At 43.8% G+C, this 43,134-nt stretch carries 40 protein-coding genes and 6 pseudogenes; 22 read left to right on the forward strand and 24 right to left on the reverse strand.

What is annotated here, in order from left to right:
- The first annotated feature begins 446 nt into the window (after positions 1-446).
- Positions 447-899, forward strand: coding sequence for a ferritin-like domain-containing protein (locus ACTTK7_RS13075; RefSeq protein ID WP_462868521.1), 453 nt, complete (start codon positions 447-449; stop codon positions 897-899).
- A 435-nt stretch (positions 900-1,334) separates the two neighbouring features.
- Here the strand turns inward: ACTTK7_RS13075 and ACTTK7_RS13080 are convergent.
- Positions 1,335-1,679, reverse strand: a pseudogene (locus ACTTK7_RS13080) (nucleoside deaminase); the annotation flags it as partial.
- 1,184 nt (positions 1,680-2,863) lie between these two features.
- Positions 2,864-4,222: a DHA2 family efflux MFS transporter permease subunit gene (locus ACTTK7_RS13085; protein WP_462868523.1), complete on the reverse strand. Its 1,359-nt coding sequence runs from the start codon at positions 4,220-4,222 to the stop codon at positions 2,864-2,866.
- A 108-nt stretch (positions 4,223-4,330) separates the two neighbouring features.
- Between ACTTK7_RS13085 and ACTTK7_RS13090 the strand changes: the two genes are divergently transcribed.
- Positions 4,331-5,101, forward strand: a complete 771-nt coding sequence (locus tag ACTTK7_RS13090) for an SDR family oxidoreductase (RefSeq protein WP_462868524.1) — start codon at positions 4,331-4,333, stop codon at positions 5,099-5,101.
- Here the strand turns inward: ACTTK7_RS13090 and ACTTK7_RS13095 are convergent.
- The gene (locus tag ACTTK7_RS13095) at positions 5,098-5,610 is read right to left on the reverse strand and encodes a PadR family transcriptional regulator (protein WP_462868526.1); all 513 of its coding nucleotides are present in this window, start codon (positions 5,608-5,610) and stop codon (positions 5,098-5,100) included. The genes ACTTK7_RS13090 and ACTTK7_RS13095 overlap by 4 nt on opposite strands.
- Positions 5,611-5,759: 149 nt before the next feature.
- Here ACTTK7_RS13095 and ACTTK7_RS13100 point away from each other — a divergent pair, with 149 nt between their 5' ends.
- From ACTTK7_RS13100 to ACTTK7_RS13130, 7 genes are all read left to right on the forward strand, one after another.
- Positions 5,760-6,491: an SDR family NAD(P)-dependent oxidoreductase gene (locus tag ACTTK7_RS13100; RefSeq protein WP_462868527.1), complete on the forward strand. Its 732-nt coding sequence runs from the start codon at positions 5,760-5,762 to the stop codon at positions 6,489-6,491.
- A 598-nt stretch (positions 6,492-7,089) separates the two neighbouring features.
- The gene (locus ACTTK7_RS13105) at positions 7,090-7,764 is read left to right on the forward strand and encodes a response regulator transcription factor (protein WP_462868528.1); all 675 of its coding nucleotides are present in this window, start codon (positions 7,090-7,092) and stop codon (positions 7,762-7,764) included.
- Positions 7,761-9,155, forward strand: coding sequence for a sensor histidine kinase (locus ACTTK7_RS13110; protein WP_462868530.1), 1,395 nt, complete (start codon positions 7,761-7,763; stop codon positions 9,153-9,155). Before ACTTK7_RS13105 ends, ACTTK7_RS13110 begins: the two co-directional genes overlap by 4 nt.
- A gap of 66 nt (positions 9,156-9,221) precedes the next feature.
- Positions 9,222-10,280, forward strand: a complete 1,059-nt coding sequence (locus tag ACTTK7_RS13115; RefSeq protein ID WP_462868531.1) for an ABC transporter permease — start codon at positions 9,222-9,224, stop codon at positions 10,278-10,280.
- Positions 10,277-10,966, forward strand: coding sequence for an ABC transporter ATP-binding protein (locus ACTTK7_RS13120; RefSeq protein WP_462868532.1), 690 nt, complete (start codon positions 10,277-10,279; stop codon positions 10,964-10,966). The genes ACTTK7_RS13115 and ACTTK7_RS13120 overlap by 4 nt, the downstream gene beginning before the upstream one ends.
- 240 nt (positions 10,967-11,206) lie before the next feature.
- Complete coding sequence (locus ACTTK7_RS13125; RefSeq protein ID WP_462868534.1) at positions 11,207-11,794, forward strand: recombinase family protein; 588 nt, start codon at positions 11,207-11,209, stop codon at positions 11,792-11,794.
- Positions 11,795-12,119: 325 nt separating this feature from the next.
- Positions 12,120-12,305 carry a hypothetical protein gene (locus ACTTK7_RS13130; protein WP_462868535.1) on the forward strand — a complete coding sequence of 62 codons (186 nt, stop codon included), beginning with the start codon at positions 12,120-12,122 and terminating at the stop codon, positions 12,303-12,305.
- Between the two features lie 230 nt (positions 12,306-12,535).
- Here ACTTK7_RS13130 and ACTTK7_RS13135 read toward each other — a convergent pair whose 3' ends face one another.
- Complete coding sequence (locus ACTTK7_RS13135) at positions 12,536-12,745, reverse strand: hypothetical protein (protein ID WP_462868536.1); 210 nt, start codon at positions 12,743-12,745, stop codon at positions 12,536-12,538.
- A gap of 218 nt (positions 12,746-12,963) precedes the next feature.
- On the opposite strand from ACTTK7_RS13135, the gene ACTTK7_RS13140 reads away from it, so the two are divergent.
- From ACTTK7_RS13140 to ACTTK7_RS13150, 3 genes are all read left to right on the forward strand, one after another.
- Positions 12,964-14,193, forward strand: coding sequence for a mechanosensitive ion channel (locus ACTTK7_RS13140; protein WP_462868538.1), 1,230 nt, complete (start codon positions 12,964-12,966; stop codon positions 14,191-14,193).
- Between the two features lie 201 nt (positions 14,194-14,394).
- Positions 14,395-14,736 carry a hypothetical protein gene (locus ACTTK7_RS13145; RefSeq protein ID WP_462868539.1) on the forward strand — a complete coding sequence of 114 codons (342 nt, stop codon included), beginning with the start codon at positions 14,395-14,397 and terminating at the stop codon, positions 14,734-14,736.
- A 7-nt stretch (positions 14,737-14,743) separates the two neighbouring features.
- The gene (locus ACTTK7_RS13150) at positions 14,744-15,136 is read left to right on the forward strand and encodes a hypothetical protein (protein ID WP_462868540.1); all 393 of its coding nucleotides are present in this window, start codon (positions 14,744-14,746) and stop codon (positions 15,134-15,136) included.
- A gap of 168 nt (positions 15,137-15,304) precedes the next feature.
- Here ACTTK7_RS13150 and ACTTK7_RS13155 read toward each other — a convergent pair whose 3' ends face one another.
- The 5 genes and pseudogenes from ACTTK7_RS13155 to ACTTK7_RS13175 form a co-directional block, all read right to left on the reverse strand.
- Positions 15,305-15,625 (reverse strand): site-specific integrase, encoded by a 321-nt coding sequence (locus ACTTK7_RS13155; RefSeq protein ID WP_462868542.1) that lies wholly within the window; start codon positions 15,623-15,625, stop codon positions 15,305-15,307.
- 157 nt (positions 15,626-15,782) lie between these two features.
- Positions 15,783-17,032: pseudogene (locus ACTTK7_RS13160) on the reverse strand (aminopeptidase).
- A 794-nt stretch (positions 17,033-17,826) separates the two neighbouring features.
- Positions 17,827-18,114 carry an HPr family phosphocarrier protein gene (locus ACTTK7_RS13165; RefSeq protein WP_462868543.1) on the reverse strand — a complete coding sequence of 96 codons (288 nt, stop codon included), beginning with the start codon at positions 18,112-18,114 and terminating at the stop codon, positions 17,827-17,829.
- Between the two features lie 40 nt (positions 18,115-18,154).
- On the reverse strand, positions 18,155-18,538 hold the full coding sequence (locus ACTTK7_RS13170) for a VOC family protein (RefSeq protein ID WP_462868544.1): 384 nt from the start codon (positions 18,536-18,538) through the stop codon (positions 18,155-18,157).
- A gap of 37 nt (positions 18,539-18,575) precedes the next feature.
- Positions 18,576-19,583 carry an ROK family protein gene (locus ACTTK7_RS13175; RefSeq protein WP_462868546.1) on the reverse strand — a complete coding sequence of 336 codons (1,008 nt, stop codon included), beginning with the start codon at positions 19,581-19,583 and terminating at the stop codon, positions 18,576-18,578.
- A gap of 222 nt (positions 19,584-19,805) precedes the next feature.
- On the opposite strand from ACTTK7_RS13175, the gene ACTTK7_RS13180 reads away from it, so the two are divergent.
- The 4 genes and pseudogenes from ACTTK7_RS13180 (at position 19,806) to ACTTK7_RS13195 (ending at position 24,211) form a co-directional block, all read left to right on the forward strand.
- Entirely contained in the window at positions 19,806-21,002 is a 1,197-nt protein-coding gene (locus tag ACTTK7_RS13180) for an MFS transporter (RefSeq protein WP_462868547.1), read from the forward strand.
- A 58-nt stretch (positions 21,003-21,060) separates the two neighbouring features.
- The gene (locus ACTTK7_RS13185) at positions 21,061-21,867 is read left to right on the forward strand and encodes an HAD-IIB family hydrolase (protein ID WP_462868548.1); all 807 of its coding nucleotides are present in this window, start codon (positions 21,061-21,063) and stop codon (positions 21,865-21,867) included.
- Positions 21,868-22,131: 264 nt separating this feature from the next.
- Positions 22,132-22,660, forward strand: a pseudogene (locus ACTTK7_RS13190) (DapH/DapD/GlmU-related protein).
- A 443-nt stretch (positions 22,661-23,103) separates the two neighbouring features.
- Positions 23,104-24,211 (forward strand): annotated as a pseudogene (locus tag ACTTK7_RS13195) (alanine racemase).
- Between the two features lie 173 nt (positions 24,212-24,384).
- On the opposite strand, the gene ACTTK7_RS13200 reads toward ACTTK7_RS13195, so the two are convergent.
- The 3 genes from ACTTK7_RS13200 to licT form a co-directional block, all read right to left on the reverse strand.
- Positions 24,385-25,812, reverse strand: coding sequence for a glycoside hydrolase family 1 protein (locus ACTTK7_RS13200; protein ID WP_462868550.1), 1,428 nt, complete (start codon positions 25,810-25,812; stop codon positions 24,385-24,387).
- 35 nt (positions 25,813-25,847) lie between these two features.
- On the reverse strand, positions 25,848-27,716 hold the full coding sequence (locus ACTTK7_RS13205; protein ID WP_462868551.1) for a beta-glucoside-specific PTS transporter subunit IIABC: 1,869 nt from the start codon (positions 27,714-27,716) through the stop codon (positions 25,848-25,850).
- 129 nt (positions 27,717-27,845) lie between these two features.
- On the reverse strand, positions 27,846-28,697 hold the full coding sequence (gene licT / locus ACTTK7_RS13210) for a BglG family transcription antiterminator LicT (protein ID WP_462868553.1): 852 nt from the start codon (positions 28,695-28,697) through the stop codon (positions 27,846-27,848).
- 720 nt (positions 28,698-29,417) lie between these two features.
- On the opposite strand from licT, the gene ACTTK7_RS13215 reads away from it, so the two are divergent.
- Together ACTTK7_RS13215 and ACTTK7_RS13220 are read left to right on the forward strand one after the other, a co-directional pair.
- The gene (locus ACTTK7_RS13215; RefSeq protein ID WP_462868554.1) at positions 29,418-29,846 is read left to right on the forward strand and encodes a hypothetical protein; all 429 of its coding nucleotides are present in this window, start codon (positions 29,418-29,420) and stop codon (positions 29,844-29,846) included.
- A gap of 29 nt (positions 29,847-29,875) precedes the next feature.
- Entirely contained in the window at positions 29,876-30,166 is a 291-nt protein-coding gene (locus tag ACTTK7_RS13220; RefSeq protein WP_462868555.1) for a helix-turn-helix domain-containing protein, read from the forward strand.
- Between the two features lie 133 nt (positions 30,167-30,299).
- Here the strand turns inward: ACTTK7_RS13220 and ACTTK7_RS13225 are convergent, their stop codons facing one another.
- From ACTTK7_RS13225 to ACTTK7_RS13250, 6 genes and pseudogenes are all read right to left on the reverse strand, one after another.
- Positions 30,300-31,547: an oligosaccharide MFS transporter gene (locus tag ACTTK7_RS13225; protein WP_462868556.1), complete on the reverse strand. Its 1,248-nt coding sequence runs from the start codon at positions 31,545-31,547 to the stop codon at positions 30,300-30,302.
- Between the two features lie 67 nt (positions 31,548-31,614).
- Positions 31,615-33,069 carry a glycoside hydrolase family 32 protein gene (locus tag ACTTK7_RS13230; RefSeq protein WP_462868557.1) on the reverse strand — a complete coding sequence of 485 codons (1,455 nt, stop codon included), beginning with the start codon at positions 33,067-33,069 and terminating at the stop codon, positions 31,615-31,617.
- Between the two features lie 10 nt (positions 33,070-33,079).
- Positions 33,080-33,619: pseudogene (locus ACTTK7_RS13235) on the reverse strand (LacI family DNA-binding transcriptional regulator); the annotation flags it as partial.
- Positions 33,620-33,779: 160 nt separating this feature from the next.
- A complete protein-coding gene (locus ACTTK7_RS13240) occupies positions 33,780-33,968 on the reverse strand; it encodes a type II toxin-antitoxin system RelE family toxin (RefSeq protein ID WP_462868558.1) in 189 nt (62 codons plus the stop codon).
- Positions 33,969-34,043: 75 nt separating this feature from the next.
- A pseudogene (relB, locus tag ACTTK7_RS13245) lies at positions 34,044-34,235 on the reverse strand (type II toxin-antitoxin system RelB family antitoxin); the annotation flags it as partial.
- 98 nt (positions 34,236-34,333) lie between these two features.
- On the reverse strand, positions 34,334-35,893 hold the full coding sequence (locus tag ACTTK7_RS13250) for an ISL3 family transposase (protein WP_462868559.1): 1,560 nt from the start codon (positions 35,891-35,893) through the stop codon (positions 34,334-34,336).
- 324 nt (positions 35,894-36,217) lie between these two features.
- On the opposite strand from ACTTK7_RS13250, the gene ACTTK7_RS13255 reads away from it, so the two are divergent.
- The 4 genes from ACTTK7_RS13255 to ACTTK7_RS13270 all read left to right on the forward strand — a co-directional run bounded on the left by ACTTK7_RS13255 (position 36,218) and on the right by ACTTK7_RS13270 (position 39,173).
- Positions 36,218-36,814, forward strand: a complete 597-nt coding sequence (locus ACTTK7_RS13255; protein WP_462868560.1) for a biotin transporter BioY — start codon at positions 36,218-36,220, stop codon at positions 36,812-36,814.
- A 3-nt stretch (positions 36,815-36,817) separates the two neighbouring features.
- On the forward strand, positions 36,818-37,828 hold the full coding sequence (bioB, locus tag ACTTK7_RS13260) for a biotin synthase BioB (protein WP_462868561.1): 1,011 nt from the start codon (positions 36,818-36,820) through the stop codon (positions 37,826-37,828).
- Between the two features lie 223 nt (positions 37,829-38,051).
- Positions 38,052-38,690 (forward strand): HD domain-containing protein, encoded by a 639-nt coding sequence (locus ACTTK7_RS13265; RefSeq protein WP_094908985.1) that lies wholly within the window; start codon positions 38,052-38,054, stop codon positions 38,688-38,690.
- Positions 38,691-38,801: 111 nt separating this feature from the next.
- Entirely contained in the window at positions 38,802-39,173 is a 372-nt protein-coding gene (locus ACTTK7_RS13270) for a dioxygenase family protein (RefSeq protein ID WP_462868562.1), read from the forward strand.
- Between the two features lie 368 nt (positions 39,174-39,541).
- Here ACTTK7_RS13270 and ACTTK7_RS13275 read toward each other — a convergent pair whose 3' ends face one another.
- The 6 genes from ACTTK7_RS13275 to ACTTK7_RS13300 all read right to left on the reverse strand — a co-directional run.
- Complete coding sequence (locus ACTTK7_RS13275; protein WP_462868563.1) at positions 39,542-39,958, reverse strand: type II toxin-antitoxin system death-on-curing family toxin; 417 nt, start codon at positions 39,956-39,958, stop codon at positions 39,542-39,544.
- Positions 39,959-39,978: 20 nt separating this feature from the next.
- Positions 39,979-40,245 carry an AbrB/MazE/SpoVT family DNA-binding domain-containing protein gene (locus tag ACTTK7_RS13280; protein ID WP_462868564.1) on the reverse strand — a complete coding sequence of 89 codons (267 nt, stop codon included), beginning with the start codon at positions 40,243-40,245 and terminating at the stop codon, positions 39,979-39,981.
- 1,202 nt (positions 40,246-41,447) lie between these two features.
- The gene (locus ACTTK7_RS13285) at positions 41,448-41,624 is read right to left on the reverse strand and encodes a hypothetical protein (protein WP_462868565.1); all 177 of its coding nucleotides are present in this window, start codon (positions 41,622-41,624) and stop codon (positions 41,448-41,450) included.
- Position 41,625: 1 nt separating this feature from the next.
- A complete protein-coding gene (locus tag ACTTK7_RS13290) occupies positions 41,626-42,021 on the reverse strand; it encodes an ArsI/CadI family heavy metal resistance metalloenzyme (RefSeq protein WP_462868566.1) in 396 nt (131 codons plus the stop codon).
- 37 nt (positions 42,022-42,058) lie between these two features.
- Complete coding sequence (locus ACTTK7_RS13295) at positions 42,059-42,379, reverse strand: ArsR/SmtB family transcription factor (protein WP_462868567.1); 321 nt, start codon at positions 42,377-42,379, stop codon at positions 42,059-42,061.
- Between the two features lie 281 nt (positions 42,380-42,660).
- Positions 42,661-43,134: GNAT family N-acetyltransferase (locus ACTTK7_RS13300; RefSeq protein ID WP_462868568.1), on the reverse strand; the 474-nt coding region annotated here is incomplete at its 5' end.

Raw genomic sequence — 43,134 nt, forward strand, 5'->3', positions numbered from 1 at the left:
GGTTGGTCCCTAACAAAGGTATCGAGGTTTTGTTGATGCTGGCAAGGCTTTTTTTATGCCTTGAATGATGTACGTTTTGCCTGCACGGTTATGTATTTCTATTCTGCATCAAACAGGGGGTACGTGGCCGTCGACCAGGGAGTGACCGACGCCCCTTATACGTATATGGAAGACTTGCAACAGGGAACATACCGATTACCGTGGGAAGCGGATGTCCGATACACGACTGGGGAGGCTTACGGGTTTCCAAAACCTAAAAAAAAGAAATAAGAGCAACAAACAGCCCCTTCATTAAAAGCCATATAGCACTAACTTCTATGGGGAAAAGAAAAAGAGTCATTGTTTTATGCTCGCCCTGCCTCCCCCATTCGATGAAATCAAGTGTAAGTCTCTGCTTTTACAGGGTATAAAGGAAAAGAAACCAATTATGAAGGAGGCTTCATCCTATGGAACGAACGAACCAAAGAAATCAAGATGTCCAGCAACTTATCGATGGACTCAATGTGGATCTCGCTAACGAATATGCGTCGGCCATCATGTACACGAATTATGCAGCCGTCGTCTCCGGGATTCACACCCCGATGCTAAGAACCTTTTTTGAAGCCGAGATCGGAGATGAACAAGCCCATGCCCAGTATTTGGCAACTAAAATTCGAACACTTGGCGGAACGCCTGTAACAGCGCCTGCCGATGTACCCCAAACCTTTCAAGTGCAAGAAATGCTCGAAAACGCTCGAAATGCTGAAGCAGCCACCATTGATCGGTACCTTGAACGCCGCCAGCAAGCTGAAAGCTTAGGTATGATCGAACTCCGAAATAAATTGGACGACCTAATTGATGATGAAACAGGTCATAAAGAACAAATTGAACGGATGTTGCAGGAAGCGCCCTTCTCCTAAGGCTTTCTATCAAAAGAACTATTATTACATTACCCTCATTCGCGTGATCATTCAGGGGTTCTAACCCATTTGGTGCTTCTATGAAAACATTGTTACCAAAAGCAAACCATCTATTTATTTCTACTCTCAAACCAAAAATCCGCCAAGCGTTTGACTAACTATTTTTAATAAAATGCCTCCTTCTTTTATTTGGAAAGAAGGAGGCATTTTGTTCAACAGAAAGTAATAATCTTTTCAGTTTAGAGAGCTATAGGGATATTCTTGTTTAGAGCGCATTTTTTACCGTTTACTTGGTAAATATAGTAGCGGTCTTCGTTCCAACGCAAAAAAGAAGCTCCATACCAATTCCACTGGGAAAATAGATTTTTATTTCTTAGGATTTTGACTACTAACACACATGAGAGTACTTCGGCCTTCGGCGCTTATTTTCTCACTCTAGGTAGCATACTTGGTACCATGCTTAGCATTCCATTGTTTATAGACGTTCACGCCTTCTTGAAGGAAATGTTTCTGGATCGGCAGCCGTCGTTGCTCCATTGGCTTGCAGTATTCTTCATAAAAATTATCCAGTTCAAAATATTTGCGGTCATCACGGTAAAATGGTTCGTACTCTTCTCTTGCTACCACATATACGACGTTCTTGGGGCTGCAGTAATATATCGCGCCTAAACACATAGGGCAGGGACTGGCCAGAATATAGATGGTACAATCCGTTAAATGCTCGGTCTGTTCTTTTTGACAAGCTTCACGAATGGCCAAGATTTCCGCATGGGCTGTTGGATCCTGCGTTTGGGCCGCTTAATTAGCACTTTCAGCCAAAAGCTTGTCGCCCTTCATAATAACACAAGCAAAAGGACGTCCTCCTTGTTCGACATTTTGTTCGGCTAATTGGATCGTTCGATGTATAGGATCCATGAGCGTCCTCTCCTTTGTTTATCGATTGAAAATCTTCAAAGCTCAAGTTTTTATACCCTGTATACTTTTCATTTACGCCACTGATAGAAAACACTCGCAAATACTTATCCGAGAAGTATCTTTTTGGTTATAAAAGGAGCCTCTTATACGCACATTTCAAGATTGGTATACCCTCGCTTATTTTCTAAACCGAGTGCTCTCGTAGTTACTTGGCACATTCAAAGCAATACAGACGCCCGTCTTCGTGTACACCTTCAAAGAACCCATCCCTGCAGTAAATCTCTTTACCACACACGCTACACTGTCCCAGGTACTCTTCCATCATTATCCCTCCTCATAAGAATTCTTCGGATGGCAATTCAGGGTTTCCTTTAAAATCCGGGCTTGATTATACGTCTCTCCTTCGCAGCAAATTCAAAGGCTACCTGCTTATGGGGCTTGCGTACGAACGCTTTTAACTGATCGAGCTCCTTTTGCTGATCCGTACTTTCCTGAACTTCCTGCTTATATGCTTCTTTATGTTCGTCAAATTTCGCCGGATCATAAGCAAACTATTGGCGCCATTGCTTGGAAGGATCGGCTTCCTTAAGTCATGCATCTACCACAGCTTTATCCTTCGTCACCCCTTGCGGCCAAATTCCATTGACTAGGATTCGATACCCGCCTTTTTTCTATCGAATCATAAATTTTTTTCAATGGAGGGCCCATTGTTTTTCCTCCTTTCTATTCTTTTTTCCAGATACTTGTTAACAAGGGTTAATCATATGCCATGGTGAATGCCGGAGTGTCTCCCTTTCTCGTGCGTCTCTATTTCCTTCGTTTTTCTTTTCTTTACCGTTAAATAATTCATTTTGGGTTTTTGTCGTTTTTTTCTTTTATTTATTATAGAAATACCGCTCTTCGCTTTATAAGGAATACGGTATCATCGCCGTGCCAACCATCTTTTACACCCCTCCCGTTAGCAACATACTTATAATGACTCTCTAAGAGGCATTGTTCTCTATCAGGAACTGGCAACGTCTTAAACATCATGGCTTTGACCATTCTTGCTAAGTCTCCTCTTGCTTATTCCCTTTATTACTAACCACAAAAAAGGCCAACGCTAGTACACTTAATACAGCCATGGTCAAAAACGCATTTCTCGTGCCTTCGTATAAATTCTGCCCCTGACTGGAAACCGTCACAATCGTTGTCAACGCCGTCACCCCAATCGCCATGGCAAATTGGCGAAGAGCATTAATCACCGCTGTCCCATGAGGCATGATGGAAGCTGGTAAATGGTTCATCGCAAATGCTACCTGAGGCATCATGGTGATGCTGATACCTAACATGAAAAACATGAATGCGACAGTGACGGTGAGAAAGGAGGTCGTTGGCTGAAACAAACTAAACATCACGACCGAAATCAACAGAGGAATAAAACCCGCGCCAATCACCTTTCTTCCGTAACGATCATATAACAGGCCACTAATCCAAGAAAATAAAGCCAGCATGAACGTCCCCGGCATCAGAATCATGCCCGAGGTAAAAGCAGATAGCCCCTGAACACTTTGGGCAAATAATGGAATTAACGTTTCTGCGGAGAGTAATAACAACGAGATCAAAAATATCGACAGAGTAGCGAATAAAAACGGACCATAAGCAAAGACCTTTATATTAAGCAAAGGAATGGAAAGACGGAGTTGGCGATACCCGAACCATACAAACGCCCCGGCGCCTAAACTGATCGTACCTATCACCCGCAAGTCCTCGAAGGAATACATATTAATCATACTTACACCTAATAAGAAGGCAACAAATCCGATACTTGATAGGATAAACGAGAACACGTCGAATTGAGCGGCTTTTGTTTCTGTTATATTTTGTAGAAACAAATAAGTAATAATTATTAACCCTATAAGCGGGAGCAAAATCATCCAAAACAATATGCGCCAGTCCCAGAGATCAATGATCAAACCGGACATTGCCGGCCCTATCGCCGGTGCTACGTTCATGACCAATCCTAAAATACCCATGGCCTGGCCGCGTTTCTCCGATGAATAAACCAATAGAAGAACCGTTTGGGCCAGCGGGAGCATAATGCCAGCGCCAATTGCTTGAATAATCCGTGCCACGACTAATAGTAGAAAGGACGGTGCCAAAATACCAGCCGCCGTTCCCACCAAAAAACAAGCAAGAGACACTAATACCAAGAATCGGAGCGTAAAGCGATCCACGAAATATCCATTAATAGGAATCATGATGGCCGCCGTCAGTAAAAAAGCAGTGGTTAGCCATTGAACTTCGGTAGCATTAACTTGAAATTCCTGCATGATGGTAGGGAAAGCTGTAATCAGCAAAAATTGATTAAGCAAAAAAAGAAAATTGATACTAACAACCGTCCATACGGTCCATTTTTGTTGTTTCATCATACACCTCAAACTATTGCTTATATTCAGTCCAATAGATTATATACTTTGCGCAAAGTATATAATCTATGTTAATTTTAAGGGAAACAAGACGAAAGGGGAAGGCCTATGTATCCGGATCTTAAAGGAAAAGTTGCATTTATTACCGGCGGAGCTAATGGCATTGGCAAAGCCATTGGTGAGGCTTATGGGCAAGCAAAAGCTAACATCGTGCTGGCCGATATCAACGAGCAGGCGCTACGGGAAACGCAAGAAGCATTTGCCCAAACATACGGCCCGTCGATGATTCAGACGATCCCAATGAATTCGACCATCGAGAACGATGTGCAGCACGCTATCACCAATGCTTATGAGAACTTTGGCCGTATTGATATTCTGATTAATAACGCTGGCGTTATGGATAATATGGATGCCGCGGACCGTGTCCCCGGCGATACATGGGAACACGTCTTCAATGTTAATGTGACAGGCACAATGCGTGTGACCAGAAAAATGCTGGAGCTGTTCCAACAGCAGCAACAAGGCGTAATCGTAAATATGGCTTCGATTACAGGGCTTACTGGAGGTCGAGGTGGCTTAGCCTATACGGCTTCCAAGCATGCGGTGGTCGGCATGACTAAAAATATAGCAGCCCATTATGCTGATCAGCATATACGAGCCAACGCCATTGCTCCCAGTCAAGTGCCCACAGCTATCACCCAAAGCGGAAAAACTCCAGATACCTACGGAATGAAGGCAGCTACCAAAGGATTGAATCTAATGCCACGAGCAGGCACGTCGGAGGAGATCGCTCATATTGCTTTATTTTTAGGATCGGAACATGCTTCTTTTCTTAATGGAGCCGTTATTCCAGCAGATGGAGGCTGGTCTGCTTATTAAAGCTTACCCTCCTCAAGTACTTGCCATACTCTTTCTAACCAATTTTTTTGAAATTGATGGTAAGAAACATAATGGTCTGCTATTAGCTCAGGTATAGAACTTTTTAACTTGTTGTGCTGTCGTTCAATCATTTCCAGTTCTTCGATCCACGCTTGTATCGCTTGTTTCACCGGATCTGTAGGAACAAGATGAATATACAATAAGGCTGGATATAACGCCTTTGCCTCATCTCTTCGTTGTTGAAACACCTCGAGAATACTCGTTTGCAGATGCTCGAATCCAGCCGCAGTTATTTGATAAATGGTGCGGCTCGGCCGCTTGTTGTGTTTCTCGCTTTTCACGGCTTGAATGTATTCGTGTTTTTGTAACTGCCGGGTAGCGTGATAAAGATTGCCATCTGTGAGGGAGAAAATTTGATCCCATCCATGCTGCTGCAATCGTTGTTTCATTTCATAGGGATGAGAAGGAGTCTCCTCTAAGAGCCCTAAAATGAGAATTTTTATGGCCATTGATGGTGGTCTCCTTTTCGTTTAATCATATCTTGTTAGACTGCATCCTATTGGGAAAGGATCAACCGAAACACTAATGACGAGAGAAAGAATGTTTAACGGTGCTTTTAAACTATCATAAAATAATGATACATGAAGGAGAAGGTGCAATGGAACGTTTTGATAATAAAGTGGTTATGATTACAGGTGGCGCTTCGGGCATAGGAAAAGAAATGGCTTTCATGTTTCAGGCCGAAGGGGCTACAGTCATCGCGGCAGACGTGAGTGAGCAGAGGCTGAACGACTTATCTAAAGAAGGTATTGACGCTAGATATGTGGATGTTTCCAACGAAGATCACTGGCGGCAGTTAGCTGATGACGTTTATCAAAAGTATCAGCGCATTGACGTCCTGGTCAATAACGCTGGTATTTCCAGTGAGAAAACTATCCAGGAGATAGAGGCCGCTGATTGGGAAACAATGATGAACATCAACGGCTTCGGCGCTTTCGCCGGTATGAAGCACGTGGTCCCTTATATGGAAAAACGTCAAGAAGGGTCCGTTGTGAATATTTCTAGTTACACCGCTCAGGTCGGCATGGGGCTGAATGTTTACACTGCTTCCAAAGGAGCGGTACGGGCCATCTCTCGAGCGGCGAGTGTGCAATACGGCAGCAGTGGCATTCGAGTCAATGCTGTGTTCCCCGGGGCAATTGAAACGCCGATGACGAAAGGGCTGCAGGAATCTCAAGAAACGCTTCAGCGACTGGTGGGAGCCACTCCCCTGAGGCGTTTAGGAAAACCTCGAGAAGTCGGGCAAGCGGTCTTGTTCTTAGCTTCGGAGGAAGCAAGCTTTATTACTGGGGCTGAACTGGTTATTGATGGTGGCTTCACAGCCCAATAATTCCCTTTCTTCTTATCTAATTATTTAATTGTATTAGAGCTAACACATGTTTTCTTTTGCCAATACTTGACTCGAAATAAAACCAACCGGTGGATCTTTGCGAGCCATCGGTTGGTTTTATGCTTTGTGTTATTTAAAGAAATCCCGCTAACATAATCACGATTATCAGTAATTGATAAGAAGAAAAAGTTAATCTGTTATCGGAGTTTTGATGCCGATAATCTTTTATAAATGTCTACATACCAAAGGATCTCGACCATATAATAAAAATTCCATAACTATTTCATCCTCAAGGAATGTTTCTATTATTCTCATTTTTAACCATCACCCTTCTATCGAAATAAATATAATATCTCCTTTATATATTTTGCATTTTTTGACATTGAGGTTTTAGCATCGAAAGAATCCTCACGAAAAATGAAAGCTTTTTGTCGTTGGGTCATATTCGGTGCAGCGGTTTTCTTCATAGGAGATCAGTAGAAATAATATCTGCGTTAGCATACATTCAGAATTTTCTCTTTTTCCTTTTCGTTATAGGTATTCCACGTGTACTTGAGTATAATGATTAGCCGAGACGTCTAAAAAGGAAGTGTTTTCTATGCTATCCATCTTGTTGGTTGATGACGATCCGAACATTTTGACCTTTACCGGTGATTATTTGCGAAGAGAAAATTACCGTGTCTACGAAGCTAACCATGCTAAGGAAGCCTGGGCGATTCTCGATGACCATGATGTTCATATTGCGCTCGTTGATGTGATGATGCCTGGCACCGACGGATTTGAACTGACGACAAGCATTCGCCAGGACTATGGTATTCCTGTTATTCTCTTAACGGCGAAAAACCAAATCGAAGATAAAGAACAAGGGTACGCATCGGGCACCGATGATTACATCACGAAGCCCTTTGAGAGTAAAGAATTATTATTTCGCATTCGTGCTGTTTTACGGCGATATCAGCAAGTCGCCCAAGAACGAATTCAGGTGGGGCGAACACGCATTAACACTAAGACGTATGAGGTCAGCATCGGTCATCGAGCCTTGCTCCTGCCGTTGAAAGAGTTTGAGTTGCTTGTTCAGTTAGCTAGCTACCCCAAAAGAACGTATTCCCGGGAAGAATTAATAGAGTATATTTGGGGCTCCACATTTGAAGGAGATGAACGGACCGTCGATGTCCATGTCAAACGATTGCGAGAGCGTTTCCGTCGGTTGGATCCCGGTTTTGATATTCAAACGGTTCGCGGCATTGGGTATCGCCTGGAGGTCCTGGAATGAAGACCCTTTATACCCGGGTCGTGCTCACGACCCTCGTCGTCATGGCCGTTAGTTTTTTTATCGCCTTTCTCGGAACCAATATATACTATCATTATCAATTAAAGCCGGAGAACGATGAACGTATCACGCAAACCGCTCAACAGGTTCAACAGTTTTATGAACATCATCCGTCCATCAATACCCAAACGTATTTTGAACAGGTGGGTGACACAGGGTTTCAAGTTGCTTTATTTTCGTCTGCTGAGGAGGAGGGACGTTTTTTTGGATCATCGTTTCGCTCGTCCACCCTTTCTTCCAAGAACATTGAGAACGTCCTTGCCGGTGACACGTATCATGGCGTCAAAAATCATCCGTTTGGCCCGTTGGTTACAGGCTTTTTTGATAATGAGCTGACCAATACCGTTGGTGTGCCGGTGGAGATTCAGGGCGAGACGTATGCGATGTTTCTTCGTCCGGATATCGAATACCAATTGGGCGAATTCCGATACTTTTTAGCCTTTCTATTTGGAGGGATGGTTGGGATCAGTGTTTTGTTAGTCCTCATCAGTACACGCTATCTGGTTCGTCCGCTTGTAAAGCTCACGGAAGCTACCAAACGTATTACCAAAGGAGATTATTCTCCGCCCGTGCCGGTTCAGCGCCAAGATGAAATTGGTCAACTAGCCCAACAGTTTTCGCAAATGAGTCGAGAATTAGAACAACTAGAATACATGCGTCAGGAATTTGTCGCTAATGTTTCGCATGAGATTCAGTCCCCTCTGACCACTATTCAAGGAATGGCGGCAGAGTTGGAACATGATCAGCTGTCGCCGGAGCAACAACAAATGTACGCGAGCACGATTCACCAGGAAAGCCGGCGACTGTCATCGCTGGGAAAGCAACTGCTAATACTGGCATCGTTGGATAAGGAAGAAGAACGATTGGCGGTTGCCCCCTATGCGCTCGATCAGCAGTTAAAAACCATGGTTCAATCCATGGCTTATCAATGCCAGGAAAAACAGATTTTTGTCGATATCGACGTTCCTCCAACGATCCTTGAGGGGGATGAAGTCCTTCTGTATGAAGTTTGGATGAATGTGTTTGCCAATGCCATCCGTCATTCGCCGATGGAGGGGTCGATAGTTATCCGGCTGGAGCCTCGTTCAACGGACGTGGTCGTGACCATTCAAGATGAGGGGCCTGGTCTTTCGCCTGAGGTGTTGCCATTTATCTTTGAACGATTTTACCGAGCGGATAAAGCTCGAAGTCGATCGTATGAAAGCAACGGTCTTGGCCTATCGATCGCCCAAAAAATTGTGGAGCGTCACCACGGATTCATCAGCGCGTCGAGCACGGAAGGTCAAGGAGCTACGTTTACCGTGGTTCTTCCATCCACTCCTTTCGATTCGTAATTCATATTGCGTTCATCTTTCTGGTTTACGATAAACACCAGAAAGCGAAAAAGAAAGGAGCTCATCATGTTTTTAGCCTGGCGTGAATTAACCTATGCCAAATTACGTTTCAGCCTGATTGGATTGGTCATCTTTTTACTAACGGTATTGGTGCTGTCGATTTCAGGGCTGGCGCAGGGATTAGCCTCCGACAATGCCTCCAGCATGCAATACATGGATAAGCAAGCCGAGAAAATAGTGCTCGAAGCTGAAGCCGAGAAGCAGTTATCACGTTCGGCCCTTTCCGACCATGATCTGGAGGTATTACAGGATAGACCGGAAGCTCATTTATTGAGTCTTCATCAAGGAACGGCTCAAAGTCATGGAAAGGACGTAGACGTCGCCGAAATGTATATGGACTTAAGCAGTGACCTAGCTCCTTCAGTGACCGACGGCGAACTTCCTGCCGATGATACCGAAGCTGTGATTGATCATTCCGCCAAAGATGACGGCCTCCGCCTAGGTGATACGCTGGAGCGGCCAGGCGGCACAGAAGTAACCATTAGTGGATTTACAGAAAACCAGCGGTACAGCCATACGCCGGTGCTGCACGTTCGGGATTCTGCCTGGAAGCAAGGAGAGCTTCCGATCAGTGCGGTCATCTTAGACCATGCACTTCCGGAACAAGTGAATGCTCAACTGCAGAATGCTGAAGTCATGGATATTCGTGCTTCTTTTGAAGGCATTCCCGGTTATACTTCCGAGCAGACGTCGCTTCAGACCATGATCGTTTTTCTATTTCTCATTTCGTCCATTGTATTGGCGGCTTTTTACTACATTATGACGATTCAAAAGCTGTCCCAGTTTGGGATTTTAAAAGCTATTGGGGCAACGTCTAAAACATTGGGCATATCATTGATCCTACAGGTTCTGCTGCTCACGACCGTCAGTATCATTGTCGGTGTAGCAGTCACGGCAGGAATGGCTGCCGTTTTACCGGCAGCGATCCCTTTCTCCTTGTCTTTAGGAACCGTCCTATTGTTGGCGGGGCTCTTCTTATTCGTCGCGTTGTTGGGTTCTCTATTATCCTTGGTCAAAGTGATTCGCATTGATCCGTTAAAAGCTATTGGAGGTGGTCAGGCATGAATGATGTATTAACCATGGAACAAATCGAATTTCAGGCTCAAGCCGATCAGCAGCCTATTGTTCAACACATTGATATCGCTTTGCGCCCCCAGGAGTTTGTGGCTTTAACCGGCCCGTCCGGATCGGGCAAAAGCACCTTGCTTTCCATGGCAGGAGCCTTGCTTCAGCCAACGTCAGGAGCGCTGTCGATTAATAAAAAAGACGTTCTTCGCTTAAATCCTCAAGAAAAAACGAAGCTTCGTTTACAGGACATCGGATTTATCTTTCAATCGGCCCATTTGTTACCTTATTTACAAACGGCGGACCAGCTTCGCTATGTTGGCAAACTTGCGGGCCTGACAAAGCCAACCATGGATCAACGAATCCAACGACTGCTTCACATGCTTGGGCTCGAGCATCGGCAGCATCACTTTCCCCGGCACTTATCTGGCGGAGAGCAGCAGCGTGTCGCGATTGCAAGAGCCTGGATGAATGATCCTTCGTTAATTTTGGCTGATGAACCAACGGCTAGTTTAGACCGTGAACGCGGAGAACAGGTCGTTCAAACCCTTCGCCATCAGGTCAAGGAATCGAAGAAAGCGGCGATCATGGTAACCCATGACACCCGCTTGTTTGCTTACTGTGATCGAGTCATCTATTTAGACAATGGGCACATCGATCATGAGGATACCTCTGTCGTTCCATAAACAACGTTCATCCCCTTCTAGGGTAGTTTTCTTGGGGGTGGACATCTTGTACATAGTCAAAAATAAAAGATCTTTTATCTGTGTTTCTAAAAAAATCAATGTCTTAAAGTTTTAACTTCTAGACAATGCCCTGAACACCCCGTTTTTATCGTTAAAAACGGGGTGTTTTCTGTCTAAAAGTTCGTCTATAATGAGGTGTACAATACCTAGTAGACTTTTAGACATTTTGGAGGGACACCCATGCCCCAACGTATTGGTTACGCACGCGTTTCGACCTTTCACCAGGATTTCAGTTCCCAGCAGCAGTTGTTGGATGAAGCCGGCTGCCATCGAATCTTTACCGAGAAAGTGACAGGCACAACGACCATTGAACGGGAGCAGCTGCGAGAAGCGATTCAGTATGCCCGTACTGGTGACACCCTGGTGGTGACAAAAATTGACCGCCTGGCCCGTTCGATCATCGATCTCAACAACATCGTGCATGAACTGGCAGCCGAAGGCATTTCCGTCTTATTTCTGAGAGATAATATGGAATTTCATGCCGGAGAGGACACTAATAGCATGCAGACGCTACTGTTCAATGTGCTGGGGAGTTTTGCGCAGTTTGAAGCCGACCTAATTCGGGAGCGTACCACAGAAGGACGAGAACGGGCCAAAGCTCAAGGGAAGCACATGGGGCGTCCGGGTCAACCGGACAAAGCTGTGCAGCAAGCCCTCCAACTATTCGAAAACCGTGCCACTAATAAGATGAGCGTGAATGATATTGTAAAAGTGACAGGCGTCCCCCGTTCGACCATCTATGCCAAACAAAAAAGAGTGAACCACTGAGGTTTAAGGTGCTGCTGTTTCAAATATATTGATTTTATGTTGGCCTACAGTATATTGATTGCAAAACAATCGTTCCATAAAATATAAGAGGCACGTTTCTTATTAGATCCAAGATATTCGGTGCCGGCAATGGGAATACATTCCAATGTCGTTATCATCAGATTCAGGGCGTTCCATTGCCTCTCTTGATTAAGCGACCAGTACTCTCCGGAAGCTTGTGTTGATAAGGTATGATTTCTAGTGCTTGAATTTGCTTTTTAAGTTTCGCCTATTTTATTCCAGGGTAGATGTATAGCGAAAAATTCCCTAAGGAGGTATTAAATCCATGAGCGAAACATTTGAAGCATTAAAAGACAAAATCAGTAACGCAGATCCAGAACAGGCGAAAGAATTACTCGGCCAAGTCAAACAGGCATATGAGGATAAAGAAATTAACGAGGAAGAAAAAGATGAACTAATGAACTCCGCGAAGTCGATAATGGGAGATTCCGGTCTCGGTGGCTTGTTTTAAATTTCCAGATTTAATTGCATATAAGGAAAGAAAAGCACCTTTAGCAGCTTGTACGTCTGCCAAAGGTGCTTTTAGTGCAGGGGTGCCAGAAAAAAGACATCGAAGGCTGGACAGAAAAAGCTCTACCACCTGGCTAAACCGTCTACATGTAGATTCACCCAAACGACAGATCTTACAATCCCCGCTCCCCGCAAGTCTTTTTGAAGTCGCTGTTACTATTTTTTCAAAACTTAAAGAAACTTCCTTTTGTTTTCATTGATACAGCGCGGACGTATATACTTCACGCCTTGATTTATTCGCACAATTTCCTCGAAGCTTACTTTTCCCTCCGTATAGAGGTTATAAAAAGCTCTCAAATCTCCTGATCGAGAAGGCTCCCATTGGTCTGGATTCGTCTTAAATAATTGAAGCAATTCCTGTTCGTGCTGCGTATCTCTCATTATAGCTCCTCCTTTCTCCTGATACTTATTCCAATGGCCAATATCTCATCTTTCAATTGCATGCTAAGGATTCTTCAAGATTAAATGGAACAGATTTAATTATGGAAGATTTCATACAAACGAGTTTAGTATATCGTTTGATTGTAAATACATATAAATATACTGGCAAGTGTTGCCAGTATTTGTACTAAAATTTTTGGTTTAGGGAGGCATTTTTTATGAGTGCATGGCAAGATTCTCTCACCAGTTTTTTGACCCAGATCGCTAATGCGGTCCCCGGTATTATCGCCGCTCTTTTATTACTTGTTGTGGCCTGGGTGGTCGCCAAGATTATCAGTGCGGGCGTACGCAAGCTTATCCAAAAATCAGGGTTGGAGCGCAAGCTTTCCGCGCAAAGCGAGGAACGATCCTCCAAAAAGGAGGGACCGGCCGCTTCGATCGGTAAGGCCGTCTATTACTTGGTATTTATCTTGTTTTTGCCCGGAATTTTAGACGCGCTTGGCATGGCTTCTGTATCTAACCCTATCTCTAACATGATGGATAAGCTGCTTGGCTTTCTACCGAATATTTTAGCAGCTGCCATTATTATTGTAGTTGGCTATTTTGTTGCTCGGTTCATTCGCGATCTTGTGGCTGGCTTATTGGATAGCCTGCACATTGATCAACGGTTTCGACGTATGATGAAGCAGTCGGAAAACGCCGAGGACAATGTCTCGCTGTCTAAGCTGTTGGCGAATATTTTATTTGTGCTTATCCTGCTGCCGATTGTTACCACCGGCATTGATGCGCTGCAAATTGAAGCTGTCTCTGCTCCAGTGTCGAATATGCTGAATATGATTCTCGCAGCTATTCCTACTATCACTGTCGCCATTATTCTGCTCGCAATCGGATATTTGATAGCCAAAGTTGTCGTGGATTTATTGTACAGCTTGTTAAAGAATGCAGGAGTGAATTCGCTATACCAACAGTATGTAGGAAGCGCATCACCAAAAGCTCGTCAAATTGATGCTGCCAATATCATTAGTCAGACGGTGCGGGTACTTATTCTCCTATTCTTTGTGATTGAGGCTTTCAATACCCTGCAGTTTGACGTACTTAATCAAATTGGTAATACCATTCTGGGATATTTGCCATTGGTTTTCAGCGCCCTGATCATTCTGGTCCTTGCTATGATAGGGGGGCAGATGGCTGCTTCGCTGATTCAGCGCACCACCAGTAGCGCTGGTTCAGGCCTTATTGCCAAGTACGTGATTTGGGTCGTCGCCGGCTTCATGATCTTTGATCAATTGCAATTTGCTTCTATGATCGTCAACATGGCATTTTTATTAATTCTCGGCGGTCTAGCTGTTGCTTTTGCCATTTCCTTTGGGATTGGTGGTCGCGGTTTTGCTCAACGGCAATTGGAAAAGATCGAAGGCAAAATGAAAAAGAATCAATCTGGAGAATAATGGCTAAGCCGCCAGCGGGGACTTTAAAGCCCCCGCTGGTTTTTTTCGTCATACATGACCATTCCCCAGTCCTGTTCAGAGATTTTTCGATCGAAAGAAGTTTTCACAAAAATATGTTCAAATAATTGTGCATATATATAGGCATTTCGGCTGCTGTGCGATATAATAAACAAAAGCTCTCCAGGTAGGAGGAAGAAAGGAGTGAGAGACATGGTCACGAAAGAATTTAATTCGCAACAGATTCACGCGGCCAATGAGTTACGGACCATCTCTCAAACCAAACTATTAGAAATGTTGGAAAGAGAACGCAAGCTGGCGTTTAATTTTAATAATGTGACGAAGGCAACGATGCTGGATATTGAGACGTATAACGAACTGATTGATCGGTTGGAGGAGCTAGAAGCAAAAGTGGAAAGCCTGGAGATGGAACACCGATATGGGCAACGCCAAGATCCGGACGAAGCACCCGAGCAGTGGACGTCGAAGCCCGAAAGCATGTCGTTATCCGAGTGGTACGCTTCTCATCAGGAGACATCGCGGTAAGCATCTAATGGAAGAAAAATACCACGAGGCCTGGTTGGCGAAGGATCTCCCCCGCATTCATCATCAGCTCTATCAAGCACCGGCCGTCTCCGATCCAGAAACGTCTTTTCACCAACTGCTCCAGCAATTGGAACAAGAAATTGAGCGTTTAAAACGGTCACCTTATCAAGCGTCCAAGCCTCTTCAGCATGGCCGGTTGGCCGCCCAAGAGTATTATTCCTGCAAATGGTTTTCTTCTCCCCATGTTCGGGGGACCAAAGGAGCGAAGCCTGATATGCGGTTGATTTATAAATACAACGAGGATCATACGTGCATCTATCTAAAAGCGGTTGGTTTCCGTCATGAGCCTCCGCCGATTTATCACGAAGGCGAACAGCGCAGTGATATATTTGAAAAATGATTGATCGAAAGAAGCCCTTGCTTGTTAAAAAGCAGGGGCTTCTGCTTTTGATAAGGAAAAAGGGAGGGGGCGATCAAAGCAAAAGCACCAATAGGTTCCTGCGCTCATTCATAACCAATAATAGCTAAATAATTAAAGTTGTCTTCAAAGACATTTGCACTTCTTCTTTTAATCCAATCGAAACCATTCGTGGTTGCAATTGATCTCCTCACGGCGAATCCCAATGTACTGTTTCTTGCCCGTTTTCTGCTCCTGCAGGTAACAGGCGTCCGTCCGGACGTCGCCGACTTTCAGCCGAGCCGGGTCGCCGGCCCGAAGGCCGGTATTGATCCTCGTTAAAAACAACAACACATCTCGCTCCGCGAGATCCTTTCGCTTCTGGGTGGCTTTGTTGCCCCGGCGCAGGGCATTGATCATGTCTTTAATATCTTCTTGGGTGCGTAACGGTTGCACATTAATCAGATGAGATTCACCTTTTTCCCCAATCATTCGCCTTTCTCCTTTATGTATGGTTTTATCTCCATTCATACATTTTATTCATATGAACATTTTAGAAACAGAGCGGCCATACTATCTACGGAGGTGAGAATGGTGGAACAATTCCTTTTGCCTGATGCGCCGGAATATTACATTCTAACCCTCTTGATTAGAATTGGAAGCCTCCGTCTTTCATTAACAAAACTTCCGTTCCGTCTTCTTCGATACCCACCACCTTCATATCTTCGGTCCCAAAGGCCATATTGACCAACAGAAGAGACGTGTTCAGTCCGGATTCCTTCAATACCCTTTCCGATAGACTGCTACCATGCTGCAGGTTAGACGGGGAGGCGTTTCCGATGCCAATATGGCAGGCCGTATTTTCATCAAACAGGGTGTTGTAAAAAAGCGTATTCGTCTGAGCAAGAGGTGAATGGCTAGAGACCAGGGCAATTTCCCCTAAATAATGAGAACCTTCGTCTGTTTCGATTAGACGTTGTAAAGCTTCTTGTCCGTTGGTCGCAGCATAGGACGTTATTCGTCCATCTTGAAAGGTAAGGGAAACATCGTTGATAACCTTTCCCTCAAAGACAAGCGGTTTTGTGGCTACGAGTCTACCATTCACCCTATTTTTATGTGGTGCAGAAAATATTTCCTCCGTAGGAATGTTCGGGTAGAACGGTACTCCCTTGGTATCTGTCACTCCCCCGCCGATAAAGACGTGATTGTTCGGCATGCCGACGACCAAATCGGTCCCCTGGCTATTGGTAAAATGCAAAGCGTCAAACTGATGATCGTTGAGAAACGTTTTCCGGGACTCGAAGGCTCTATCATGATCTTTCCAATCATCAATCGGATGCGTTCTATCCGCCCGAGCCCCGCGTAAGAGGACTTGCCATAACGACTCCAGAGCTTCTTCTTTCCTTAGATGAGGAAATACTTTCGTCGCCCATCCGAAGGAAGGAACAGCCAAAAGACACCAGCGTACCTCGTGGGATCTCATCCTTGCATAATAATTTTCCAGTTTGGTGCGATCTTTTGATAGCGACTGATCCGTTCGATAGAAACATCCTTAAAGACATCGAAGCTTTCAGAAATGAGATGAATGTACGCAGCCCCCGCATCGTCCCACTCGTTAACTCGATCCAGCTTCCAATTGGGAACGTGATCAATAGCTTCATCGGCGGCATGAAGGTAAAATGCTTGGACCGACCATTCATCCCCCCAGTCCATTTCTACCTTGGAAGCCCCAGCCTCATAGGCTGCCAGTTGGACGAAACGAGCAAATGTGGCATGCTTGATATCACTATGTATCACCACTAATTGATTTTTCTGTACATTGACTCCCATTCGTACCGCAAGTTCGGCATACTTTTTCAACGATTCGTCGCTAATAAGCTCCTCGATATTCTCCATCATTTCCCGCTCCTTTTCGTAAAAACTATCACATTCCTAACCATTGCCAGCCCATCATGAAAAGCACAAATCTCTATTTTCTTTTGTCATGATACCATCCAATAAAAGGAAAAAGAATATCTCAAAACAAAGAGCGCTGCAAGATCAATTCTTGGGAATTAGAACATTCCTTAGGGTCAATTCTGAACTATCCACTCTGCACTTTTCTCATTAATATTTCTATGCTATTATTAATGTACAACAACAATAAAGCATCGTTACACGAAACCCCTAGGTACGTCACTACCTAGGGGTTTTTTGTGGACTAATCGCCGCCCATTCACTGTTTGTTCCGTTTACTTAGCCAATAAACGAAACTGTTCCCTATGATTAACACGAGGATCGGGAACAAAAGATCCTGCAACAACAAATAAAGCACCGTTACACCCCCTTTCAAACGATGTTCGCCTGAAAGGAATGGGCGACAAACGCTATTATAACACGCTATAAGCCGGCGAATTACTTGTATCTGTTGATATAGACAACAAAAATATTAAAATTATTTTTGGCCATAGGTTTTTTATTGAATCCTGACTCCCTTCGTTGAAATCAAATCAATGGTTCCACATAATCTATCTTAATCGGAAGTTATTAATTTGTGTCTCAATATAATAAGTAATATCCGTATTCGTGAGAAACTTGGAAAATCGTTTTTCTTGGTCTTTTAATTTTTCTTTCAACATGATGCCCAAGATCGGTAGAACATAGAACATCACCATCCATCTCCAAGTGCATGCATGCGACGGTGAGCATGACGCTCAGCCCTCGAGGTCCATGTGTCGATGGTTCTCTAGTTCGCCGCCCTGTAAAAAAGAGCGGAGCCGTGTATGCGCTAGAGCCTCATCGTCTCCGTGCGTGAAGAGGCGTACATGATCGTTTTCCTGAACATATAAATCCATTAAGGCCATGATATTTTTTCCATCGGCAGCGCGTCCTTGCTTCTCGATGGTAATGGTACTGCTGTAAGCAAGAGCACGGTGAACAAATGCTGTGGTGTTGGTTGCCTGCAGCCCTCGAAGCAATTGTACTCGAACATTAGTCATCATCATAGTTCCACCGCCTTTCATATCGGGGCCAGGGTCTGGACTATACCGTTAGTTCAATTAAATTGTGCTCCGGGTCTTGAACGACGCTCTCATAGTAGCCATCACCTGTCGTGCGCGGGCCATCAACAACAGGGTAGCCCGCCTGTTCCAGCCGGCGAGTCAATTGGTCCACTTTCTGCCTGGATCCTAATCCAAAGGCAAGGTGAGCCCATCCCGTCGTTCCGATCGAGGTGTCTAGCTGTTGATGAGGCTGATGCATGACCTCTAACCGGCCTCCCGATGGAAAGGAAATGAAATAGGACGTGAATGCTTTGGACGAATTGTGATAGCGCGCGCCGGCTGTTCCGTCCAAATACGTAACATAAAAGTCTGTTAATGCGTCAATATCCTTGGCCCAAAGAGCAGCATGATCCATGCGAACCATCGGTCGTCTCTCCTTTCGTTTGATCATGATAAAAAAATTAGTCATTCATGGCCTGGATCAATACCTCGTGACCGAGATGTTGAAGGCCAACGAGATAATCTTGTTCCCAATCACTCGCGACCATATAAGGCAAATGTTCTCTGGGGACATACAGCGTCTTGGGGTCTTTTAGCACATGAAGGATGGTTCCGGAAACTTCTGCAGCGGAAAAAATGAGCTGATGAGGGTTTAATATCGCTACAATACTGCCAATGACCCGGTGAAGGGCGTCCAGCAGGCGCGCGTCATGAAAATCATAGGTGAGAGCCCCGGCCTCGTTTGACTGCCGATGCTGCTGAAAAATGTAGGAGATTTCACCAGCGAAATGAGTGCTTCCCTGCAGGACCTTCCCTTGGGTCATAATCCCTGCGCCAGGGCCGTTGGCGCCAAAATACATGTACACCAGCGTGTGTTCCTCCGGAAGATGCCAGCGCTTTTGATACCCCAAGACGGCTGCATTCATGTCATTTTCCACGATCACGGGAAGTTCCGTGGTACGTTCCACGTAATCTTGAAGATGAAAGTGCTGCAACACCGTATAATCTGGAATATGAATGATTTTTCCATGGGACACGGCCCCGGGCACCCCAATGGCAATAGCTCCAATGCGGGGATACCCCTCTCTTCTTTCCGCAATGAGCCGAAGCAACAGCGCCAAACCTTCGTTTTCCAGGGAGCCGGAGACCCGTTGTTGTGCTTTTACTTCTCCCAGGCAATCGAAAACGATACTGTGCATTTCCTGTTTTTCCATGTAAATGGCCAGTCCCAATCGATAAGACGCATTGTAGGAATAGCGCTGAGCCCGCCGGCCCCCACTGGAAGGCCCTTCCCCCAATGGATACACTTCTTCCCGATCAATCATTTCATCGAGAAGCTTCCCAATCGTGGGAAAGCTGGCGTTTACACGGTCGGTAAGGTCCTTTTTCGTCGCACGTCCTCGATGGAGTAACTGCTCGCGAATGGCCTGTTCAATGGTTTTTTTGCTTCCCAACGGCGAACGAGGCACAGCTGCTCCTCCTTTCTATATTCTTATTAAAAATTTTTAATAAGTTATGTATTATCAGCAGTGTATCACTTTTGTCTATCCACGCACAATCATAACCCAATATCTTCGTAGATGATCTAAAAAAGCGTGAAAAGAATACAGAAACTGTGCTAAGGTAGTAAAAGAACTTATTAAATTATTTTAATAAGTTAATGGTTTTATCATGAAACAAAGGAGGATGTTATGGCCCTTTTTCTTCTTGTAATTATCTACTTAGCCTTTATCAGCCTCGGGTTGCCGGATTCCGTCCTGGGAGCTGCCTGGCCGACGATGCAGGAACATTTCCAGGCACCCCTGAGCATGGCTGGGGTTTTATTTATGATCGTGGCCAGTGGCACGATCATCTCGAGTCTCTGCAGCGGGTTCCTCCTGCAACGCTTTGGAACCGGACGTGTCACAGCTGTTAGCTGTTTGGTCACCTCGCTGTCGTTATTCGGTTTTTCGGGAGCTCCCTCCATGGGATGGCTGTACCTTTTTTCGTTGCTTCTAGGCCTGGGAGCTGGAGCGGTTGATGCCGGGTTGAACCACTATGTTGCCAGGCATTATCAGGCCCATCATATGAACTGGCTTCACTGCTTTTGGGGCATCGGTGCCACCATGGGACCTGTCATTATGGCGTACCATATCGCTAATCAGGAAGCCTGGCGGAATGGGTATCTCACGCTGGCCCTCATTCAACTGAGTCTGGTGCTGGTTCTGATGGTAAGCCTGCCACTCTGGCGAGCCAAACGTATCCAGAGACAGGAATCGGCCGTTTCGGAATCATCCGAAGCATTGGACCAACAGCATCCCCGTGGGCATCCGCTGAGCACCCCCGGGGTCAAACTGGCCCTGCTTTCCTTTTTGTTTTATTGTGGGGTGGAATCGGCCGTAGGGTTGTGGGGGAGCAGCTATTTAGTCAATACCCGCGGCATTGATCCGTCCACCGCGGCTCGTTATATTTCCTTCTATTACGGAGGAATTACGGTTGGCCGCTTTATCACCGGGTTTGTGACCTTTCGGATAAGCAACCGCCGGTTAATTCGCATCGGCCAGCTAACGGCTTTCGCAGGGGTGATACTGTTAATCATTCCTTGGAGTGCCGGTTTTTCGCTGGCAGGCCTTATTCTTATTGGGTTAGGATTTGCGCCTATTTTTCCTTGTATGCTTCACGAAACCCCCGAACGGTTTGGTTCCCAAGCCTCATCCACGATCATGGGGTATCAAATGGCCACGGCCTACACCGGCAGTACGTTACTGCCCCCAATGGTTGGATTGGTCTCTTCGTCTTTTTCCATCGCTGTTTTTCCGCTACTGACTGCTTTGTTTGTTGGCGGGATGTTGTGGGGGTCAGAGGCATTGAATAAACGCCTGCAGAAGTACCAACCAGCCTACAGGTAATGGATGTTTTTACGAAACATGGATAGGATGCAAGCAATAGGAAAAAGGAGAAGATAGGATGATTAAGCTGATTGTCACCGATATGGATAGAACCTTCTTAAACAGTCAAGGAACGTTCGACCAAGATCTTTTTCAACAGGCGCAGGCCATGATGCACCAGCAGGGTGTATCTTTTGCCCCCTGTACGGGCAAACAGTGTGAACGCGTGGAAGAATTATTCGGCACCCAGGCTCATGATATGTGGATTCTGGGGGATAGTGCGACACGCATTAAGCATCAGCAATCGTTTGTGTACGAATCGTTATTATCCAATGCCGTCGGCCTCACGGTGATTGAAGCGCTGGAACGGATGGACGCCACGCATACGATTATTGCTTGTACCAAACATGCTGCCTACGTGAAAGCCTCTATTCCCAAGGAGGAATATCAGATTGTTCGAGGCTCCTATGCGAAAGTCGAAGCCGTCGAATCTTTTTCCACAATTACGGATCCTTTTATGAAAATTACGGTTCATGATCGATACGGAAATGGTGTCAAAACCAGGGAGCAATTATATCCCTTTCAGCAAGAGGCCTACATAGTGGTCTCCGAACACACATGGATCGACATTACGAATGCGGACGTCAACAAAGGAACGACCGCCCGCCAACTGCAACACCTATTGAACGTTACTCCCGAGCAAACCATGGTGTTTGGTGATGGGTACAACGATCTTGAACTCCTGGACGCGGGAGCGTATAGTTTTGCCGTTCGAAATGCGTATCCTGAGGTGCAGGAAGCCGCGAACTATATTATTCGATCCAACGATGATCAGGCGGTGCTGCGGACGATTATTCAATTGCTTCATCTTCAGGCATCTGATTAACACAAGATGCCTGAAATAGCATCACACAAGAAGATGTCTTTCAAAATATCCAAAATTTAGAGCTTCTAGACAATGGCAGAAATTTCATTTAGGCCCAGTGTTCCTTTAAATTTTTTGTCATCGAAAATAATACACATAAGGTAACACAAATATCATGTGGAAGTTTTGTATGCTGAGGAAATTTTCGAAAAGAAACAGGCCTTATTACTTCTATATGAAAGAAAAATATTAGGAGTGATTTGCTGTGAAAACCGAAAAACAAAAATGTTAGCTGGAGAATTATATTTCCCTGATGAAAAGCTCGGAAAAGACCATATTAGAGCACAGAAAATACTGGCAGAGTTTAATGATTCATTGGTAGAAAATAGAAGTCATGTATTAAAGTCCTTATTTGGAAAAACAGGCAAAAAATTCTGTGTAAAACCATCTTTCAACTGTGATTATGGCTTTAATATCCATGTTGGAGAGAATTTTTTTGCGAATTATGATTGTATTATATTGGATGTCTGCAAGGTAAGTATAGGTAAAAAATTGTATGCTTGCACCAAGGGTATGCATATATACTGCCACCCATCCATTAGATGCAGAGACAAGGATATCCGGTCTAGAATATGGAAAACCAGTTGTCATTGGTGATAATGTTTGGTTAGGAGGAAATTCAGTTATAGCCCCTGGAGTGACTATTGGAAAAAATGTAGTTGTTGCTGCTGGAGCAGTAGTAGTGAAGAATGTTCCAGATAATGTAATTGTTGGTGGGAATCCTGCGAAAATAATTAAACAAATTGAAAATTAAGATCTCACAATGATTTTTATGCTAAAAGCATGACTGGGAATGGCAATCATTTGTGTTGAAAATGGGCCTCTTTTAGCCATAAATTTCAATCTGTCAAGTATTCAATTGCTTCATCTTCAGACACGGGATTCATAGAGAAGGTGTTTAGGAACATAGCAGGAAAAAATGTTTTTAATTTATCTATCCCCCCTTTAACTTCTGGCCTACCTATTTTAATGGTATGCCTGAGAAAACTACATTTTTCGTCTTTTCACTCTTCTGGCTGCTTCGACAATGGTTTGCCCATGGTTCAGGGCCTGACGGGCTTCTTCTTCAATGGTCCCGGTATGTCTTTCCCCAGTCTGTGGGTTGAAGGGTTGTTACAAACACTATATATAAAAATTATACAAAAGCAAATGGAAGTATTCCTTTTTCATTGGTCGCTTGAAAGGAGTCCATTCCCAATGCAAATGAAAGACATTGACACTCCCGCTCTCCTGATAGACCAAACCATCATGGAGGACAATCTTCGTTCCATGCAAACCTATGCGGACCAACAGCAGGTTCGTTTGCGTCCCCACACTAAGACGCATAAAATGCCATCATTAGCGCAAAGGCAGGAAGCATTGGGAGCGAAAGGCATCACGGTAGCCAAAGTAGGAGAAGCAGAAGTCATGGCCAAACGTGGGCTCACAGATATCTTCATTGCTAACGAAATTGTAGGCAAGCCCAAGTTACGCCGAATCAAAGTCTTAGCCGAAACCATTCAAGTGTCCTTTGGAATCGATAGCTTGTATAACATCCAGGAAATCGAAGAAGTGTTTGCAGACACGGCACACAAAGCCCGGGTGCTTATCGAAATTGAAGTAGGAGAACAACGTTCGGGAGTAACGACTCAGGAAACCTTCCTTGACCTGCTGGAGCAGTTACGACACGTCGATCATATCGAGTTGATTGGTGTTTTCTCCCATGATGGCCATACGTATAAAGCCGCAAGTGTGGAAGAGTGTCTAGAGCTTTATCGGGAAAGTGTGGCGGAAACCCTAAAGTATGCTTCTTTGGCAAGAAAAAAAGGCATGAAGTTAGATGTGGTCAGCATTGGCTCCACCCCGCCATTTATGCTGGGGGGCGGATATTCCAGAGGAGGTGACGGAAATCCCACCGGGAACATATATTCTTATGGATGTTTCCCAAGGGAATGTTCTTGGCCATTACCGTCGCTGTGCAGCATCGGTGCTCTCCACGGTCATTAGCAAACCCACGGCTGAACGTGTCATTACCGATGTGGGAGCGAAAGGACTCACGGCTCAAAGCCGAAGCGGTGGCCTTACGGCCACGAAGGGCTTTGGCACATTAAAAGGATATCAAAATGTACACGTGTACGGCGTATTTGATGAACACGCGATCATTAATGACGCTTCGTTTCGTCAGCGCATTAGCATCGGCGACAAAGTGGAAATTATCCCCAATCACATTTGCCCGGTCAGCAATTTATATGAAAAAGCTTACCTTTTTTCGGATAATGGCATAGTGGAAGAACTGATGATAGAGGCTAGAGGAAAATTGCAATAACTGGAAACCAAAAGGCTAAAATCCCTAGATGATTTGAGTCATCCCCTGATCGACCAAAATTCTTGATTTCTAGACAATGCAACGAACACCCCATTTTTGCATCTAAAAATGGGGTGTTTTCCATGGCTGAGCAAATTCCTGTATCCAACCTCTTTATTTATCTTTCAAAACGTTTACTTCAAAGAAATATATTCTCGTACTGCTCCATTAGTACGAATCACTTTTTGATACCAATAGAAGCTTTGTTTTCGAATACGCCGAAGATCTTTAAGATCGAACTCCTCCCGGTTCACGTAAATAAACCCGTAACGCTTGCTGCATCCTTGATGAGTACTGATGAGATCAATGGCTGCCCACGGGCAATAACCGATAACGTCCACGCCGTCAGAAATAGCTTCCTGCATATGGGTAATATGTTTATCTAAAAATTCAATACGGTATGGATCACGAACCGTCTCGTCGTTCTCTAATTTATCAAAAGCACCGAGGCCATTTTCTGTGACAATAATAGGCAGGTGATAGCGATTGTATACTTCACGAAGCACGGTACGAAATCCAACCGGATCAATCTCCCATCCAAAATCTGTTTTGGGAAGATTTGGGTTGACTGCGCCTCGATAAGCTCCCGGCTCTCCCACTGTTTCATGCTGATCACCGGTGTGAGAATAATCGCTCTCATCCCCCCTACTTTCCGCCACAGTTTGCGATGTGTAATAATTAACCGCAATAAAATCTGGTAAGGCCCTTTGGAGAAGGTCTTCGTCACCCGAAAGCATTTCAGGTGTGTACCCTTTATTTTCCAGATAGGCCCACGCTGTTGGATGGTAATGACCGTGTACCGCAACATCCAGATAAAGCCAGTTGCGGATGGAGGCGTACGTATCAGCTGCCAGCACGTCTTCTGGTTTTGACGTGGCCGGATATATAGGCGCTATGTTTGGAGCAGGGCCAATCTTGGCTTCTGGCAGCTGTTCATGACATATGACCATAGCTTCAGCCTGAGCGATAAGCATGTGGTGATTTTGTTGATACAAATCTTTTTGAGGGTTTTTTTCGCTTTGAGAAGACGTGCCGATCGATTCTCCATGAAGAATAATCATATTTTGTTCATTAATCGTTAACCAGTAAAAAACACGATCACCAAAAAAATGAAAAAGTGTCTCTGCATAAGTAGAAAATGCTTTAACAGTATCACGGTTCGACCACCCCCCGCGCTCTTCCAGTGCCTGAGGAAGGTCAAAGTGGTACATCGTCAGAATCGGCTCCATGCCGTAAGAAATGATCTCATTAATTAAACGGTTATAAAATGCAATTCCTTGTTCATTTAAATCTCCATCGCCTTCAGGAAAAATTCTTGTCCATGCCACGGAAAACCTGTATGCTTTTAACCCCATTTCTGCCATGAGAGCTATATCTTCTTTATAGCGGTGATAATGATCGCTTGCTACCGTGAAGTCAGCTACACCTTCAACGTGATTAGCTACATCAATAACAGAAAGACCTTTGCCTTCTTCCTGCCAAGCTCCTTCGGTTTGATAAGCAGAAGTTGAAGCTCCCCAAAGAAAATTGCTCGGAAATGGTTTTAATTTGTTATGCATCATAATGATCTCTCCTAACGTAAAAATTGCATATGATTTTAAGAAACAATGGTAAAAAAAGGATCGCCGGTTGATACATTCATTTTATTCGTTTCGTATAGTTCTTGTTCCGTTCTCGCGTTCGTGACGATAATAGGGGTAGTCATATCGAATTTTTTTTCTTTAATAGCGTTATGATCAAAACGAATGAGCAGTTCGCCTGCCGAAACACTATCTCCCTTTTCAAAAAAGATTTCAAAGTGCTCTCCTTCCAATTTGACGGTATTGATACCAACATGTATGAGCAATTCTGTGCCCTCGCTACTGGTTAGCCCCACCGCATGCTTTGTAGGGAATACGGCTGTTACTACAGCATCAAAAGGCGCTTTAATTTCATGGTTGGAAGGTATTATAGCCAGGCCAGGGCCCATGGCCCCTGAAGAAAAAACAGGGTCATCTACGTCATTCAATTCTTTAATTCTTCCTGAAATTGGAGTAAAAATAACCTCTTGTTTTATAGAGGACTGGGTGGTGGCGGCTGCTTCTACAGATCCGTTGTCCTCTGTTTCCAGTTCGTCTTCAAATCGCTGCTGATTGCTTTCAAAACCAAACAGCGTAACAAGAACCATACCCGTAATAAAGGAGACACTAATGCTAATAATGTGAGTGAGCATAGGTGAATAAGCCGGTATCGAAAAAATGTTATGAAATACGTAAGCAGTCATCTGCGTTCCCCTGGTCCCGTTGATGACGCCGCCGGCTGCGCCGGCAATAATGAGCATTGGGATCACTCGTTTATACCGCAAAATGATCCCGTAAAGAATAGGCTCGGTAACACCGGAAAGCAGGCCGGTAAGAGAAGTAGAACCAGCAAGTGCCCGTAAATTTTTCCGATGCCGGGCCCGAAGAAAAACACCGGCTGCAATTCCCAATTGGGCGAAGACCGAACAAGCAAATAATGCCTCAATAGGATCTCCGCCTCTAGTTGAAAGATTATCAAGCGTAATAGGTGTAATCCCCCAGTGAAGACCAAAAACTACGAGGAAGGCCTGAAGACCTCCAAGCAGAATGCCTGCGATAAATCCGCTTGTTTCAATTAACCACCAAGCACCGGATGAAATAGATCCACCTACATATGTTCCAAAAGGCCCGAACAGAATCACGGTAAGGGGAAGCATAATCATTAAAGCCAACATAGGCACCATGAACAATTGCAGGTCTTTCATAATAAAACGTTTTAAATAGCGTTCTAGCAATGCATAAATACCGATAGCAATAAAGATAGGAAACACCGATGTAGAATAGTCAGCTAATACAACAGGAATTCCAAGGAATCCTGTGGTTTCCCCGCTCTCCATCAACGTTGTATAGGTGGGCTCAAATAAAGCAGCTCCAATAACGCCTCCCACGTAAGGATTGGCTTTTAATTGCATTGAAATTGTTATACCCAGGAAAATAGGGAGAAAGTAAAAAACTGCATTACTTGCTGCCGATAAAAGCGCATATGTACCACTTTCTTCGGATAGTGCCCCAGTAAAAGTCAGAATCGTAAGGAGAGCCTTAATCATTCCCGATCCAGCCAAAGCTGGTATCAAAGGAGAGAAACTGCCAGATATAAATTCAAACAAACGTGACATTGCAGTTGGTTGTGCGTCAGACGAACTTTTAGATGATTCTTCTTGAAAATTCCCCATAGCAATGATTTCGTCATATACATCAGCTACTGAGCTGCCAATCACTACTTGGAACTGGCCTCCGCTTTCTACGACGCTTAAAATATCCTGATGCTGACGAAGGTATTCTTTATCTACTTCCGCGAAATCTTTGAGTTTGAATCGGAGCCTGGTCGCACAGTGCACGAGACTGTTAACGTTTTTTTGTCCACCGACCCCCTGCAGTATTTCTTCAGCTAATTGTTTTTCTTTCATCAAACCTTCCACCTTTCCTTTTAAAATAAAAAATCCAAACGGTTTCTGAAGCGAACACACAAGTGCTCGGAGATCAGCCGTTTGGATTTAGCCTGCCTTACCAGTAACATTTCCAAATGAAAACTTGTATTATAGACTTTTGGGTGCATCAACATGTTCTGTGATGCGGTTAATGTGAATGGTCAGGTATAATTGATCATCAATGGAGAGAGAGTAACCATAAGTAGACTCAATGAACTGACTAATCTTTTTCACGCATCGATAAGCATGGCAGTGTTTTTCTTTAACAATATCAAATAAAAATTGATCATGACTGCTACCGATCACTCCACTGAATAGTCGTTGCGCAAAAAATTTCAAGTGTGTAATAAAACGATGGTGAGCAAGGGAATCGGGGGCAAAGTCAATTTGAAAGTGATATTTCACCACATCGAGTATTTGCTGAGTTAAACGGGTAATATTTATCACATTTGTCATGTCTTCATTCAGCTCTGCATTCACAATATGATGAGCAACAAAACCAGCTTCATCGTTAGGAAGTGACTGTCCCGTATGTCTTTTGATAATTTCTAAAGCTTGCTTTCCTAAGCTGTATTCTTCGGGATACAACCTGCTGATTTCCCAAAGTAAAGCGTTTGGTATGTCCATGCCTTTTTCATGACGTTCAAGGGCATAATAAATATGATCAGTCAGGGAGACGTAAATTACATCATTTAAGTTTTTACCTAACGTTAATTTAGCGTGTTTGATGATTTCATCGGAAATATCAAGCATATTTTCTGGAAGTTCGTTCAACAATACTGTTAAGCGGTTAGATGTTTCAATATTATCAATGGTAAAAACTTTTTCTATCCGATTTTCTTCGACAAATTCCCCCGGTTTTTTCATATACCCAAGTCCGCTTCCCATAATGACAATTTCTTGTTGCTGTTCGTTAAGCGCGCTAATGGCATTATTATTAAAAACTTGTTTAATTTTCATGCGAGCCGCCTCCTTCCAGCTTATGACTTCATTATTTTGGAATGCTAAATGAAGAGCAAAATCGAAAAGAACGTATTAAAGGCATAAAAAAACTCAAAAGGGTAGCGAGCTAAATTTCACTCGATGCCCATTTGAGTTTAGCCTGCTTCACCAGTAACATTCTCAAAACAACTGATTATTTAAACTGTACCTACTACCTTATCACTAAAAATAAAAGATTACAAACTCAATCAGTGTTCAGTATTTATAGTTCTTATTGTTCTGGGACAACTATAAATGCTAACGTGTGCATAGTTACTTATAGAACTTGTTCATCAAAATCGAATGTTGGTTGGTGATAAGAAGATGGAAGTAGTGAATATACGTGGCAAAGCCTCCATGGTCCTAGAAAGCTTTCAGCATAAACATGGGATCTTCGTTCTCTCCTCCTCCCCACGATCCTAGTGTCTTCGATATGAGTACCAGGATGCTACATTGGCAGGGTTCGATTTACCGTCGTAATTAACGGGGAACTAAGGAAGAAAGGAAATAGTTTCGCTTTTTTGTACAATGAAGAGAACTTAAGGTAGGAAAAAAACATTAGCTCTAGTACGTTAACACAAAGTAGATTATAGGAAGTAGATCCGTTTTTATTAGCGTAGATGATTCTCTATACCCCTATGATGGCATTTGTGCTATCATAGGGGTATAGAGAATCTCCTGGGAATGGATGGACCAACGATGGCATATGACGTACAAGCATTAGGAAATGTCCAAGTGTTCGAAGATTGGCTTTTCAATGCCGCGACACAGGAATGGCAGCAACGAGGTCGCCAGGGGATTTGGGGTAAAATCGCAGATCAGTACATCCGGCAGCGAGCGATCCTCGAATATAATCCGTACCCGCCGGAAGAGAATCAAACAGGGAGAGATACTGTACCATCGTCGATCAAACAGGTATATCGACATACCGAATTAGAAGAACTGTACCGTTGGGGGATCGATGGCGCCAAAACCGGCAATCACCGTTTGTTATTTGTGATTCATGAAAGGCAGAAAGTGTTGCTATTGCATCATTTTGATAAGACGTATAACGGCGCGATTCGACGACCGGACATTATTCCAGCCGAAGAATGTTACGAAATTTATGGGACAAATGATTCCAAATAACAAGGGGTAAAACAAAGGAGGCAGTTGGGATGAGCAAGGCATTCGATCATTACCAGGAAACCATGGGAAAAGCGCATATTGATCGACTAAAACAGGAAGCAGCTCTCGCGGCGATTATCAAAACCGAACGCCAACGCCAGGGTCTTTCCCAACAGGAGTTGGCAGATGCGATTGGAAAACCAAAATCCACGATTGGACGTATTGAAGCAGGGATCACGGTGCCCCGAGTAGATACACTTCTGGCTATTGCGCAGGTTTTACACACGACGTTTTCGATTGGAAACGAGCTACCTGATACCAATGATAAAGTATCGTTATAAAAAGTTTGTTGTTATTGATAGCAAAAAGAGATGTTTCTTCTATTAGTGTAAGAAACATCTCTTCTTTGTTCTATCTTTGAAACCGTGAAAAGTTCGTAATAAATTTGAGTATCAAAACCAGCTCTTACACGGGCTATGCTTTATTCTGAGCGGTGTCATAGGTCTCCATCCGTTGAGGTTCCTGATGATCATTATTAAGCGTAAGGAACGAGAAGAGGACGAAAACAGTGACCACCGACCCAAGAATGTAGAAGGTCGTTTCATAGCTCGTTAAATCATAGACGTAGCCCACGAGCCCGGAAAATAGAATGACGCCTAATTCGCTGGAGACCTTAAAGCCGACCAGATAGACGGTAGCGGAAAGTCGTACGTCGAAATTGGCGGTAATATACTTAAACACAGCAATCAGCAACAACGGAAGCTCGACGGCATGAAGCATCTTCATGAACGAAATCCCAACGCCACTGGTAACGGTAGCCGAGCCAAGAATACGAAAGGCCATAATACTTCCGGCTAGAACGAGAGATCGTTTGATCCCTATTTTGTTAACAATAAAGGGAGCTAAAAAGAGGAACATAGCTTCGACAAAGACCTGGGCCGAATTCAAAAATCCGTAAATGGTGTTTCCCTGCTCCTGACTGGCAAACAGCTCCACAAAGTACACCGGAAACAACTGCTGATCGTACACGGTATAAATACAAACGGTTCCAAACAAATAAATTAACAAGAACCAAAAAACTTTATTGGTAAATAAGAATCGGAGATCTTTCTTCGAAATATTCGTGGTTTGTTTTTGTTCCTTGGTCGAAATGTCGACTTTAAAGAAAAGATTCAATGCGAAAAATAACACGCCAGCCGCCGAAGCCAACCAAAAATTGATATGAGGATTGATGCTCATCAGGGCGCCGGCTCCAAGTGCAGCAACCGCATAGCCTAATGACCCCCACATACGGGATTTTCCGAACTCAAAATCGTATTTCCGGCTCAACTTTTCGGTGTACGATTCTAAAAATCCGGCCCCTGCCACAAATCCAGCGCCTAGATAGATAGCCCCTAAAGCAGCTCCAAGATAAAACGATGATAATAGTAACGGTTCATAGACATAGATGACAAAGGGGGCAATGCCGACCAACAATATACTCTGGAACCACACCAGGTTTTTCTTGGTTCCCAGTTTATCTTGAAGCAGCCCATAACCGATCATAAACAAGAGGGCAAAAAACGAATTAAATGAATAGATATTGCCCACCTGAGCACCGGATAGGCCCAATGAATTGTTGAGCCATATCGCATAAAAGGACCACCAGATCGACCAGGTCACGAAAAATAGAAACAAATACCCCGATGAAAACCAATACTTGCTGTTTTGGAACGTATTCATGCGTTGCACACTCCTTTAGATGAGATGGAAGAAAGGATAGATCTTTTTCCCTTGAAGGTAATTGCTGTTAGTTTACCGGCGTGTGTTGATCATTCCATATGGACACACGGTCAGTAATATTTACGTTGTCTAACACAAGTGGTTGGTCTTTGGAGAAGACTTCCAGACGAGAGAGTGAGCCCTTAGGAAAGAGCAAGGTCGTCGAAACACTCAGGCCGTCATTGATAAACAATTCGATGGATGCATGATCGAGCAGGCAATGAACCTTTTCGACCTTCCATTGGTGCAGAGAACCGGTGTGTTCACCTGGGAAGTGAGGGGAAAACTCAGTCATGCCCTCCGTCCGGTGCACCGTGTAGGTATGCTTGGATTCATCAAATTCCACGGTAAATCGCTCCTCCAAGTCACTAATGAAATGCATCCCCCAACCAGTACTGGTATTCTTTGCTCCTACCGTCAATTGAATGTCCGAGAGCGGGCTTATATCGAAAGCGGCAATATCGTTGGTTGGCACCAGCCTCTGGCTCCCGGCCATGGGGTTCTGTTCGTCCCCTAAATCATTAGGTAAAATAGGCGTTTGTTTTAATACATATGCTTCGTTCACCTGTTGAAGAGAGAGCCGACGGACCATGCTCATCGAACTGCGCCAAGGAGAAACGGGAACCTTCCCTGCGTATTGCCAGTTGTTCATCCATCCGATCCAGTACCTGGATGCGGTATTTTCCCATGAAACAGCAGCGTAAAAATCGGTGCCTTCGTCTGCCCATTTAATGGCATCCATGGGCGCTTCATTAGCGTGAAATTGAACCCCATCAAAATCGCCGGTGAAATATTGGACGGCAGAGCCGCCGTTAGGCCCCCCATCGTTAATACTCACGATCAGGACCCACTGTTGCGTGGCAGTCGATTCCACAGTTAAAGGAAAAAGGTCCGGGCATTCCCATACGCCCACATGAGAACCATACTCTTGCCCAAAGGAAGATTGGTACGTCCAGTTAATGAGATTGGGGGAATGATAGAATTGAATGTGGTCGCCGCATGCCAAGGCCATGATCCACTTTTGGGTCTCTTCATGCCAAAACACTTTGGGATCCCGAAAGTCCTTGATGGTTTGATTCTCAATCACAGGGTTATGTTTGTATTTTGTCCATGTACGTCCGCGATCCTCGCTATAGGCGATGCTTTGCTGTTGAGTGGCCCCGTCCTGCGTATAGATGGCTACCATCCCTCCAGAGTCCTGTTGAAACAACCCACTGCTATTTTCCTTATCGACGACAGCTCCTCCAGAAAAAATGGTACCGAGTTCGTCCGGCTCCAACGCGACAGGCAGTTCTTTCCAATGAGTAAGATCCTGACTGACCGCATGGCCCCAATGCATATGGGCGTGATCGTTTCCGTACGGGTTGTATTGATAAAACAAATGATATTCTCCCTCGAAATAAACTAAACCGTTAGGATCATTCATCCAGTTTTCTCTTGGGGAATAGTGCAGTTGTTGGCGGAACGGTTCTTGATAGTACATACCATAAACACCCTTTGATATGTATGGGTTTCCGGCACCCTTGGGATAATAGTTCCTGGGTGGCAGCCTCTCCTCCTTGATAATTATCCGAACTGACGACATGCATATGGCTGGATATATAATGGTCAATGGCTACAGACGGAGCAGCGTGATTTTTAGGAACGAGCCCCCGGTTATAAGTGACGACAATAACGCCATCGACTTGGTTTCGCTGGAGCATATCCCAATATTCCTGCTCTTTATCAGCCTCGTGCAGACTATTACAGAGCAGCACTTTGTACCCCTTAGTGTTGCAGGCACGTTCAATTTCAGCCACGAGTTCGCCATAAAACGGGTTGCTGGTCGAGGGAACAATAACCCCTATCAAATTCGTTTTTTGGTTGTATAGAGAGCGTGCAAGATCGTTCGGAATATAATTAATCATTTCCATGGCATGATATACTTTATCTTTGGTCGATTGGCTAATGTAGCCCCGGTTGTTGAGCACACGAGAGACCGTCGTCGGGGAAACACCGGCTGCTTTGGCCACATCTTGGATTTTAGGTTTCATTATTTTTCTCCTCATTCATCATATAATTTCACGGACTGTAATTATAAATTAAATCATTTTATATTTTCATATCGTTTGACCAAATTCTCTTGGTATTTACATAATTGCGCTGATTGTCAGTTCATAACCCCTTCTTGTGAAAAAAATATCCTTTGCTGTTTTATTTATAAATATTATGGCGATGACCAATCTCTAAAATTAAAATAATAATCTTTTCATCATTGATGTGGGCTATAATTCGGTGATAGCCTACGCGATATCGCCATTCTCCAGCTTTGTTTGCCGTTACCTCTTTTCCATGCGCTTTAGGGTTAGTTGTACCCACTATGTTTTTATTAATCCAAGCCATAAGCACGCCCGCCTGGTACTTATCCGTTTTTTAATGATTTTTGTGCTTTCTTTTCAAATCATATTTCGTATTACGTCACTTGTTTAATTCTAATTCTTTCATCATCTCATCGAAAGAAATATCGCTTAGATCCTCGCGATGTTCTTGGAGGGCTTGATGAAAAAGTTTTAAGTCAATATCATTTTCAATATGCTCTAACACGAACGAACGAAATAATTCGAATAGACTAACGTTATTGGCTCTAGCATATTCTTTAATTAATTTCTCTTCATCCTCATTCTGTCAAGGCCGGTCGATCTTTGGTTCTCCCGATCTTTTGGTGAAGGAAAACGTGAGTGTATGGAAGATAAAAAATTATTTTTTCGCTATATCTTCGGCCAGGTATAAAGAACTTTTTGTCGCAATAGATCGACGTTGGCCCGACCAACCATTTGGCGTTTCATCACCTTAATACGGTTCACGTGTCCTTCCACCAGCCCGTTACTCCAGGGGAAACGATACGCATTGGCCACGGCTTGCCAGTCCGAAACCAAGTAGGTGCTGACGTTTTGCATTTCGGGGATGGAGCTTTGAGCAGCCTGGTGAACCCAAGCTTTAAAGGACGGCCAGTCGGTTCGATGCTGCATTCGTTGCTGAAACGTCTCCACCAGAACTTTCACTTCCCGAAGGGAAGGATGTTGGTCCTCTAAAACCTTGATGGCAGCTGCTTCCTGCGACGAAAGCGTTGATGGGGACCAAAGATACGTAGGCAGACGATTGCGCGACAGAGGAAACACATGGGGAGAGGCGTAGCCGGCCGGACTAGCACGTACACGAGCGAGAAAATCCTTCAAGGTCGAGAAGGATTTTTGATAGCCTCGGGCTTGAATGACCGTGAAAATATGGGGAGCAGAAACTCCCTTCTTGCCTAAGGGAAGGATGACCGATCGATACGGTTCCACGCTATGGGACCGGTGACGTTCGTGGCTCATCGGGGTTCGGAGCGAACAGTATTTCCGGACCGTCTTTCGATCCAGAGACAAATTCCGACTGATGCGGGAGATCGAAATGCCCTGGCGGTGCTGAGCCTGCACCTGTTGGATCACCTGCCATTTTTGTTCTTCTTTTTCGGTCAATGGGCGCGAGGTTGGGTCGCTGGCTGTGGATATGGAAAAAGCGATCGAGACCGAAATGGTCCCCTTTCCGGGAAAGACTCGTTTCAGCCAGTGATCGACCGATCGGCTCACATGATGAAAAAGGTGCCACCGGTCCGTGATTTGAAGGGCATCGGGACGAGCTTCCGCAATGGCTTTGGCGTATTCCCGGGAGCCGTCCCTGGTAACCATGCGAATCGAAGGGTAAGGAGCCAGCCATGCTTTTACGGTTTCCGTCGTTCGTCCGGCAAAAAGACCGATCGGTCTTTTGGTTTCCAAATCACAAATAAGGGTGCCATACTGATGCCCTTTCTTCATCGCCCAATCATCCAGGCCAATCACAGTGGGAGCCTGAAAGGCACGAAGGGGCTCACTTCGCACCAAAGCTAAAAAGGTATCCGCACTTACTCGAACGCCATAAAAAGGAGCCAACCGGCTGGCTGCTTCAGTAGCCAGAGAAAAAGCCAGTTTGGTGAGGAAGGATCGAAGCCGGTCGGTTTTTCGGGCGTAAGGGCGACACCAGGCCAAATGCCGTTCCGTAAAAATACGCTGGCTGCAGGCCTGCTGACGGCAAAAGAATTTTCGGCACCGAAGGTGAAGAAGCACCGCACGCTCGCCCGTGGGCGTATCAGTTAATGTTCGCCAATAATAGCTGTGAATACGCTGTGATACATGGCGACAAGACGGGCAGACACCGTCAAGGCTCGGCCTTTGAAGGTAGACATTCATTTGGCTCGACGACAGACCAACATGTAAACAGTCCCAACCGGGATACAAGCAGGACACGTTCATCCAACCGCCTCCTCTTCCTCGTGATACTATTTCTATTCCCCAAAAATGTCTTCACCAAAAGATCGGGAGAACCAGTTTATCATCGGCTTTAACAAATATACTTCTCCTATAAAAATTTCTTTCCTACTGGTACCTAGACCTCTTCCAACCCCAACGCTAACTAGAAAACATAATTTAACGACGTGGTTAACTTAGAGAATGTAATTTTGTTAACTGTTTTAATTATTTGGTTTACAATATGGTTTTATCTCTATATACTAATGGGCAAATGATTTTATTGTGAAAGAAACATCTTTGTTAACGTACTACAAAAGGAGGGAGCTCATGATTCAGTCACGACTACACGGCTTTGTTTTAGCCGCCTTGTTTGCGGCTTTAATGATGGTTGGAGCAAATATCACGTCCATCGCTCCGATTTTTGTGATTGGCGGGGTGCCGATTACCCTTCAAACAGCGGTATGTATTCTAGCCGGCCTGCTGCTTGGCAAAAAATATGCGCCGTTGGCCATGGTTTTGTACCTGCTGATCGGCCTCGCCGGGATGCCGGTATTTGCCCGTTGGTCAGGAGGGCTGGATGCTGTCATTTCACCGACGTTTGGCTTTTTACTTTCCTATATCCTCGTTGCTTACGTTGTAGGTCTCCTCTCTGCAAAAAAGCATTCATTCGCAGCCTTTAGCACAGCAGCACTTATAGGTACTGCGCTCAACTACCTGATCGGGACGAACTGGATGTATATGGCCTACGAATGGTGGTTTGCCGCTCCGGGCGGATTTTCGTACACCACGGCCTGGCTGTGGATGCTTGCACCGATGCCGAAGGATATTCTATTAGCTGTGGGAGCAGCCTGGCTGGCACGCCGCCTTCTGCGTATTTTACGAAAAACAGAACGAGGAACAAACTCATCAAAAGGAGCTGCATAACCTATGGGCACATTCTGGATTGAACGGGCCAGAGAAATACAACAAGGAAAACATTTAACAAAAGAGGAAGCAGCTGCCTTTCTAAAGGAACCTGGGGAACGGCTGCTTGAGCAGCTGGAAGCGGCCTATATGCTCCGATCGCATTACTATCAGAACCAGGTAAAATTAAATATGATCATCAATACAAAGTCCGGCCTATGCTCGGAAAACTGTGGTTACTGTGCCCAGTCCATCGATTCCAAAGCGGTGATTTCCAAATACCGTATGATGCCTTCCAAAGAAATCGTCCAGGGAGCCCGGGAGGCCGAAAAGCGCGGAGCCGGGACCTACTGTATTGTGGCAAGCGGCCGCGGTCCCTCAGAAAAAGAGCTTCGGATCGTGGAAGAAGCAGTCGAAGAAATTAAAGCTACGAGTCAGTTAAAAGTATGCGCCTGCCTGGGAATTTTAAAGGAGGGTCAGGGCCAGCGGCTGAAAGCAGCTGGTGTAGACCGTTACAACCATAACGTCAACTCCTCGGAACGTTTTCACGAAAACATTGTTACCACTCATACATACGAAGACCGGACGGGAACGGTGAATGAGGCTATCCGGGCAGGCATCTCCCCCTGTTCGGGTTTAATCGCCGGCATGGGGGAAAGCCACGAAGATATTATCGATGTATTGTATGCCTTAAAAGAGATCGGTGCTGATTCCATTCCCGTGAATTTTCTTCATGCGATTGAGGGTACAGCTTTTGAACACCAGCCGGGCCTGCGGCCAGAGGAATGCCTCCGTATTTTAGCACTTGCCCGAATGATTCTTCCCTCGAAAGAAATCCGGGCAGCCGGCGGACGCGAAGAAAATTTAAAGAGCATGCAGCCGCTTGCTTTATATGCGGTGAATTCGATTTTTCTGGGTGATTATTTAACAACGCCGGGGCAGGCATGGAAAAAAGATCTTCAAATGATTGAGGACGCCGGATTTGAAATTGAAGAAAACGCGTTTACCCAAAGTGCTGAAATGTACTCTTCATAAGCACACAGATGGTTTCCAGCTCCGTGGCCGCAAAAGAGCTTCTCCCTGTTCTTGCTGCCAGCTGAAAGTAAATAGCCAAAGCTTGCCTTGTTAAAAAATGCGAATACCAGGATCGAAGCCATTGTACCTTTTTAAACGGAAGAACACTTTAACTATTTAAAGTTTAGCAAAAACTCTTAATGGGGAAAATATTTGTATTATATTTTTATAAGGAGTCTTTCTAATGATTAGTAATTTGGACGAAATTAAAGTGCCAGATAGTAAAATTATTCAAGACGCACAAGGAATCGTGAAAGAATATGGTAATGAGTTAATTTGGAACCATTCAAATAGAGTTTATTTATTTGGAGAAATAAAAGGTATGCAAGATAATTTGAATTACGATAAGGAATTGCTTTATATTACGGCTTTGTTTCATGATTTAGGTTTAACAGAACAGTACAGTAGTAGTGACTTAAGGTTTGAAGTAGATGGCGCTAATACTGTAAGACAATTTTTAGAAACATATAATTATCATGAGCATGATTTACAACTAGCTTGGGATGCTATTGCTTTACACACAACATTAGGAGTAGCCGAACATAAAGAAGATAACGTGGCATTGTTGTACCATGGCGTAGGTATGGATGTCATGGGAGATAATTGGGAACAATATGCTAATGATATAAGAAAAGCAATAGTCAATAAATTTCCTAGAGGAGATTTTAAGCATGATGTTATAAAAGCTTTTTACGATGGGTTTAAGCATAAGCCTGAAACAACTTTTGGAAATATAAAATCGGACGTTATCAAATATTTCGAACCAGAATATCCTCAGAATAATTTCTGTTCATGTATATTACGTTCAAAATGGGATAGCTAGACCTTCCCATCTATTATTTTCAGCCCTTAGTTTTAACATTAAACTGAGGGTTTTGATTTTATGCTTAGTTGTTTTAAGAGTTGTGTTCTATAAACATTTAACAAAGTAGAAATGTGGCACGATGATGCTTCAGGAAAGTATTCTAACTTTGATTCTGATGCTCCAGATTACAATTTGCGTGGGCACTTTTATATGGATGAAAACGGCGAATTTGAAGTGAAAACTATAACGCCGATTCCATATTTCATTCCGGTGGATGGCCCTACAGGAGAATTTCTGGCCTATGCAGAACAACATTCTATGCGGCCTCCCCATCTTCATATCATGTTCATTGCCGATGGCCATAAAACATTGATTACACAGGTTTTCTTTGACGGTGACGAATACCTTGAAACAGACGTCGCTGAAGGAGTTCGTGATGATCTTTTGACGAAACTCGAACGTAAAGGTGATTATAACGAAGCTTCATTAGATTTTGAATGAGAAAGGAATAGAATAATGTTTAAAGATTAGTAGAGACTTTGCGGTAATATAAATAAATGATTATAAAGGGTAGAGTGACGTCTCTAGGGCTTCTTCCCTTTATGTATAATATTCTTGTTGTTTAAAATAATTAACAATTAATATATTTTCCATTCACATATACTGAAACGTTTATGTAAATGGAAAATATTATTTTGGTCTATTTGCAGAAATCTGAGATTTGTAATTGGAAGACTACAACCCAGGTTTTTATTTCTAAATGCAACACAGCTCGATTCTCGGCGAAAAAACTGTACTAAAAAAGCTTGAAATAGTTAAATTTCAAGCAAAAAATACATTAGTATGACCATTCTTTTAAAAAAGATCTATTATTCTAAAGGTTGAATATATTCCCCTATTTCTTCTATTATATAGTGAATACAATCATTCTCTTTGAATTTATCATCATAGGCTAAATAAACGGTAAAATCTTCTGCTTGCTTGGAGGTAAGTGTAAGCTTGTAGCCATTAAGGGTTAAAAAGGAATCGAAAACTGTTAAAGCTGTTCGTTTATTCCCATTTCGAAAAATATGACCGCTCCTAGCAATGGAATGATAATAGCAGCAAGCTTTCTCTGGAATAGAAGGATACATTTCTTTACCGTATAGTTCAGTTTTTGGTCGGTGCAACATTGTTTGGAACCTCTCGTATTGTTTAACCCCTGCTTGATCGCTGTCGTTATACATTTCCATAATAGTGTAATGAATGAAGAGGATTTCTTCTTCAGAAAAGTAAAATACCTCCATAAATCATTGCCTCCAAGCTATCACCTGTTTTTTAAGTTACGAAGAGCGTCGTCATATTTATCTACGGCACGATTCATGGCTTGTAAAACGTCTGTCCGTACGCCTTCCGGTAAGGAATGATTCGCTTTTTTCATAATAATTTCCCCAGTTTCTTCATTATAATAGACATTAAGTTCATCACCCTTGGCCAATTCTAGCTGATCAGCAATTGCTTTAGGTATTCCAGCTGAAAGACTATTTCCTGATTGGTTTAATCGACGAGTGTATTTTTTCTCTGCTTGCGCCATCTTAGACGCCTCCTTTCATATTTGAAAAGGTTGTTTGTTAATCATTCTTTCAAAGTACATATTATAAGTATAGTATATATAATAATTACAATTAATACAATTCCTAAAATCAAGCAAACTAGCTCTTTAATTTCACATACCATAATTATTTTATAATTCAATAACATTATTAAAGGAATACCTATATTTCAATTTTAAAGCTAATAAAGCCAATTCCAGGAACAGATTCATACCCTAAGGAAATGTTGTATTTCCTTAGGTTAAGTTAGAATACACCTTTTACCGACGATGCCTCCAAATGCTGGAATCCCTTAAAATAAGAATTAAATAGATTAAATTATTACAGTCTGTGAAATTTTTGAATATCAGTACGAAGCCGAAAAGAAACATCCATTGGCCAATGGTCCTGACAATCCATAATCATCACCAGCCGTTGTCGCTCGAACAAAAGCAATCTCTATATCGAGTTTTCATGCACAACTTTATCCTTGTGGATCGGGCCACCATTTCACACGAGCAGGTTCTGTACGTTTACCTACCTACAAACACCAAGCTCCGAAAACATTGCAGTGACCTAATCAAGTCCAAATTCACCTAGAAAACTGGAGCCATTTTTTCGTTACATGTAGTACTACAGCAAGAGCCGGATAATTATCCGGCGACACGATTAAGGCTATAAAGTCTCCATGCTCGCTGAGGAGGCCTTTCTCTTGAACATGCACAGGAAAGCAGGTCACGGTCGATTTATCTATTTACTGATATGTAGGATATTTTGAAAACTTCTTGGAGTGAACGCAGCTACAAAACCACCTCGCTCTTTAATTTCTTGTAAAGAAATAATTTTTCAAGCTTAAATGATAGCTAAAATAATATTTACTTAAGATTTAAAACTAGAGCCGATAATCAACATAACTAACGTATCATAACCTATAATAATTACTTTTGACATGTTCCATAATAATAATGAGGTTATGGTATTTTTTTCTTAAAAACGTTCCACATTGGTCGAACGTTTTTAAGAAAAAGTAAAAACTATAAGAATCACATTTTGAGATCAAATAGAATATTCTTAACTCTTTATATAATGTTAACTAGATCTTTTTCAGGACATTATTAATTTCTGCTGCTTTAAGTGTACTTTTTGATTCACCCATAAATAAAAAACCAACCTTCGTAAAGATTGGTTTTTCCCTTTCAAGTTCTTAACAGCAAGGAACACAGCATTCCGGCTCCCGGGCTATTCGTGAAAGGCGACGAAAGCGTGCAAGCGAAAGGGACTTATGTTCTTGGATAGACGGCTGCTGCCAGGCTGAGCGGCTGGCCCGGTGGATCGCTTCATGCTGTTGCTGCAGTTGTTTTCTTCGTTCGTACATGTTCATATTAAGCTCCTCCGTTTATGTTGTTCGAAGCTTCGACGTCAGCTTTTGTATAGAAAAATTCCCATTCATTGCCGTCCGGATCGGTCACCCAGAATTTATCCTGCAGGGCATAGCAGCACGTGGTATCCGTTTCTTCGCGGGCGAAAAACCCTTCCTGCTGCAGCCGTTGCTTATGGTAATCCAGGGTCTCCGCATCTTCCATCTGCACACCGAAATGTTCCACTTGATTGCCGCGAACATCCGGTTGTACATTTAAGGTGAAATTTACTGGCACAGCTGTGGGAAGGAATTTCGCATAGTCATTCTTCTGTTTGACCGGGGGTTCATGAAACAATTTGGTGTAGAAATCCACTGCTTCTGACAGGTGACTAGTGTTCAATCCAATATGAATATTCATGGTTTATCCTCCCTTGTTTACGAATGTATCAATGTTTCTACTTTCCACGGAATAGACAGCACAATTCTTCGGACAGTAGATGGTTTAAGGCCTGATCATGCAGCATGTAATAATTCCAGGTGCCGCGCTTTTCCCGCAATAAGAGCGAAGCATCAAGTAAAATCTTTAAATGATACGACAGCTTGGATTGCGGCAGATCCATGCGTTCCGCGAGATCACAGACACAGATCGTTCCGGCTTCCGTCACATGATGCAGGATCTCCAGCCGCTGGCGGTCGGCCAGTGCTTTAAATTGGTGTTCATAGCCCGCAAACGACGAATGGGTAACCGCTCCGGGGGTTGAGGATGAAAGAGCCATAGAGAGGTCTCCTTTCTTTATATCAATTTTTTTTGATATAACAAAAGCATAAAGGAAAGAAAAGGAAAAAACAAGGAATATATCAAAAATCATTGATGAATAGGGAAGAATATTTATTGATGTGTGTGTTTAACTATATCACCTTGAGAAATGACCGCTTTCCTTAGGGTTTGAATCAACCGTTTTAGGTAAATGCAGTGACTGAAACGCCTTGCCTTCTACAATGGTGAGTTTAATATGAAAAAATTACGGTCCATGAAATTTTGAGAGAAACATCTTTATTATTTCAATGCCTGAGAGAGAATAATCATATCCCGACACTGAATACCATACTCATAAATAGCAGTATCGTAATTTCTAATAAAGAAATCAGGGTCGATACTCGTGATTCGAAACCCACACTTCTGATAAAAGGCCAACTGATCAATGCTGGAGTTACCTGTCCCCACACAAACATTTTGATATCGATGCTCCATAGCTTTGGCCAGAATGTGATACATCATTCTTTTACCCACACCCTGATGGTGCTCGTTTTCATCCACGGCAATATTAACCACTTCTAACGTATCGGATGTCTGGGGAACCGTGATAATGACTCCGATCACGCGCTGCTCCTCGTTTTCTGCGATATAGCATGTCCCTTTTGATAACTGTTCTTCTACCACAGATTCCGCGGGGGCTGCCGATAACAAGAGATCCATCGGCGGTTGTTCTGCAGGCTCTAATACTCTTATGTTTATCAAAGAAGTACACTC

Source organism: Marinococcus tarijensis, from assembly GCF_054971385.1.

Excerpts from the sequence above, each read along its gene's own strand:
- ACTTK7_RS13255 (WP_462868560.1), top strand. The coding sequence starts at position 36,218 with ATGATTCAGTCACGACTACACGGCTTTGTTTTAGCCGCCTTGTTTGCG.
- ACTTK7_RS13075 (WP_462868521.1), top strand. The coding sequence starts at position 447 with ATGGAACGAACGAACCAAAGAAATCAAGATGTCCAGCAACTTATCGAT.
- ACTTK7_RS13095 (WP_462868526.1), bottom strand. The coding sequence starts at position 5,610 with ATGGCCATAAAAATTCTCATTTTAGGGCTCTTAGAGGAGACTCCTTCT.
- ACTTK7_RS13270 (WP_462868562.1), top strand. The coding sequence starts at position 38,802 with ATGTGGCACGATGATGCTTCAGGAAAGTATTCTAACTTTGATTCTGAT.
- ACTTK7_RS13140 (WP_462868538.1), top strand. The coding sequence starts at position 12,964 with ATGAGTGCATGGCAAGATTCTCTCACCAGTTTTTTGACCCAGATCGCT.
- ACTTK7_RS13155 (WP_462868542.1), bottom strand. The coding sequence starts at position 15,625 with ATGATTGGGGAAAAAGGTGAATCTCATCTGATTAATGTGCAACCGTTA.
- ACTTK7_RS13105 (WP_462868528.1), top strand. The coding sequence starts at position 7,090 with ATGCTATCCATCTTGTTGGTTGATGACGATCCGAACATTTTGACCTTT.
- ACTTK7_RS13285 (WP_462868565.1), bottom strand. The coding sequence starts at position 41,624 with ATGAACATGTACGAACGAAGAAAACAACTGCAGCAACAGCATGAAGCG.
- ACTTK7_RS13220 (WP_462868555.1), top strand. The coding sequence starts at position 29,876 with ATGAGCAAGGCATTCGATCATTACCAGGAAACCATGGGAAAAGCGCAT.
- licT (WP_462868553.1), bottom strand. The coding sequence starts at position 28,697 with ATGAAAATTAAACAAGTTTTTAATAATAATGCCATTAGCGCGCTTAAC.
- ACTTK7_RS13200 (WP_462868550.1), bottom strand. The coding sequence starts at position 25,812 with ATGATGCATAACAAATTAAAACCATTTCCGAGCAATTTTCTTTGGGGA.
- ACTTK7_RS13185 (WP_462868548.1), top strand. The coding sequence starts at position 21,061 with ATGATTAAGCTGATTGTCACCGATATGGATAGAACCTTCTTAAACAGT.
- ACTTK7_RS13170 (WP_462868544.1), bottom strand. The coding sequence starts at position 18,538 with ATGGTTCGCATGGATCATGCTGCTCTTTGGGCCAAGGATATTGACGCA.
- ACTTK7_RS13215 (WP_462868554.1), top strand. The coding sequence starts at position 29,418 with ATGGCATATGACGTACAAGCATTAGGAAATGTCCAAGTGTTCGAAGAT.
- ACTTK7_RS13165 (WP_462868543.1), bottom strand. The coding sequence starts at position 18,114 with ATGATGACTAATGTTCGAGTACAATTGCTTCGAGGGCTGCAGGCAACC.
- ACTTK7_RS13240 (WP_462868558.1), bottom strand. The coding sequence starts at position 33,968 with ATGGCTTGGATTAATAAAAACATAGTGGGTACAACTAACCCTAAAGCG.
- ACTTK7_RS13180 (WP_462868547.1), top strand. The coding sequence starts at position 19,806 with ATGGCCCTTTTTCTTCTTGTAATTATCTACTTAGCCTTTATCAGCCTC.
- ACTTK7_RS13150 (WP_462868540.1), top strand. The coding sequence starts at position 14,744 with ATGGAAGAAAAATACCACGAGGCCTGGTTGGCGAAGGATCTCCCCCGC.
- ACTTK7_RS13225 (WP_462868556.1), bottom strand. The coding sequence starts at position 31,547 with ATGAATACGTTCCAAAACAGCAAGTATTGGTTTTCATCGGGGTATTTG.
- ACTTK7_RS13100 (WP_462868527.1), top strand. The coding sequence starts at position 5,760 with ATGGAACGTTTTGATAATAAAGTGGTTATGATTACAGGTGGCGCTTCG.
- ACTTK7_RS13085 (WP_462868523.1), bottom strand. The coding sequence starts at position 4,222 with ATGAAACAACAAAAATGGACCGTATGGACGGTTGTTAGTATCAATTTT.
- ACTTK7_RS13090 (WP_462868524.1), top strand. The coding sequence starts at position 4,331 with ATGTATCCGGATCTTAAAGGAAAAGTTGCATTTATTACCGGCGGAGCT.
- ACTTK7_RS13125 (WP_462868534.1), top strand. The coding sequence starts at position 11,207 with ATGCCCCAACGTATTGGTTACGCACGCGTTTCGACCTTTCACCAGGAT.
- ACTTK7_RS13290 (WP_462868566.1), bottom strand. The coding sequence starts at position 42,021 with ATGAATATTCATATTGGATTGAACACTAGTCACCTGTCAGAAGCAGTG.
- ACTTK7_RS13250 (WP_462868559.1), bottom strand. The coding sequence starts at position 35,893 with ATGAACGTGTCCTGCTTGTATCCCGGTTGGGACTGTTTACATGTTGGT.
- ACTTK7_RS13295 (WP_462868567.1), bottom strand. The coding sequence starts at position 42,379 with ATGGCTCTTTCATCCTCAACCCCCGGAGCGGTTACCCATTCGTCGTTT.
- ACTTK7_RS13115 (WP_462868531.1), top strand. The coding sequence starts at position 9,222 with ATGTTTTTAGCCTGGCGTGAATTAACCTATGCCAAATTACGTTTCAGC.
- ACTTK7_RS13275 (WP_462868563.1), bottom strand. The coding sequence starts at position 39,958 with ATGGAGGTATTTTACTTTTCTGAAGAAGAAATCCTCTTCATTCATTAC.
- ACTTK7_RS13205 (WP_462868551.1), bottom strand. The coding sequence starts at position 27,716 with ATGAAAGAAAAACAATTAGCTGAAGAAATACTGCAGGGGGTCGGTGGA.
- ACTTK7_RS13230 (WP_462868557.1), bottom strand. The coding sequence starts at position 33,069 with ATGTACTATCAAGAACCGTTCCGCCAACAACTGCACTATTCCCCAAGA.
- ACTTK7_RS13120 (WP_462868532.1), top strand. The coding sequence starts at position 10,277 with ATGAATGATGTATTAACCATGGAACAAATCGAATTTCAGGCTCAAGCC.
- bioB (WP_462868561.1), top strand. The coding sequence starts at position 36,818 with ATGGGCACATTCTGGATTGAACGGGCCAGAGAAATACAACAAGGAAAA.
- ACTTK7_RS13110 (WP_462868530.1), top strand. The coding sequence starts at position 7,761 with ATGAAGACCCTTTATACCCGGGTCGTGCTCACGACCCTCGTCGTCATG.
- ACTTK7_RS13130 (WP_462868535.1), top strand. The coding sequence starts at position 12,120 with ATGAGCGAAACATTTGAAGCATTAAAAGACAAAATCAGTAACGCAGAT.
- ACTTK7_RS13280 (WP_462868564.1), bottom strand. The coding sequence starts at position 40,245 with ATGGCGCAAGCAGAGAAAAAATACACTCGTCGATTAAACCAATCAGGA.
- ACTTK7_RS13135 (WP_462868536.1), bottom strand. The coding sequence starts at position 12,745 with ATGAGAGATACGCAGCACGAACAGGAATTGCTTCAATTATTTAAGACG.
- ACTTK7_RS13265 (WP_094908985.1), top strand. The coding sequence starts at position 38,052 with ATGATTAGTAATTTGGACGAAATTAAAGTGCCAGATAGTAAAATTATT.